This window comes from Kribbella alba (genome assembly GCF_039529635.1).
Taxonomy (GTDB): Bacteria; Actinomycetota; Actinomycetes; order Propionibacteriales; family Kribbellaceae; genus Kribbella; species Kribbella alba.
Genome location: NZ_BAAANE010000001.1, coordinates 55,371 through 111,214 on the forward strand (window position 1 = coordinate 55,371; position 55,844 = coordinate 111,214).

Below are 55,844 nucleotides of genomic sequence, written 5' to 3' on the forward strand. Positions count from 1 at the left end.
GGGTTCGCCGCACTGCGCAGCGCGTACGACGCTGAGGGGCGGTCGGTGCTCGAGGACTTCTACGAAGCCGCGATCGGGATCGTCCAGCCACAGCTCGCGGACTGGCGACGCCGCTGGGAGCAGGGCGCCCGCCGCCTGGCCGACGAGACTGGTGCGGCCCTCGACGCTCTCGAAGCCGGCAAAGCCCCGCATCTCCAGACGGCCGAGCTCCACCGGCTCCCGGCACCGACCGAGTTCGGCCGTCACGGAATGTGCGGCCGCCTCGACGTCTACGACACCACCGAGCCCGCCTGATGCGCCGCACCGGGCACTACCCGTGCGGCGTACCGGCGCACCTGATCTGTTGTTTCGCGAACCACCCCGGTAGACCAGCGCAGCTGAAGCGCCGAAGAGAGGTTGCACAGTGAACGATCGACACGTCGGCATCGTGATGAACGGCGTCACCGGCCGGATGGGCCTGCGCCAGCACCTGGAGCGGTCCATCGTGGCGATCCGTGAGCAGGGCGGGATCCCGGCCGCGGACGGGACGATGATCATCCCGGAGCCGATCCTGGTCGGCCGCAACGAGCTCAAGCTGAAGAACATCGCGGACACCTACGGTCTGAGCCGCTGGACCACGGACCTGTCCGAGGCGCTGGCCGAGCCGGACGTGGAGATCTACTTCGACTCGCAGCTCACCCAGCTCCGTGAGAAGGGCGTCCGCGCCGCGGTCGAGGCCGGCAAGGCGATCTACTGCGAGAAGCCGATCGCCGAGGGTCTCGACGCCGCCGTCGACCTGGCGCGCCTGGTCAGGGACTCAGGGCTGAAGAACGGTGTCGTGCAGGACAAGCTCTCGCTGCCGGGTCTGCGCAAGCTGAAGCGACTCGTCGATGGCGGCTTCTTCGGGCGGATCCTCTCGATCCGCGGCGAGTTCGGCTACTGGGTCTTCGAAGGCGACTGGCAGGAGGCGCAGCGCCCGGCCTGGAACTACAAGCAGGAAGAGGGCGGCGGCATCGTCGTCGACATGTTCTGCCACTGGCGTTATGTCCTCGACCAGATCTTCGCCCCGGTCAAGACCGTGTACTGCCAGGGCGCCACCCACATCCCGACCCGGTACGACGAGCAGGGCAAGGCGTACGACGCGACCGCCGAGGACGCGGCCTACGGCATCTTCGAGCTGGAGGGCGGGATCATCGCCCAGCTCAACTCCTCGTGGACGACCCGGGTGTTCCGCGACGAGCTCGTCGAGTTCCAGGTCGACGGCACGGAGGGCAGTGCGGTCGCGGGCCTCCGCACCTGCCGGGTGCAGCACCGCGCCGCTACCCCGAAGCCGGTCTGGAACCCCGACCTGCCGGCGACCGAGCCGTTCCGCGAGCAGTGGGCGGATGTGCCGGACAACGAGGTGTTCGACAACGGGTTCAAGGTGCAGTGGGAGATGTTCCTGCGGCACGTGATCGACGACGCGCCCTTCACCTGGGACTTCGTCGAGGGCGCCAAGGGCGTCCAGCTCGCCGAGCTCGGACTCCAGTCGTGGCGCGAGGGCCGCAAGCTGGAGGTGCCGAAGCTGGACCTCGAAGGCGAAGTGGCATGAGTAGGGGCGGTGGGGGTTTGGGGCTGCGGCTGCCGACGGGTGACGGCAGGGTGGAGGACTACCGGCTGATCGGCGAACCGGTTGCCCAGGGCACCTACGAACCGGCGCGCAGCCGATTGGCCTTTGCGGCTGCGCATGTCGTCGCGGATCCGCTCGGCGACAACTCGCCGGGCCGGCCGGCGGTGATCGACTGGGAGCACACGCTGGAGTTCCGGCGCCACCTCTGGTCGCTCGGGTTGTCCGTCGCAGAGGCGATGGACACCGCGCAGCGCGGGATGGGCCTCGACTGGACCGCCACCCAGGAACTGATCCGCCGGTCAGTCGCCGAGGCGCCGACCCATCCGAGAACTGTTGGTGCGGCGGGGAAGCGGATCGCGGTGGGCGTCGGCACCGATCAGCTTCCGACCGGTGTGCAGGGGCTGGATGCGGTGATCGCGGCGTATGAAGAGCAGCTCGCGCTGGCCGAGGAGGTTGGCGCTCAGCCCATCTTGATGGCCAGTCGGGCTTTGTGCGCGGCCGCGGCTGCGCCGGATGACTACCGCAAGGTGTACGACCGGCTGCTCGGCCAGTCTTCGCGGCCCGTGATCCTGCACTGGCTGGGGTCGATGTTCGATCCGGCGCTCGAAGGCTATTGGGGCAGCGACTCGCTCGACACCGCGACGGACGTCGTCGTCGACCTGATCAACGAGAACGCCGGGCGGGTCGACGGCATCAAGGTGTCTCTGCTGGAGGCATCCCGTGAAGTTGCCCTGCGCAACCGTCTTCCGGAAGGCGTCCGCCTCTATACCGGTGACGACTTCAACTACCCGGAATTGATCCGCGGCGACGAGACCCGTCACAGCGACGCGCTGCTCGGGATCTTCGCGGCGATCGCCCCGGCCGCTGCCGCCGCACTGGAGGCCCTCGACGACGGGGACCTGACGAAGTACGAGGAGGTGTTCGCGCCGACCGTTCCGCTGGCGCGGCAGATCTTCTCGGCGCCGACGTACTACTACAAGACCGGGATCGCCTTCCTGGCTTGGCTGAACGGGCACCAGCCCGGCTTCGGCATGGTCGGCGGCCTGCAGACCGGGCGGTCCCTCCCGCACCTGGCGGAGACGTTCCGGCTCGCCGATGCGGCCGGCGTACTGACCGATCCCGAGCTCGCTGTCACGAGATTCCGCCAACTGCTCGTCGTGGGCGGAGTCGACGCGTGAACCGCTACAGCCTCAACCAGGCGACCACGAAGTACTGGCCGCTCGAGGACGTCGTCGCGGCCAGCGCCGAGGCTGGGCTGTCCTGGGTCGGCCTCTGGCGAGAGCCCATCCAGGAGTACGGCGTGGAAAAGTCGGCGAAGCTGGTCGCCGATGCCGGCCTGCGGATTTCCTCCTTGTGCAGAAGCGGATTCTTCACCTCCACCGACCCGGCGGAGCGCCGCGCCAAGATCGAGGACAACCGCCACGCGATCGACGAGGCCGCCGCGCTCGGGACCGACGTACTGGTGTTGGTCAGTGGCGGCCTACCGCCCGGCTCGCGGGATCTCGATGGTGCGCGGGCGATGGTTCGCGACGGCCTGGCCGAGCTGGCGCCGTGCGCGGAGGAGCGAGGGGTGCGGCTGGCCGTCGAGGCGTTGCACCCGATGTTCTGCTCGGACCGTTGCGTGGTCTCGTCGCTGGGCGGCGCGCTCGACCTGGCCGAGCAGTTCCCGGCCAACCAGGTCGGTGTCATCGTGGACGCCTATCACCTGTGGTGGGACGCGGATCTGTACCGGCAGATCGAGCGGGCCGGCGACCGGATCTGCTCCTACCAGGTGAGTGACTGGGTCGTTCCGCTGCCGGCGGACACGCTGCTCGGCCGTGGCATGATGGGCGACGGCTCGATCGAACTGCGCAGGATGCGCGAAGCCTGTGATGCGGCCGGCTACACGGGACCCGTCGAGGTCGAGATCTTCAACCAGGACTTGTGGGACAGGCCGGGTCAGGAAGTCTTCGATCTCGCCCTGGCCCGCTACCGCGAACACGTGGACTGAGACGAGCCCGCCACCAGTGCGCTCTTCTCCGCAGCCAGGCACGCAGTCGGAAAGTTGCCTGAAGCAAACATTCCCTTCACTCCAAGGAGAGTACTCCGCATGAGCGACCGGACCATACCCACCGACGGCATCGGGATGCACCTGTACACGATGCGTGAGTCCCTGGCCGAGGACTACCCCGGCACTCTGCGGCGGCTGGGCGAGATCGGCTACCGGACCGTCGGGGTGAGCGGCCGGTTCGGCCACACCGCCGAGGAGATCCGGTCCTTCGCCGACGACGCCGGACTGCGGATCGTGCTCGAACACGTCGGCTACAGCCGCCTGACCGACGACTGGCAGGGCGCACTCGCGGACGTCCGGACGCTCGGCGGCGAGTGGGTCGTCGTACCTTCGTTGCCGATCGAGTTGCGGACACCCGACGGGTTCCGGGAGGCTGCGGCCGCCTTCAACGTGGCGGGGAAGGCGGCGCGCGAGGCCGGGCTGAAGTTGCTGTTCCACAACCACGGACACGACTTCGACGAGGTCGACGGTCAGGTGCTGTTCGACATCCTGCTCGAGGAGGTCGAGCCTGACCTGCTCGGCTTCGAACTGGACCTCTACTGGGTGGTGAACGGCGGCAAGGACCCTATCGACTACTTCCAGGACCACCCAGGCCGGTTCCCGGCGTTGCACGTCAAGGACATGGCCGCGGACGGGTCGTTCGAGGATGTCGGTGTGGGGCGGCTCGACTTCCCGGCGATGTTCGCCCGGGCCGATCAGGGCGGCGTCGAGCAGTGGCTGGTCGAGCATGACGCCCCGACCGATCCGTGGGCCTCGGCCCGGACGAGCTACCGTTCCCTGGCGGAAATGCGCTACTGAGCGAACCCCGTACAGAGTGCAGATCGGGTCGTATGCAGTTGCTGTCAGTGAGTTGGGCCCATTCTCGTCACTGACAGCAGGTGTCCGGCTCCCGCCCGGCGTCAAAAGTCGGGTCCGGCGTGTCGGGAAGCGTTGTCCGACTGGCCCGATCTGTCACTCTGGACAGGGGCCCTCACCACGGCGGGGTTCCCGCGAGGCCGCCGACGCCGTGACGCCGGAGAGAACAGACGTGCAGAACGAGCCCACTGTGCGGATGACGGCAGTACGCCGTCTCTACGAGGTGAGCGCCCGGATGGGCGCCGGGCGGAGCCTGGCCGAAACCCTGCAGGCCGTGGTCGACGGCGTAGTGGACGGCCTCGGCTTCGGCATCGCCGTACTGAACCTCCGCCAGGCCGACGGCAAGTTCGAGGTGATCGCGGTGGCGGGCTCGCCGGAGGCGAAGGAGGCGCTGCTCGGCACCGTCAGCGCCGCCGACATCTTCGATGCCGAGTTCGAGATCGCGGACAAGTGGGGCGGCCTGCGGTTCGTCCCGCACGAGCGGCTGCCCGAGGGTGAGATCATCGGTTGGGTCCCCGACGTCCCGGTCTCCACGGACCCCAACGCCTGGCACCCGCTGGACGCCCTGTTCGCGCCGCTGTACTCGCCCGAAGGTGAACTCGTCGGCATGTTGTCGGTCGACCTGCCCGAAGACCAGCGGCGCCCCGGGCCGGTCCACCGGGAACTGCTGGAGATCTTCGCGACCCAGGCCGGTCTCGCGATCGACAGGGCGCGCCTGACGGACCAACTGCTGGCCGAGAAGGCGCGGCTGGAAGCCAGCGAGACCACCTTCCGGCTGGTGTTCGAGGGCGCCGGCAACGGGATGGCGACGATCGCCTTCGACGGTCCGGAGGCCGGCCGGGTACTACGGGTCAACGACGCGTTCTGCCAGATCACCGGCTACACCCACAGCCAGCTGATCGGGACCACCTTCGTCGACTACCTGAAAGACGAGAACTCCGGCCAGACCGAGCGGGAGATCGAGCACCTCACCACCGGCACCGGGCCGTACCGGTTCGAGCGGATCTTCCGACGGACCGACGGCAACGACATCTGGCTCGGCGGTACTGCCGCGATCGTTGACCAAGGCAAGAATCAGCCGCGGATCCTCCTGATCCAGATCGACGACGTGACGGCCCGCAAGGACGCGGAGCGCGAACTGCAGCACCACGCCGCGCACGACCCGCTGACCGGGCTGCCGAACCGGCGACTGCTCCAGCATCGCTTCAACGCCGCGCTGCAGAGGTCCCGGCAGACCGGGCGCCGCGGCGTACTGCTGTTCTGCGACCTGAACCACTTCAAGCAGGTCAACGACAAGTACGGCCACGAAGCCGGCGACAGGGCGCTTCGCGAGATCGCCGACCGCCTGCTCACCGAGGTCCGGCACGGCGACACTGTGGCAAGACTGGGCGGGGACGAGTTCGCGATCCTTGCGGAAGACATCGACGGCGACGCCCTCGACGTCCTGATGCGCCGCATCGACGAGTCCATCAGCAGCCCCCTTGAAGGCATCGACGTCCCCGTCACCGCCAGCATCGGCACCGCGATCGTCAGCCCCTACGCCGCCGACCTGGACGAACTCCTCCGCACCGCCGACAACGCCATGTACGAGGCCAAACGCCGCAAACGCCAGCGCTCCTAGGGCTACAGCCGGAGTTTGTGATGTTGCGGAGACAGGCCCGGACTGCCAGCGCTCCCGAAGCGGCGACCTTGAACACCAAACAGGGACCGCGGACACGAAATAACGTGTTCAAGGCCCCGACTACCTGTCCCAGGTCCCCACTCTTGGTCAAAGCGACACCACCCAGCCCTCCGCAGCCCCCTGCCGAAAGGCATCATCACGAACTACGGCTGCCGTACTAGGCGCCCGTCGCCCGCGGCATGCTGATCACCGGCGTCCGCGTACCCGGCGGCGCCTCCTCATCCACGATCACTCCTGACCGGGCGGCGCCGGCGCTTCGAGGGGTTCCGACGGGCGGTGCCACGGCGCCGGCCGTCCCAGTCCTGCAGGCGTTCGATCGCCCACTTGTTGTGGCGCTTCAGGAACGACGCCCCCTCGCCGGCGTCGAAGAAGGCGAAGATGGGGCTCCACCGAGCCTTGCCGTCATCGCTTTGCCAGCGAACCGCAGGGAAGCTCGTGACCTCGGTGATCCGCGCCTTCGGGATCCGGCGGCTGAGGACGAAACCTCGCACCTCGATGCCTTCAGGTCCGTAGTGCGCGCCCATCCGGTAGGCCCGGACCGCGAGGTACAGGCTGATTGCCACGCAGGCACCGACGGCCACAAAGACGACAGGGGGTCGATCGGCCCGGCCCACCAGGTAGCCCACTGCCAAGGCGCCGGGACCCAGCCAGCCCAGGACGCCCGCCACACGGCTGATCAGCAGGGGCTTGAGGTCCACAGGGCTCATCATCGCCGACGCGCCCTGAGGACGTCCTGAGGCGGCCAGTGAGTTGGCACACGCTGGACCAGTTGTTTGACAGGCTTGGCGGATGCATGAGGAGCAACTTCAGGGCGGATTTGTGAACGTGGTCGTCCGGGTCGGTGACACCGTACGACGGGAACCGGGCGAGCGCGCCTCGTACGTGCACCAACTGTTGGAGGTACTGCGGGACTGGCCGGGCGCGCCGAGATTCCTCGGGCTGGACGAAGCGGGGCGGGAGATCCTCAGCTTCATCAACGGGTACGTCGCCTGGAGTGAACCGCGCAAGGCCGAGATCTTCTCGCCCGCGACGTTGCGGTCTGTTGGCCGGCTGGTGCGGGAGTTCCACGACCTCACCGCGGGGACTCCGCCGGCGGGTGACCAGGAAGTTGCCTGCCACAACGACCTGTCCCCGAAGAACACCGTGTACTCCGAGGACGGCGGCCGCGCGATCGCCTTCATCGACTGGGACATCGCCGCACCAGGGCCTAGGATCCACGACCTGGCGTTCAGCTGCTGGCAGTACGCCGAACTCGGTCAGGTGGACCGGGTCCTCAACCAGTGGAGCGCCCTCCTCGAGGGCTACGGCCCGGCCGACACCACGAACCTGGTCGACACCATCCTCTGGTGGCAGGATCGCACGGCAGACGGCATCGAATCCGCCGCAGCCACCGGCGACCCGGCGATGGTCAACCTCCGCGATCTCGGCATTCCCTCCGCCATCCGCACCACCCGCGACTGGGTGACCACCCACGCCGCAGTACTGCGGTCAGCGCTCGAGCTCGGCTGACCCACCGAGGTAGTCGGCGGCCGTCGGGGTCATGAGCCGAGCTTGGTGAGGGCGGTGTCGGTCAAGCGGTAGGTGGTCCATTCGTCTTGGGGGTGAGCGCCGAGGGATTCGTAGAAGTCGATGGCGGGGGTGTTCCAGTCGAGGACGGACCACTCGAGGCGTTCGTAGTCGTTCCGGACGCATTCCTGGGCGAGGGCGACGAGGAGGGCCTTACCGAGGCCGGAGCCGCGGTGCTCCGGGCGTACGAAGAGGTCCTCCAGGTAGATGCCGTGCACGCCTCGCCAGGTGGAGAAGTTGAGGAACCACAACGCGCAGCCGACAACCTCGCCGTTCAGTTCCGCGACATGGCAGAAGACCGCCGGAGCCTCACCGAACAAGGCCTTCTGCAGTTGGTCCGCGGTCAGCCGGCACTCGTCCGGCGCACGCTCATACTCGGCCAGTCCGTAGACGAGGTCCACGATCGCCGGTACGTCGTCCGGCCGGGCGCGCCTGATCCGCTCGTCAATCTCCATGCGGCAATCCTGCACTCTCCCGGATCCACCAGGCACCCCTGGTCACGTCTCCAGTCACGTCGCCGGGGTCGGCTGGGACGGAACCGGCGTGGCCGGGGTCGCCGACGGAACCGGCGTGGACGGCGAAACCGGCGGTGAGGGCGGCGCGGCGAGGGGTCCCGCGGCGGCCTGCACTGTGACGGGAGCGGCATTGGCGAAGGTAAGAGTGATCGGAATCTGCTGCCCGGGGATGAGGCTTGCCCGAAGCCCCTGCAGCTCGATTCCGGTACTCCACTCCAGATCGGTCTGACTGTTGGGACCGAGGACGATCTGGGTGACGGCGTGCCCGCCTCTCAACATGACGGTGCGTTGGACGGCGGGGCTCGAGACACCGACCAAGGTGTCGCCTGTCGTCGGCGACTCGTTCACGATCACCAACCGCACCGGGGCATCGGCTCCCGCGTTGAGTCCCTGGGGCCCCTCGATCCAGATGTCGTCGATGACCAACGCGCCGCTGGTGGCGTCGACCCCGCCGGCTGGGAGGTCCTGGAAGGGATCTGCGGTCGAGCATGCGGTCAGCATCCCGACAGAAGCCAGGACGGGCACCCAGCGGAGCATTCGCCGGCTCGGAATTCTCATGGGTTCGGTCCCTCCTGCCGGTCCGCCGCGGCCAGAATCGTCGCGACCACCGCGGAGAAGTCCAGGTCCGCGGCGCCGTCGGCTGCTGCCTGCTCGAGCCAGCTGCGAGTCGCGGCGGCGAGCCTCAGGTCCCGGTCAGCTCCAACGGAGGTGACCAGCCGCAGGTCCTTCAGCGCATGCCGCAGCTTGAAGTTGGCGGGATAGTTGCCGGACTCGACGTTCGGTCGCTTGATCCTCACGGTGCCGCCGATCGGTGACTCGGTCAGGATGTCGAGCAGTGTCGACCGCTCGAGCCCCAGCGCGTCGCCGAGCGCGAGTGCCTCGCCGACCGCCGTCATAGCCACGCCGAGCGTCAGGTTGATGACCACCTTCATGGCCGCGCCGGCTCCAGGACCACCCACGTGATGGGGAGTACCGAGCGGAGCCAGAATTGGCTCGACCTGCTCGAACTCCGTGTCGGTCGCGCCCACGTAGATGGCGAGCGTGCCCGCGGTCGCCTCGGGGACGCTGCCCCGTACCGGGGCATCGACCACGTTGACGCCGCTCGGCAGGCGCTGGGCGATGGAGCGGACCTCATCCGGACCGACGGTCGACATGTCGATGAGCAACTGTCCGGGGGTGAGGGCGGCGACGACACCGCCGTCGAACAGCACCTCCTCCAGTGCGGCCGGCGTCGCGAGCATCGTGATCACGACCTCAGCCCCGGCGATTGCCTCGACGGGTGTGTCTGCGGCCGAGGCGCCCAGGTCGACCAGCGGCCCGAGTTTGGCGCTGGTCCGGTTCCAGACGCTGAGGTCATGACCGGCGCGGAGCAGCCGGGTCGCCATCGGCGTACCCATCTGTCCCAGGCCGAGGAAGGCGAGCTTTGCCATGGTCAGGTTCCTCTCGTAGCTGTTCGGTTCGTGCCGGAAGGCCGTACCGCTGTCGGGTTGAGATGAGGCCGGTGTCGCAGCAGATCCGCAACGGCGATGGCCAGGGCCAGGAGCATCAGTCCGGAGGCCCACAGCAGCGCCTCGGACACCGCGGCGGAGTAGTCGTGGGCCGTGCCGATCAGCGCTTGGTAATAGATCGTGGCCAGTACTGCGGTGCCGATCGCGCCGCCGACACGTTGAGCCGTCTGGAGCGCGCCGCCTGCCGCGCCGGCCATCCGTACGGGGACGGACTGCAGGCTCAGCGTGATGTTCGGGGTGGTGACCATGCCGGCGCCGATTCCGCCGATCAGCAGCGGCCCGGCGATCACCCACTCCGTCCCGTTCCCGGCGACGACATCGCGGAGCAGCAGCGCGGTGGTGATCAGCCCCGCGGCGGTCAGAGACAGACCCCAGCAAGTCAGCTTGCGCCCGAGCCTGGTGACGAAGCGGCCGGCTACCGCCGCGGAGGCAGCGACCCCCAGCGCGAACGGCGTCACCGCCAGCCCGGAGCGCAGCGGCGAGTAGCCCAGCCCGTCCTGGAAGTAGAGCGCGAGGACCAGCCAGATGCCGGTGAAGCCGACGAAATACACCAGCCCGATCAGCGATCCGGTGGCATACCCGGGGGTGCGCACCAGCCGAGGGTCGAGCAGCGGCTGCCGCCCGCGGAGCACGGTGCGGGTCTCCCACCACGCGAAGGCGACCAGCAGCGCTACAGCCGTCGCGAACAACCACCAGTCCTTGCCGAAGCCGCTGGTCTCGGCATCCACCAGCGGAAGCAGCAGACTGAGCACTCCACCGCCGAGCAACAACGATCCGACCAGGTCCAGATGAGTTTCGCGGATCTTGCCACCAACACCGGCCGGGACCAGCCGGGCTGCGAGCACCAACGCGACCAGCCCGATCGGCACGTTGACGTAGAACACATAGCGCCAGGCATCCGGTCCGCTGATCGCGCCGAGGATCAGTCCGCCGGCCACCGGACCGGTCGCGGTGGCCAGCCCGACCGTGGCACCCATGATGCCGAAGGCTCGGCCACGCTCATCGCCGCGGAACAGGTCCTGGATCAACCCGGAGTTCTGCGGGATGAGCATGCCGCCCGCCACACCTTGCAGCAGCCGTGCGGCTATCAGCAGACCGGCAGTTGGCGCCGCACCGGTGATCGCGCTGGTGACCACGAAGGCCGACAACGCGATCATGAACATGCGGCGTCGTCCCAACGCGTCGCCGAGCCGTCCGGCCGGCACGAGGGCCAGCCCGAACGTCAACGCGTAGCCGGACACCACCCACTGCGCGGTCCCCGCCGTCACCTGCAGCCCGCGCTCGATGGACGGCAGGGCGACGTTGACGATGCTGACGTCGAGCAGCGCCATGAACGCGGCGAGCTGGCTGACGCCGAGCGCCCGCCACCGGCGTGGATAGGCTGCCCCCTCGGGTTGAGCGAGCGGAGCGGCGGCCTGCGCCGAATCGGCGGCGGAGTGGTCGCGGCTCATAGGCCCTGGCCCTTCCGAGCCGGGTGGACGGTTGCTCCGAGCACCGACATGGTGCCCGGGATACGGCCGAGGACGCGGTCGACATCCGCCCCGTCGACGGTTTCTCGTTCCAGCAGCAGGTCGGTGAGCCGGTCGAGCGAGTCGCGGTGGTCTGTCAGGGTGGTGATCGCCTGCTTCTCCGCCGCCCGCAACAACTTGGCCACTTCCTGGTCGATCACCCGCTGCGTCGCCTCGGCGTACGGGCGGTTGGAGACCTCGCCGCCGCTCAGGTACATGGGAGTGGACGATCCGAACCCGACCGGGCCGAGCGTCGCGCTCATCCCGTAGTCACGCACCATCCTGGTGGCCAGCTCGGTGGCGCCGGCCAGGTCGCTGCTTGCCCCGGTCGAGGTCTCCCCCAGCACGATGAGCTCGGCGGCGCGCCCACCCATCCGGATAGCCAGCGAGTCCTTCAGATAGCCCTCGGAGTGCAGGTGGCGCTCGTCGACCGGGAGTTGCTCGGTGACCCCGAGCGCCTGCCCGGCCGGCAGGATCGTCACCTTCGCCACTGGATCGCCGTGCTTCGACAAAGCAGCCACCAGCGCGTGCCCGCTCTCGTGGACCGCGACCGAGTGCTTCTCGTCCGGCAGCAACGCGTTGGAGCTGTCGCGGTGACCGAGCAGGATCCGGTCCCGCGCTTCGTTGAAGTCGAACGCCTCGATCACTGCGCGGTCTGCCCGGACCGCGAAGATCGCGGCCTCGTTGACGAGGTTGGCCAGGTCGGCCCCGGAGAAGCCGGGCGTCGCGCGGGCCACCACATCGAGGTCGACGTCCGGGCTCAGCGCCTTGCCCTTGGTGTGCACCGTGAGGATCTCCCGGCGTTCCCGCTGGGCGGGCAGCGGGATCACCACCTGCCGGTCGAAACGGCCCGGCCGCAGCAGGGCCGGATCCAGTACTTCGGGGCGGTTGGTGGCGGCTATCACCACGACGCCCGTGGACGGGTCGAATCCGTCCATCTCGGCCAGCATCTGGTTGAGGGTCTGGTCGCGCTCGTCGTTGGACATCAGCTGCCCGCCGCGGCGCTGCCCGATCGCGTCGATCTCGTCGATGAAGACGATCGACGGCGCGCGCTTGCGGGCATCCGCGAACAGGTCCCGGACCCGGGCCGCACCGACGCCGACGAACATCTCGACGAAGCTGGAGCCGGTCACCGAGATGAACGGCACCCCGGCCTCGCCGGCGACCGCCCTGGCCAGCAGCGTCTTGCCGGTTCCCGGTGGGCCGATCATCAGGACGCCCTTGGGGCCGACCGCGCCGGCCCGCTGGTACCGGTCCGGGTTCTTGAGGAAGTCGACCACCTCGGTCACCTCACGCTTGGCGCCCTCGTAGCCGGCGACATCGGCAAAGGTGGTCTTCGGCCGCTCGGCGTCGAACACCTTGCCGCGAGAACGACCGATCGCGCCGAGCCCCGACAGTTGCCGGCGAGCCGCACGCCCGGTCCAGAGGAACAGTCCGACGATGAGAGCCAGCGGGAGGAGATTCAGCAACACCGAGGCGATCGAGGTCTGGGCGGCCTGGGTGGAGATCTGCACGTTGTGGCTGTTCAGGAGTGGGATGAAGGTCGGGTCCTGTACGCCGATCGGATAGCTGGAGGTGAAGCTGGTCCCGTTGCTGAGCTTGCCGGTGATGTTGCCGTCCGGGCCGAGGCTGACCGACGAGACCTGCCCGGCGGTGACGTCCTTCTCGAGCTGGGTGTAGTCGAGTTTGGTGGCGCTCTGGCCGGGGGTCGGCAGCACGAACAGCGCAAGGGTGACCAGCAGGCCCGCCAGCAAGAGCCAGTTGCGCCACTTGGGCGGACTCGGCGGCACCGGTGCCGTTGGCCGGTCAGGCGGTGGCCCCGAGCGCGCCGGCCCGGTTCGATGGATAGCGCTCCAGCGTCCTGGACGCAGGTTGATCATCGGTCTTCCTTCCTGGACGAGGTCAGCTCGGGTGTTGACGCCCCGATCTGCCGGTCCTCTTCCACAGTGCCGTCGCGGCGGCCGCATCTCCTCACGGGCAGCGGCCATCCGCCATGCCTGCTGGCTGGAACCTGCCCGGCTCTTCCCGCTACCCGGCAGCGAACGGTTCCCGTCGGCGGGGGGCGGCAACGGCCGCTGGCGGTGAAGACGTGGGCTTGCCGGACCGCGATTCTGGACACGGACCAGTCGCGCTCAGCGGAGGTGAAGATGGTGACCGGACCTGTTCGAGCCGTAGAAACCCGGGCTGAGCGGTCACGACGATGACGATTGTGACCGTCGGCCTGTCGCACCGGATCACTCCGCCCGACGTACTCGAGAAGCTGGTGGTGTCAGCCGCACAGCGCAGCGAGATGTTGGCGCGGTTGCACGCGGAGCCGGGCATCGACGAAGTCGTCGTCCTGTCCACCTGTAACCGGCTGGAGGTGTACCTCGACGCGAAAGGACCGGTCGAGGAGCTGACCCGGACCGTCGCCGAACTGGTGGCCGACCAGGGAGACCTCCCGGTCGGCGAGATCCTGCGCACGGCCCAGGTCCAGGTCGATACCGCTGCCGCCGAGCACCTGTTCTCGGTCGCCTGCGGACTGGAATCGATGGCCGTCGGCGAGGAGCAGATCGTCGCCCAACTCAGAACCGCCGCGCGTGCGGCAGCCGAGGCCGGCACTACCGGTCACACCGTCACCGCTTTGATGGACGCCGCCTTGCGGGTCAGCAAACTGGCGCGCACGGAGACCACAATCAGCACCGCGGGCATCTCGCTGGCGAGGGCAGGTCTCGACCTGGCCAACCAGTATCTGGGCGGGTTGGCGGGCCGCACCGCAGTCGTAGTCGGGACCGGCACGGTCGGCAAACTCGCCGCGCGGCTGCTTCACGAGGCCGGCGTTGAACGCCTGGGCGTCGCGAGCCGCAGCGAGGCGGCAGCTGCCAAGCTGGCCGCGACAGTAGACGGCATGCCACTCCAGACCGCCGACCTGACCGCGATACTCGCGGACGCGGACATCCTGGTCACCGCGACGGGGGCCGTAGTACCGGTCGTGCTCGCCGAGCAGGTGCGAGCAGCCCGGGCGCAGGCCGGCGACCGACCGCTGTTCGTGCTCGACCTGGGGATGCCGCGTGACGTCGAAACGGCCGTCGGGCGACTCGCCGGCGTCAACCTCGTCGACATCCCCGCGCTCGGTAGCTACCTGGCCGAGCGGGATGTCCCGGACGACATTCCGCGGGTCCGCGAGATCGTCGCCGCGGAGGTCGCCTCTTACGTCGACCGGCAGCACGCAGCGAGCGCGACGCCTGTCATCGCAGCTCTGCATTCACAGATCAAGCAGCTCACCGAGGCCGAACTGACCCGGCTGAACGACCGGCTCCCGAATCTCAGCGAGCAAGAGCGGGCCGAGACGGCGGCGACGGTCAACCGCATCATCCGCAAGGTTCTGCACCGGCCAACAGTGCGCGCCAAGGAGTTCGCCGCAGGCCCGGACGGCCCGGCGTACCTCGAAGCACTCCGGCAGCTCTTCGACCTGAACGCGTGAAGACCTGGCCAGCACGGCCGAGCACCTGAACCGATCTGAAACCCCACGAGGACCCGGCCACCGCGGCCGGGTCCTCGCACGTGCGCGCCCGCCGTCGTTGGCGGGGATGCCGATGCGTTCGGATCCCTGCCGGCGCCGGCAGGGATCCGAACGCGGGAGGACCCGGCCCACCGGTGGGCCGGGTCCTCAGCTCTCAGAAGGGCCGATCAGGCGTGGTGGCCGGCTCGGACACCCTTCTCCACAGCCTCGCCCAGGTCCTGGTCGACGTTGTGCCAGTACTCGAAAGCGCGCTGCAGGACCGGCTCGCTCACACCGTTGAGCAGGTGGCCCACGATGTTGTTGACCAGGCGCTCACGCGACGCGTCGTCCATCACCTGACGGAAGAGCGTGCGGGCCTGACCCCAGTCGTCGTCCTCGGCGTGGACCTCGTACGCGGAGCGCACCATGTCCCCGTCGGCGTGCCAGCCGGCCGGCTCGCCGTACCGCTCGACGTCGGCCAGCGGACCGCCCTTGGAGTTCGGCGCGTACACCGGGTCGGACGCCTTGACGAACCGCATCGGACCGTCCTTGCTGTAGCTGTGCACCGGCGCCTGCGGCGCGTTCACCGGCAGCTGGTTGTAGTTCGCACCGATGCGGGCGCGGTGTGCGTCCGGGTACGAGAACATCCGGCCCAGCAGCATCTTGTCCGGGCTCGGGCCGATCCCCGGCACGAGATTGCTGGGCTCGAATGCCGCCTGCTCGATCTCGCTGTGGTAGTCGGTCGGGTTCTGGTCCAGGGTCAGCCGGCCGACCTCGACGAGCGGGTAGTCCCCGTGCGGCCACACCTTCGTCATGTCGAACGGGTTGAACCTGTACGTCGCGGCGTCGTCGTACGGCATGATCTGCATCTTCAGCGTCCAGCTCGGGTAGTCACCCTGCTTGATCGCGTCGTACAGGTCGCGGGTGTGGTAGTCGGGATCCTTCCCGGCCATCGCGTCGGCGTCGGCCTGGGTGAAGAACTCGATGCCCTGCTCGCTGATGAAGTGGTACTTCACCCAGAACTTCTCACCCTGCGCGTTGACCCACATGTAGGTGTGGCTGGAGTAGCCGTTCATGTGCCGCCAGGTGCGCGGGATACCGCGGTCGCCCATCAGCCAGGTGACCTGGTGGGCGGACTCCGGCGTGAGCGTCCAGAAGTCCCACTGCATGTCGTTGTCGCGCAGGTTGGTGTCGGCGCGACGCTTCTGCGAGCGGATGAAGTGCTGGAACTTCATCGGGTCCTTGATGAAGAAGACCGGGGTGTCGTTGCCGACCATGTCGTAGTTGCCCTCGGTCGTGTAGAACTTCAGCGCGAAGCCGCGCGGGTCCCGCCAGGTGTCGGGTGTGCCCCGCTCGCCGGCCACGGTGGAGAACCGGATCAGTGTGTCCGTCCTGGTGCCCGGCTGGAACACCGCGGCCTTGGTGAACGCGCTCACGTCGTTCGTCACCTCGAACCTGCCGAAGGCGCCGCCGCCCTTGGCATGCGGCTGCCGCTCAGGCACCCGCTCGCGGTTGAACTGCGCCATCTGCTCGATCAGGTAGTGGTCGTGCAGCAGGATCGGTCCCTGCCGGCCGACGGTGAGGGACAGAGTGTCGCTCTCCACCGGGATACCGGTGTCTGTCGTGGTCGGCTTGGGCTGTGTGTCGGTCATCTGTACATGTCTCCTCTATTGCGGATGGAACAAGGGTTGACGGGCAGCCGGCTGGCGGGACGTCTGCCCGTCCGGATCACTTGTCGGCGGGGTTGATGGCGCGGAAGACGATCCCGGCCGCGGCGCCGGCCGCGAGTTCGACGACCAGGTAGATCCAGATCGTCGACCAGGCGAAGTAGCCCATGACGGCTCCGCCGATGGCGACAGCCGGGTTGAACACGCCACCGGAGATCCCGCCGACGGCGAAGGCGCCCGCCACGACGGTGAAGCCGATCGCCAGACCGTAGAACGAGTTGTTCGGGTGGTCCTTGCTAGTGGCAACGTTCAGGACGACCCAGCACAGCGCGAAGGTGAACAGCAGCTCCGCGATGAATGCGGCCGCCAGGCCGTGGCCGGCCAGGTGGAGGGTCGCGACCCTGCCGGTGTTGACGATCGCGCGGACGATGACCGCCGCGACCACACCGGCACCGACCTGGGCGATCCAGTACCCGACGGCGTCACGGGTCGCGATCCGGCCGCGCACCAGCGCCGCCATCGTCACGGCCGGGTTGAAGTGGCCACCGGAGACGTGTCCACCGGCGTAGATCATGACCATGAGGGATGTGCCGATTGCCAAGGGGGCGAGCGCACTGCCGCTGGCCACCGCGGTACCGACGGTGAAAACCAGGAAGAACGCCCCGATGAATTCGACGGCGTACTTACGCGCCACCGGATCTCGCGGAGCTACCTGATTTACTTGTGTTGATTGTTCGTTGGTGATGACGGCCATCGCTCAATTCCCTTCACTTCTGCGACTTTCTCGGGCCTCGTGCCTGCTCTTCCACCATCACTTTCAGAAGGGCCGATAGCCTCGCCGCCAGCACCCAACTCCAGTACCTGCCAGCAGGTATCCGGTCACGGCACGCGACAGCACAGGGCGCAGGCCGACCGCGATCGACACGGTCGGCCTGAGGGAATGCCCGGTTCGCTAGCTGCCGTCGAGAGGAAGCTCGACCTGAAGTTCTGTGCCTTCACCGAGTGGGCTGCTGATCGAGATCGTCCCGCCCAGCGCCTGGATCCGGTCGGTGAGACCGACGATTCCCGAACCAGGCTTGGGAATCGCACCGCCGACACCGTCGTCGGTGACCGTCAGGCGCAGGCTGCCGTCACCGACCGACACCTTGACCTCGACAACCGACGCGTGAGCGTGCTTGGCGGCATTGGTCAGCGCCTCGGAGACGACGTAGTAGGCCGCCACCTCCGCCTGTTCGGGCAGTCGCGTCGGAACGTCCACGTCGAGCTCGACAGGCACCCCCGAGCGGCGAGCGAGCGCCTTGAGGGCAGGGGAAAGACCACCCTCGGACAGGATTGCCGGGTGGATGCCGCGGGACAGTTCCCGGAGTTCATCGGTCGCGCCGGTCAACTGGCGGGCGACCTCGGCCAGACGCTCCTTGAGCTCGGTCGATTCCGGTGGCACGCTCGCCTCGGCCGCGCGCAGGTCGAGCACCAACGACACCAGCCGCTGCTGAAGGCCGTCGTGCAGATCACGTTCGATCCGCCGCCTCGCATGGTCGGCGGCGGCCACGATCCGTGCTCGCGAGGCGGCGAGCTCCTCACGACTGTTCTGCAGGGATCCGGCCATGTAGTTGAAGCTGCGCTGGAGCACGCCGATCTCGGCCGCACCGTGGTCGGGCAGCCGAGCGCCGAGGTCACCGCCGGCGAGTCGGCGGGCGTAGGCAGCCGCGCGGCGAACGGGTTGGACGATCGCCCGGCTCAGATAGCCCGCGAACACGATGATGAGCAGCAGCGATCCGGCCAGGCCGCCGGCTGCCGCGATGATCGCACGATTGGCGTCCGCGTCGGCGCGACTCCGCCGCGAATCCGCAAGGCCTTGTTCGGTCGCGACGAATGCGGTGAACTCGATCCGGATCGCATCGAGGCGCTGCTTGCCCTCTTCGATCGCCGACGCTGTCCGGACCGAGGCGGGGTCTCGCCGGGCTTCATCGACCAGCGGGATCGAGTAGTCGCGGATGTAGGACATGCCATCCCGAGCGATCCGCTGCGCCCGCGCCACCTGCTCGGGGTTGTCGGACACGAGTTGTTGCAGCATCGCGGCCTGTCCGGGGAAGGCAGCTTGGGCCGCGCTCCAGGGCTCGAGGAAGCTCTCCTGTCCGCTGATCACGAATCCGCGCTCGCCCGTCTCGACATCGACGATCTGCCGCTCCAGGCCGTTGGCGAGCACGAGCACCTCTTCGGAACGCGCCGCGCGCAACCCGGCGTCGCGCAGGTCGATGATGGAGATCAGCAGGACCGCGAACGCGGCTCCGACCAGGAGCGCAAGCAGGCCGCTCGCGACGATCGTGCGCCCGGTCAGCCCGCCTCTCACCTCAGCCTCCGGTCTGTCGGGGCCGCAGGGTCTCGACGGCTGGCGAGCTCACAGCTGTGACGGTAGCGGATAATGAATGCTATGACGATGCAGCAGACACAGCCCGGCCCGGCGGAACGGTAGCGGCCCGGCCATGGCCAGATTGCGGGTTTTGCTTGCCGAGGACGACATCCTGCTGCGCGAGGGAATGGCCGGTCTGCTCGAGCGCTCGGGGTTCGAGATCGTCGCCCAGACCGGGGACGGAGCGTGGATCCTGCCAATGGTCCGCGAGCTGACGCCGGATCTGGTCGTGACCGACATCAGGATGCCGCCGACGCACACCACCGAGGGATTGGTGGCGGCCCGGGAGATCCGCGAGGAGTTCCCCGAGATCGGCATCCTGGTCCTGTCGGCCCATGCCGAGGTCGAGCACGCGATGGATCTGCTGGCCACCGGTCAGCGGATCGGTTACCTGCTGAAGAACCGGGTGACCGACGTGGAGGAGTTCATCGAGACACTCGAGCGCATCGTGAAGGGTGGCTCGGTGATGGACCCTGCCCTGGTGCAGGAGCTGGTGACGGCACGCCGGCGCAACGACCCGCTCGGGGAACTGAGCCCGCGGGAGCGCGAGGTGCTGGAACTGATGGCGGAAGGGCGCTCCAACGCCGGGATCGCCCGTCGGCTGTGGGTCACCGAGGGGACGGTCGAAAAGCATGTCCGCCACGTCCTCGCCAAGCTGAGCCTGCCGGAGACCGACGACGATCACCGGCGCGTTCTCGCGGTGGTCACGTTCCTCGATTCCCGCTGACCGGCGGCGGCCAGGCGACCGCCGGCTGGGGCACCGATCACGCAGGGAGCCCGAGCAGCCTCGTGATGGCGCCGGCGGACAAGGTGGTCTTGGGCAGGAAGCCGAGCGCCGGACTCGCCGCGATCAGGTCGGCGTAGTCCTCCTCGGAGTGAGTCGAGATCAAGATCGCCGGGCCCGCCTCCGCGTTGCCTAGCAACTGGCGGACTACCTCGAAGCCGCTCTGCCCGCCCAGGTCGATGTCCACCAAGGTGACATCCGGCCGGAGTTCCGCCGCCCGCCGCACGGCCTCGGCGCCGGTCGAGGCGACGCCAACGACGGAGATGCCCTCGCGCTCCAGCAGGCCACGTGCGGCGGCCAGGAACCGAGGGCTGTCGTCGACAATCAGACAACGCAGCGTCATGTCTCAAGAATGGCGGATCCGCGGGCCACCAAACATTCCTGCTAGCAGGGCACCCAGGAATATTGCAGCCAGCCGGTACTGAGGATGGCCGCAGGCCGGGAGGCCGCGGGGCCGCCGGAGCGACACCGTTGAGGCATGACGCCAGCCAGCAGGAGCAAGGTGGGCAAGCCGGTGCCCCGCGGACGTCAGCGGACGCCGGCGCCCAAAAAGGGCGCCCTGCGGGCGATGAGCGTCGGGCTGCTGGCCCTCCTTTTCACAGGGTGCGGCCCCGGTCAGCATGCGCAGACCAGTCTGGAGATCCCGATGATCTCCACGGTCGCCTCGAGCGCCGCATCGATCGACCTGCTCGACCTGCTTCCGGCCAAGGTGATCGAAGCTTGCCAGTGGCTCTTCACAGGCGGCGTGTCGGCGACCCAGATTCTCATCGACGCGGCCGGCCAGGTCGGAGCTCAGGCATCGGCCGATCTGAGCAGCCCGGCGCCAGGGGCGACGGCAGCGACGCCCGCCGGCACCAGTACAGCCGGCGTCGGCTCGATCCTGACCAGCGGGCAGTCCGACCGTGCGGCAACGAGACTGGCCGGCCTGCCTTCCGCGGACCGGGCCCGGATGGACGCGGCACTGGCGGCCGCTGCCACTCCCGAGGCGCGGGACTACACCCTGAAGGCGTTCGCGGCCGGGCACAGCGTCGACGAGGTCGTCCGGTTCGCCCAGACGATCCACGGCAAGAAACCCAGGTGGCTCCGCACCCACCTCAGTCTGATCGATCTCTCGTCGCCCGGTGACCTGAGCTACCACGGATCACCGGTGGACCAGGTCGACAACACCACCTGCGGGTCCGCCTCGATCCTGATGGCGCGGGCAATGGCCGATCCGCTCTACGCCCTTTACCTCACCACCGGCGACAGCACATCCCCGGCCGAGGCGGCACCGGCGAAGTTCCAGGCCCGACTTGCCGCCGAGGAACAACGCATCCACAGTGCGAGCAACGAGATCTGGCCGCAGAGCCTCGGGACCTCACCCTGGGGACTCACCAATGAGTTGAACCGCTACACCGTTGCCACAGGCACGCAGTACGGGTGGCGGCCGGTTGTCGGCACCAGCGCTGGTGAGAACCCGGCACTTCGTGAGGCGATCACGGCAGCGGGCAACGGCCGGCCCGTACCGGTGCTGATCGGCGACTGGCTTCCCCGTCACTACGTGCTGATGGTCGGTCAGGTCGGCACCGACCTGCTGTTCTACGACCCCAGTGAGGCAGCGGTCGTGCAGGTCAACGAACACGACTTCCTGACGGGCGACGCATCGGCCCTCGGGTTCCCCCATATCGAAGCGGTCATCACACCCGTCCGCTGATTGAGCACCTGCAGCGCTGGCTGTCAGTTGTTTTTCCTATTGGAATACTGAGTGGTCTCACGGAAGGCTGGAAGCATGGCATCAGAAACGAACAAGACCCGCCGGATCGGCGACGTCGAGGTCAGCGCGATCGGACTCGGCGCCATGCCGATGTCGATCGAGGGCCGGCCCGACGAGGCCCGCTCGATCGCGACCATCCACGCCGCGCTCGACGCCGGCATCACCCTGATCGACACGGCCGACGCGTATCACCTGGACTCGACCGACATCGGTCACAACGAGTCGCTGATCGCGAAGGCCCTCGCCTCGTACGGCGGCGACACGTCCGGCGTCCTCGTCGCGACCAAGGGCGGCCACCTGCGCCCGGGCGGCGGCGCCTGGACCGTGAACGGCTCCCCCGCGCACCTGAAGCAGGCGGCTGAGGACTCGCTCAAGCGCCTCGGAGTGGACGCGATCGGGCTCTACCAGTTCCACCGCCCGGACCCGGCCACGCCGTACGAGGAGTCGGTCGGCGCGATCCGCGACCTGCTGGACGCGGGCAAGATCCGGATGGCCGGCATCTCGAACGCGAACCCGGACCAGATCCGGCTGTCGAACGACATCCTCGGCGGCCGCCTGGTCTCCGTGCAGAACCAGTTCTCGCCGGCGTTCCGGTCCAGTGAGCCAGAGCTCGAGCTGTGCGACGAGCTCGGCATCGCCTTCCTCCCGTGGTCGCCGCTGGGCGGCATCTCGAACGCGTCGGAGCTCGGCGACAAGCACGCCGCGTTCCAGCAGATCGCCACCGAGCTCGGCGTCAGCCCGCAGCAGGTCACCCTGGCCTGGATGCTGGCGAAGTCGCCGTACGTCATCCCGATCCCCGGCTCCAGCCGCCCCGAGACGATCCGCGACTCCTACGCCGCGATCGACCTGCAGCTGACCGCGGACCAGGTCGCCGCCCTGGACGCCGCCTGACGCGTCGCCTGCTAACTCCTTGCGTCCGAAGAAGTGCGGGGCAGAACCCTCACTTCTTCGGACGCAAGCGGTTGGAATACGCCTGTACTACGAGGCGTTGAGGCTGGCGTTGTGAGTTCGCCGAGACGGGAGGTCCCCCGATGGAAGACATGCGCGCGTTGAGCTACGGCCTCGGCCAGCAGTACTTCGAGGAACGGGACTACCGCGGCGCGGTCCGGGCGCTGCTCCCGGTCGTGGAGGAGACCCCGGACGACGTGGGCACCCGTTTGCTGCTGGCCCGCGCCTATTTCCACGCGGCGCTGCTCAAGCCGGCCGAGCAGCACCTGCAGGAGATCCTGGACCGCGAGCCGACCGAGTCCTACGCTCACCTGATGATGGCGCGAACCCTCGAACGCCTTTCCCGCCGCGACGAAGCCACGAAGCACCGCCGGATAGCAGCTGCCCTGACGGGCGACGACAGCCTCCTGGTGCCGCACGGCGCCTAGCCCGAAAGCCGTAGTTCGTGATGATGCCTTTCGGCAGGAGCCGCGGAGGGCTGGGTGGGGTGCGGCCCTGACCAAGCGTGGGGCCCTGGGACAGGTAGTCGGGGCCTTGAACATGTTATTTCGTGTCCGCGGTCCCTGTTTGGTGTTCAAGGTCGCCACTTCGTGACCGCTGGCAGTCCGGGCCTGTCCCCGCAACATCACAAAGTCCGGCTGTAAGACTTCTAGCCCAAGCGGCGGGACCGCTGGACGACCAGCCCTCGTGAACCGCCTGGAAACAAAGGCCGTTCGCCCCTGGGTGCCGGTTGTGGATCGTCATCGGCCGTAGTTCGTTGCGGATCGTCAGGACACCGCCGTTATGAAACGTCGGCCCTCGCGGATCTCGGCCGCGGGTCGAAACGAAGCGCCTGCGCCAACCCCACCAGACGATCCCCGAGCACGGCCTCGATCCGCACGGGCCACCGGAACCTCGCGTGTATCGGCCACTCGAACCGGTCGTCAACTGTGGCACCTTCGTCGGACACCCGTACTCCCGCATCCCGGCGACTTCCCCGGCCACATGCCGCAGTACGACGGCATCGGCGGGGTTGTCGCTCTCCGGTACTACGAGGTCGCCCGCGATCAGGCATCGGCGCCGCCGGCCTCGGCCCACTGCTCGAGGAGGTGCTCGGAGAGATCCTTGGGCGGGAGTTGCCGACAGCTGTCGCTGGGCACGCTGGCCAATGACTTGCCGCCTGGCTTTGGAATGACCTGCCAGCACGAGGCGTTAGAGTGGATAGTTCAATAATTAACTACTTGGGAGAGCAGATGCAGTTCGGTGTGTTCAGCGTCAGCGACGTGACACAGGACCCGACCACCGGCAAGACCGTGAGCGAGGGCGAGCGGATCAAGGCGATGGTGACGATCGCACTGAAGGCCGAGGAGGTCGGGCTGGACGTGTTCGCGACCGGCGAGCACCATAACCCGCCGTTCGTGGCGTCGTCACCGACAACGATGCTCGGCTATATCGCCGCGCGCACCTCGAAGCTGATCCTGTCCACCTCGACCACGTTGATCACCACCAACGACCCGGTGAAGATCGCCGAGGACTACGCGATGCTGCAGCACCTGGCCGACGGCCGGGTCGACCTGATGATGGGTCGCGGCAACACCGGTCCGGTGTACCCGTGGTTCGGCCAGGATATCCGCAACGGCATCCAGCTGGCGGTCGAGAACTACGCGCTGCTGCGCCGGTTGTGGCGCGAGGACGTGGTCGACTGGGAGGGCAACTTCCGCACCCCGCTGCAGGGATTCACCTCCACCCCGCGGCCGCTGGACGGCGTACCGCCGTTCGTGTGGCACGGCTCGATCCGCAGCCCCGAGATCGCCGAGCAGGCCGCGTACTACGGTGACGGGTTCTTCCACAACAACATCTTCTGGCCGGCCGAACACACCCGGCAGATGATCGAGCTCTACCGCCGGCGGTTCGAGCACTACGGCCACGGCGCCGCGGACCAGGCGATCGTCGGGCTCGGCGGTCAGGTCTTCATGCGGAAGAACTCGCAGGACGCCGTGAACGAGTTCCGGCCGTACTTCGACAACGCGCCGGTCTACGGACACGGGCCCTCGCTGGAGGACTTCAGCCGCGAGACCCCGCTGACCGTGGGCAGTCCGCAGCAGGTGATCGAGCGGACGCTCGGCTTCCGGGAGAAGTTCGGCGACTACCAGCGCCAGCTGTTCCTGATGGACCACGCCGGGCTGCCGCTGAAGACCGTGCTGGAGCAGCTGGACATCCTCGGCTCCGAGGTCGTCCCCGTACTACGCAAGGAATTCGACGCGTTGCGCCCGGCTCATGTGCCGGCGGCGCCGACGCACACTTCGCTGAAGGCGGCCGCCGAGCGGGCGCAGTCGCTGGAGAGTCTTGAGGAGACCACCCGATGAACGAACGCACGATCGCGGTTGTGACGGCCGGGCTCACCACGCCCTCGTCCACCCGCCTGCTCGCCGACCAGCTCGCCGCTGCGGTCCGGGATGCCCTGGACGTCCAGGGCATCCCACGCAAGGTCGTGGTGGTCGAGCTTCGCGACTACGCGCACGATCTGACGAACAACCTGCTGACCGGCTTCCCGTCGGAATCCCTCCGCGAGATGTTGGAGACCGTCGTACGGGCTGACGCTCTGATCGCGGTGACGCCGACCTTCAGCGCGTCGTACAGCGGGCTCTTCAAGACGTTCTTCGACGTGCTCGACGACAAGGCCCTGGTCGGCAAACCGGTACTGATCGGCGCGACCGGCGGAACCGAGCGGCACTCGCTCGTGCTCGACTATGCGTTGCGGCCGCTTTTCGCTTATCTGCAAGCGGTTGTGGTCCCCACCGGCGTCTACGCCGCGTCGTCCGACTGGGGCCCGCACGCGGTCGGCCTGCGCGCCCGGGTAGACCGAGCCGCCGCCGAACTGGTCGACCTGATCGCCGGCGAACCCCGCCCGGCACCGGTAGACCCCTACGAGAGCCCGACTCCCTTCGAGGACCTGCTCAACAGCTGATCGACCGGACTCCCGCCATGGATGCCGCTTACTCGGGTCCATGGCGGTTTTGTCGGCTGGAACCACGACGTCCTGTCCCAAGGTTGCGATGTGGTGTCCGGCCCACCGTTGGTCGCCGATCGCGCTGCCCTGACGGACTGCCCAACTACTGAGTGTCAGCTGGTCAGTGGTTACGGCATTAGTTGGCCGCCGTTGACCTCGACGATCTGGCCGGTCACGTAGCTGGTCATCGCGGGCGAGGCCAGGTAGAGGATGGTGCCGACGCATTCGTGTGGGGTGCCGGCGCGGCCCATCGGGATGGTGGCGAGCATGCCCTGCATCTGCTCGTCGCCCGTGTGCCGGTCGTGGAAGGGCGTCTTGATGACGCCCGGGGAGATCGCGTTCACGCGGATCCCCTCCGGCGCGAGCTCCTTGGCCAGGCCGCGGGTGAAGGTGCTGACGGCGCCCTTGCTGGTCGCGTAGACGACCGAGCCGCCGCCCCCGCCGTGCCGGCCGGCGATCGAGGTCACGTTGATGATCGCGCCGCCGCCCTGAGCGCGGAACACCGGCACGACCCGCCGGCTCATCGCGAACACCGAGGTGAGGTTGACGTCGATGATCCGGTGGAACTCTTCGTCCGACACGTCCACCACGGCCTCGCGTTTGACCAGGTCGCCGGCGTTGTTCACCAGTACGTCGATCCGGCCGTACCGCTCGAGCACCGCGTCCACGAGCGCACCGGCCGACTCCGGCCTCGCCAGATCGGCCTGGTGGACCGAGGAACGCCCGCCCGCGCTGAGCACCGCGTTCTTCGTGTGCTCGGCGCCCTCCTCGTTGTGGTGGTAGTGCAGCGCGACCGTCGCCCCCGCCTCCGCGAAACCGACCGCCGCGGCGGCGCCGATCCCGCTGCTCGCACCGGTGACGAGAACAACCTGATCCGTGAAGTCAAGAAAACTCATACCCCATCCTCTCCCGGACCCTGGCCTGAGCCGATGTCAGTCCAACCCTCGTCATCTTGCTATCCGGAGCCTCCTCGGCGGGGAAGAGCAGGCTCGGGCGCGCGCTGCGGGGGCGGCTCGCAGTACCGGCGGTGCTGGTCGAGGCCGATCGCGCCTTCCCGGGTGAGGTCAGCGCCGAGGCGCCTGGCGGCCCGGACGCTCGACCAGCTCGGACTCCCCGTGGGGAGTTTGGGACAGGCGGCTCGGCGGTAGCCTCGACTGATGGAGTACGACCTGGCGAAGCTGGATCTGCGCCGCTGGCGCGTGGCTGATGCGTTGCGCCTGACGGCGGCTCACGAGGACCCCGACATGGCAAATCAGGGCGGCATCAGGGACACGGCGACCGCGGTTGACTGGATCGGCCGGGTCGCGGACCTGGACAACGGACATGTGTACGCCGTGGCCGACGCGGAGGACCATCCGATCGGCTGCGTGGCGGTCACCAACATCGACCGGCACCAGGTCGGGTGGACGTGGTACTGGACCATCGCGGACGTCCGCGGCCGCGGAGTCGCCCGAGACGCCCTGCGCGCACTCGTCGACTGGGCCCACCACGACGCAGGGCTCCACCGGCTCGAGCTCGGGCATCGAACCAACAACCCGGCCTCCTGCAGCGTCGCGGCCGGCGCCGGCTTCCTCCTCGAGGGCATCGAACGCCAGCGGCTCAGCTACGACGGCACCCGCTACGACGTCGAACGCCACGCCCGCCTCCTCACCGACCCTCTCCGAACCCCTCAACGCCCGGTCACAATCAGCCTGTGAGTTCAGCGTCGGCGCCTGCTGAAACGGCCGGTACTACGGCTGCCGCGTCGGCGGCGGAGGCTGTAGCACGCAGAACTCGTTGTCGTCCGGGTCGGCCAGCACGTGCCAGGTCCAGCCGAATTCGACGATCGGGTGGGCTGTCAGCACAGTTGCGCCGAGGTCGAGTATTCGGCTGACCTCGGCTTGCAGGTCAGGTGTCCGCAGGTCCAGGTGCAGGCGGTTCTTACCATGTTTGTCGTCGAGCACTTTCTGCAGCAGGACTTCGCAGCCGTTGCCGTCAGCTGGAACCAGGCTGAGGTAGCGGCTGGAGGCGTCCCCTTCGCGTACATACCCCAGCACCTGGGACCAGAACTCCCCCGCGCGTTCGAGGTCGGACACGTCGATGACGACGACCAGTTCACCGCGCGCGTACGGGTGCGGAGTACGAGCGTTGTGAGTCATTGCTTCAGACTATTCGCGCGAACTCCCCAGCCTTGGCGAACTCCTCGCCCAACTCGCGAACGGCCAACCCGGCCGCGACGACCCGTAGTACGGCGCGCGACCACAACCGAATTAGCCCTGCTTGCGAAGCAACGGCAGGACGTCAGCGGTGAACTGCGTGAGGAACCGCTCCTGGTCGTGGCCCGGGCCGTGCATCACAAGGTGGTTGAACCCGGCGTCCAGGTACGGCTGCAGCTGCGCGACGACCTCCTCGGGGTCTGACGCGACGATCCAGCGTTGGGCGACCTGCTCGATCGGGAGTTCGTCGGCCAGGCGCTCCATCTCCGTCGCGCTGTCCACACTGTGCTTCTGCTCCGGCGTGAGCGACAGCGGCGCCCAGAACCGGGTGTTCTCCAGCGCGAGTTCCGGGTCCCGGTCGTAGGACACCTTGACCTCGAGCATCCGGTCGATCTCGTCGAAGTCGCGCCCGGCCTTCTCGGCGCCCTCCTTGACCGCCGGGATCAGCTTCTCCGTGTAGAGGTCCATGCCCTTGCCGGAGGTCGCGATGAACCCGTCCGCCACGCGCCCGGCGTACCGCGCGACCACCGGTCCGCCGGCGGCCACGTAGATCTTCACCGGCTTCTCCGGGCGGTCGTAGATGAAGGCGTCCACGGTCGGGTAGAACGGCCCGTCCGACGTGACGCCCTCCTTGGTCCACAGATCCCTGATCAGGTCGACCGCCTCGCGCAGCCGCGCGAACCGCTCCTTGAACTCGGGCCACTCGCGGCCCGAGACGGCGATCTCGTTCAGCGCCTCACCGGTGCCGACGCCCAGCATGATCCGCTCCGGGTAGAGCACGCCCAGCGTGGCGAACGCCTGCGCGATGACAGCGGGGTTGTACCGGAAGGTCGGCGTCAGCACCGACGTACCGATCAGCACCCTGTTCGTCCGCTCGCCGACCGCCGCCATCCAAGCGAGCGCGAACGGCGCGTGTCCGCCTTCGTGCCGCCAGGGCAGGAAGTGGTCCGAAACCATCACGCTGTCGAGCCCGAGCTCCTCGGCCCGGACCGCGTACTCCACGAGATCCCGCGGCCCGAACTGCTCCGCGGAGGCCTTGTAACCGACTCGAATACTCACCTGTGCTCCCAACTGGTTTTCCTGCCCGTCTTCATCCACTCTCTCAGCCAACCTGATCAGGTCCTCCGATGTTCCATTCCACGGACCCCGATTTCGGACGGCGGTCCAGACCTGGCGCCGCCCCTTCTGATCAGCGGAAGACCGTGAGCAACGCGGGGCCGAGGCGGAGTTCGCCGCTGTCGAGTGGTTCGCAGCGAACCCCGCCGCGTCCTCGCAGACCTCGGAAAGCACCCGGGGCGAGTGCGACGTCCATCCAGGCGCACGGGTTGGCCGGTCGGTGCGCCTGGAACCGGATGGCGCCGGCGCCGCTGTCCAGGCTGAAGACCGCGCCGCCGATCCGCGTACCATCCGGAGCGCGGCGCGCGGCCACCTCGTCGATGGGGAACCCGCGGATCGTGATGTTGCGCCGGGTCAGCAGAGGATCGAGCGGCTCCGACAGACCGAGGTTCTCGGCGAGTTCGTCCAGCGCCTGAGCGTCGAACACGGTCACGGAGGCTTTGCGGTGGACCGGCCGGTTGAAGTACCGGTCGCCCACGATGCCCAGGCCGGCAAGCACGCTGATGGCGGTGCTGTTCGTCTGCGCCGGATCGGGCCGCGGTCCGTCCTGGGGCCGACCTTCGTAGGCATGCGCCGGCGAGACGAGCAGAGCCACGATCTCGACCGGAACTGGCTGACTGCGCACGGATTGAAGGCTACTCACACGGATGGTGGTCGTCGCGTTCTACGGGCGAGACGAAGGAGTGCACCATCAAGAACCGTCACGCGTCCGCCGCAACCCGGCTCGGCGAGCTCACCCTGGTCGCCTCGGACGACGCCCTGACCGGGGTCTACTTCCCGCACCACTGGCTGAAGCCGTCACCGGCTGTACTGGGCGTCGAGGTCGACCTCGCGGCCGATCCTGTACTCCGGGAGTCCGCGCGGCAGCTCGAGGAGTACCTGACCGGCGAGCGGGTCTCGTTCGACCTTCCGCTGGTATTGCGGGGTGATGATTTCCAGCAGCAGGTGTGGGCGCTGCTCGACGAGATCCCCTTCGGCGAGACCACGACGTACGGCGAGCTCGCGGAGCGGCTGGGTGACCAGACCCTCGCGCAACAGGTCGGCAAGGCGGTCGGGCAGAACCCGCTGTCGATCGTCGTCCCGTGCCACCGCGTCGTCGGGAAGGACGGCAAGCTGACCGGGTACGCCGGCGGCCTCAAGCGCAAGCAGTTCCTCCTCGATCTGGAAGAACCGGCCACCGTCAAGGCCGGCCGGCTCTTCTGATCAGCCTTCCGGCTGCGGCGTCGTCGTACTCAGCTCGCGTTCGCGGCGACTCGCTGATAGCGGGTGAGTACGGCGGCGCCCGCCTGCTCCGCCGACGTACAGGTGAGGTGGATCGGCGCAACGCCGGAAGGGAAGAGGCGTGCACCTTCGCCGACGACCGACGGGAACACGAGCAGCCGATACTCGTCGACCAGGTCCTGCTCCTGAAGAGCGCGCACGATACTCAGGCTGCCGGTGACGATCACATCGCGGTCTTCGTTGCGCACGGCATCGATCGGATCGCCTTCGGCCAGCGCCGAGTTCGACCACCCCGAGACATCCTTCAAAGTGCTCGAGGCAACCAGTTTGGGCATGGCATTCATCCGTACTGCGAAGTCGTCCGCTCGCCCCGGCCAGATCCGCGCGAACAACTCCCAGGTCTTCCTTCCCAGCAGCATCACGCCCTCGTCCATCGCGGCGCCCAACCGGAACTTGTCCCCCGCGACCGTCTCCGGCCCATCCTTGAACGCCCATCCCCCGAACGACGCCCCGCCCGACCCGTCCGGGTCCTCTACCACCCCATCCATCGTGACGAACTCGATGACGACAACACGCCCCATGGCGAACCCCTTCTGGTCTGTACCCGCTCCTGTCACAGGTACATACCGACGCCGCCCGCCCGATTCATCGCTGCGACGAGACTTCTTTTGAGCCGTCGGTCACCGCCAGCGGCGCGGGCCGGCCTCCACCGACAGTTGGACAGGCCGTGGGATTGTCGTCCTGGACCGGATTGCGCCTAACGTGACGTCCATGGCGATAGCGAAGGGGAGTCGGGCCGAGTCGTTCATGTCGCTGGTGGTCGGTGGCGGGGCCGGCTTCGGGCTGATCGTGCTGACGGCGCGGGCCTGGAAGGCGTGTGGCGTCGACGTGGGCGGTGTTGGCAACGGCCCCACGCTGCTCTTCGTCGGCGTGCCCGTGGCCGCGGTGGTGAACATCGTCCTGTTCACCATGGTGTTCCGCCTCTCCCGCAGCGGTAAGAGCAGCGGGAAGTTCTTTTCACCGTTCCTCGCGGCCGTCATCGCCATCGCGATCGCCGACCTCGCCCTATTCTCATGGCAGGGCACCCCCGCCGCCTCCCACGGCATCTGCCCCGGCAACGTTCCCCCGTGGTGGCCCGCCTGGATCCCCACCTAGGCGACCCAGAATTCGTTGCCTTCGGGTCGAGCATCACCATATGACCGAGGTGCTCACCGTAGGACTCATCACGCACACTCGTAGCTCCGGCGGTGACAAGCTGATAGGCGGCCAAGAGGAACCCGTCGCTGCAGACTCGACATGCTGGCGCGACAGGAGAAGCAGAGTTCAAGAGGCTGCTGATCGCTTTCGGGCGCCAGAAATTATCTCGGCATCTGCGCCGCCCGCGCATAGCTGACTTCCCGTCCGCCGTTCAGCCCACGCGTAGCGCGGTCAGGAGACGCCAGAGGGCCAACGTGGAGCGCCCCGCTGGACGAACGACCTTGCCCCTGGCCTGACCCGTTGCCCACAAATAGAAAATGCAAGGAGATCGCTCTCCCTGCATTTACAGGTTATACGGCACTGGTGGGCTTGCGGCAAGCCCCGGGTGATGCCGCAAACTGGTCGGCCGAAGGCAGAAACCTGCGGAAATGGGGAAATCGCGTTATGCGTTTTGTGTTGACGAGTTGGGGGTCGCGCGGGGACGTCGAACCCGTGGCGGGGCTAGCGGTTCAGTTGCAGGAACTGGGTGCGGAGGTGCAAGTGTGTGTGCCGCCGGACGAGGACTTCGCGGTGCTGTTGGAGCGGGCCGGCGTACCGATGGTGCCGCTAGGCCCGACAGTGCATTCGGTGGTTGCCAACCCGAAACCGCCCACGGCCGAAGATGCGTTCCGGCTCGCTCCCGAACTGGTCGCCGCCCGGTTCGAGACCCTCGGTGCGGTGGCCGAGGGAAGTGATGCCGTCCTGGCAACCGGCCTGATGCCGGCCGGCGCGCGGGACGTCGCCGACAAGCTGGGCATCCCTTATGTGCTCGCCTGCTTTCATACGGCCGGGCTGCCGTCGCAGCACATCCCACCGGCGGGGCGGCCGCACAGGGACTCCGAACCGGACGCGACCGACATTCGAGCGCGATGGGAGCAGGACACTCAGCGGGTGAACGCGCTGTACCGTGACGCGGTCAACAGGCATCGGGCAGCGATCGGCCTGCCGCCAGTGGACAACGTCCGCGAATACGTTCTCACCGACCGGCCGTGGCTGGCGGCGGACCCGCTGCTGTGGCCGGGGCAGGACAAGACGGACCTCGACCTGGTGCAGACCGGAGCGTGGATCCTTCCCGACGATCGCCCGCTATCGCAGGAGCTTGAGGCGTTCCTGAATGCCGGCGCACCGCCGGTGTACGTGGGCTTCGGCAGCATGGCCGCGCACGCCCCGAAGGACGTAGCCCGGATAGCCATTGACGTGTGCCGCGCGCAGGGCCGGCGCATGCTGCTCGCCCGCGGCTGGGCCGAGTTGACGCTGACCGACGAGGGGGACGACTTCTTCATCGTCGGCGACGTCAACCAGCAGGCACTGTTCTCCCGGGTGGCCGCAGTCGTCCACCACGGCGGCGCAGGCACCACCACGACAGCGGCCCGCGCCGGCGCGGCCCAAGTGGTGGTCCCCCAGATCGTGGATCAGCCAGAGTGGGCCGCCCGGGTAGCCGAGTTGGGCATCGGCGCGGCCCATGACGGCTCGACCCCGACCTTCGACTCCCTGTCGGCCGCACTCAAAACCGTCCTGACAACAGAGACCCAAGCCCAAGCAAAGGCCGTAGCGGCCACCATCCGCACCGACGGCGCAAAGGTGGCCGCAAACCTGCTGATCGAAGCAGCCGAGAAGAAGGTCTAGGAAAGGCGGGCCTCCAAGGCGGAGATGATCTGCGGGCGAACTCGACAGCCACCTCGCTGACCGTCTCGGCGCGTACGGCGGTCCGGACCCCGGCCAGCTGCGTTGGCCGACGCAGGTAAGCAGCACCTTCGGCCTCGGCCAGCCGGGCCGCCACCTCCGCGACGCGGGCGACCCGAAATCATCGGTAGAGTTGTGGGCATGTGTGCTGGTGCGTCCGTGACTCGTCCCTGCCGTTTCGCTGACGGCGCTGGGACAGTCTGTAGGTAAGTTCCTCGGTTCCGCGCCGCCGGCTTCCTGCCGGGCGGCCGTTTCGCGTTGCCTGGCCCCTGCCATCCCTCAGGAGCCGCCATATGTACGCACACAAGCACCCCGAGCCGACCGATCCGCGAGTCGGACCTGCAATCGTTTACCTGATCGTTGGCCTTCCCGGCGCAGGGAAAACTACTCACGCGAAGGAACTGGAGATCAGCGCGTCGGCCCTTCGGCTAACGCCAGACGAGTGGCAGATCCTGCTGTTTGGCGATCAAAACCCACCAGACAAGCGTGACCTCGTTGAAGGCAAGTTGGTTCAGCTCGGCATGCGGGCCGCGGAGCTGGGCACCAATGTCGTCTTCGACTTCGGTTTCTGGGGAAAGGACGAACGATCAGCGCTCCGCTGGATCGCTGGCGCCGTCGGCGCGCGTAGCCAAGTCGTCTACCTGCCGATTGACCACGAGGAGCAACGCAGGCGTGTCACCAATCGGTTCGCAACTACGCCCGATCGAACGTTCCACATGAGCGACGTTGAACTCGAGCAGTGGCGGGCTCAGTTTCAAGCGCCGGACGACGAAGAGCTGCGAGGTTCTCAGATTCCACCCGTCCCACCGGAGCACGCGACATGGTCCGAGTGGGCCTCGCAGCGCTGGCCGTCCTTGCCTGATCAGTACGCAACAACCGCCGCTAATTCCCGCTACTCACACGAACCATGACCCCATACGATGCTTCACCGTGCGTACATCGGCAGATTCGTACGGGTGCTCCCGGACCACCGCCATATCCGAGGAGAGAAGACCATCGTCAGTCGGAAATGCGGGTCAGGAAGCCCGGGAGCGAACCTGGTACCAGCATCCTGCAACGCGAAAACCCTTGGGTCATCCACCTGGCTGACCTGGGGTTTGCTGGCGCGCTCGGAGGGATTCGAACCCCCAAGCTACTGATCCGTAGTCGAGGTCGAGGTGTCCACCCCTGACCACAGCACGCCTGAGCACATTGACAGACCTTGCAAAATGTCCACGGCTGTCCGGCCCGATCCGTAGGCGCTGTTAGCAAGGTTGTTAGCAGGGGCGATCGGTGAGCCTCTCGCCACGAGTGACCCGGCCGGACACTGTCGGAGCACCCTGGCATTCTCCTCCGCATGCCGATTCCAAGAGCAGCAGCCGTAGTCATCGAAGGTCATCGTGCACTCGTGATCAAGCGCTACCTGCGGCAAGAGTCAGCCAGCGCCTGTGTGATGTGCGAGGCCCGTAACTGGAACCGTCCAGACTGCCCTGGCCACCACTACGCGGTACTGCCCGGCGGACACGTCGAGGAAGGCGAGACCGCCGAGACCGCCGCCTTGCGGGAGTTGAACGAGGAGACCACACTCACCGGCCGAATCGACCGGCTGCTGTGGACCGGCAAGCACAACGGCAGGCCCGCGTCCTATTTCCTGGTGACAGAGGTCATCGGCACACCAGTCTTGTCCGGCGACGAAGCAGACGCCCAGAGCCCCGAGAACATCTCCGAACTGATGTGGGTTGGGGCTGACGAGTTCGACGAGCTGGGTCTCTACCCTGCCGACGTCAGATCACCACTGACCGAGCTACTGGGCACCAGCGCCTAGCAGTTCCCTACCCCCTGTGTCACCCCGTCTGCTGTTCAGCCCACTCGGAGAAAGCCGGCCAAATCGGTCCCGTCATCCCGGAGTCGTGAGGCCCCCGCCGGAGGCAATGTCGTTGGCTCTCAGAAAAGACTAGCTGTCTCCCATCGCCAGTTCGTGAAAGTACGTGACGGGCTTGCCCAATGCGTTGGCGTACGCGATCTCGCGGCGGGTGGCCTCCCCGATGTAGCCACCGGGGTTCACGATTCGTACCTCATCTGCGAGGTCGATCCTGCGGAGGTGCAGCTCACCCAAGGCCCGCACGAGCAAAGGGTCCAGCACAGGCGCCTCGGTGGCCCCCGGAGCCAGGACAATCGCCAGATCGAGCATCAAGCGCGTGCGCTCTGTCGCAAACTCCCTGCTGAAGCGCAGGGAACCGCACAGACAAACAATCTTCGGGCGAGCAACCGGCACGTTCGACATGGACACCCTTCAAGAGCCAAAGATCCCTCCAGCACTCCATGCTGCCGTTGATGTGTTCGCCGCTGCTGCTGACCACGTCGACGAGGACCAGGACGACGCAGACGACGGGCCAGACCCGTCAGCGCTGGTGCCGTGTTAGCAGAAGCGTTAGCAAGAACAGCCCCGGAAACGGCAAAACCCCCTGAGTAGACCTGCCAGATGACCGATAGTGAACTCGAGCAGTGGCGCGCCCTTTTCTAGGAGCCGGACGACGCCGAGCTACGAGGCGACGCGATCCCGCCGGTCCCAGTTGAGCACGCGACCTGGTCCAGCTGGGCCACCGAGCGCTGGCCGTCGCTGCCGGATCAGTACGGCCGGGTCATGCAGGTGGGACAGGGACCTGCCAGACAGTGATCGGGGGGCCGGTGCTGACGTTAGTGATGGCGAGTTCAGGCAGCGAAGGGTAGCCCAGATCCAGCGCGCAGGCGCAGTTGGGGCTGGAGCGCCGGTTGCTGCGCCAGAGCACCTTCCCGTTCGGAGCCTGGACGAGAAGTTCGCCGAGCGTGGTGAGCGCTGCACGCGAGCCGGGCACGTTCGTCCGGGTCTGCCACACAACCTTCGACCCGTGGCGCAGTACTAGGTTGCCGTTGGTCTGCATGGCCAGCACGCGCCAAGGACGTGTGCCGGCAAAGGTGTACCCCACGCGAATACTGTGGTTGCTGGCCAGCACGGTGTTGGACCTCATCCAGCATTGTCCGGAGGCGGACTGCCAGAGGATCTTCCAGTTGGCTGTGTACAGGACGAGGTCGCCGGTGCGGGTGAGCATGAGGTATTTGCCGCCCCGCCCGGCGGTGTTGGAGTGCCACACCACGCCGGCGCCGGGGACGACCAGCTGGAAGTCTCCGGCATTGGTCAAGCCCGCGTACGACGAGGTTGTCGACGGATGCGGAGTGTCCACTTCCCAGCAGGAGCGGCTGGTGACGATCTGGCGCGGGCCGTTCAACGTCCCCTGCTGGTCCACAGAGAACGAGTTCGGCTTGACCACGAACGAGTAGTCGCCGTTCGGCACCCAGGAATCCACTGCCCGCTTCTGGCCGGCGCTCATCACCAGCACCGACGTGGTCGCTGCCGAGGCGGGCGCGGATTGGACAACCCCGCCGAGCAGCGCGGCAACGCCGGCCAGCAACAACGCCCCAAGTCGTGTACGTCGCATGAACGTTCCTCCCCATTCTCAGGCGGAACGTAGCACCTCCAGGCGGTCAGTGGAGGCTACTGCGGTCAGATGCAAAGGTTCGATGTCGGAATGAATGGTCGGGTGCTGTTCGTAGCGTGGAGTGGCGGGCACCAGGTTCTTTCGAGTCGAAGGAGCTGTTATGCCCGAGTACCTCCTCTACTTCAACCAGCAGTGGGTGGGTGACCACTCGGAGGAGTGGCTCGGCAAGCGCGGACCACTGGCGATGGCAGTGATGAACGAAATGTAGGCAGTCGGCGTCTACGTCTTCTCGGGCGGCCTCGAGGAGGAGGACGGTCGGTCTACAACGGCCCCGGTAGAGCTGCCTTAGCTTCGGCTCGGGCGGAGGGCTCGCGGTCAGGGACTTTGCTGTCGACCTGTGCCACGGCGGCGTCGGCGTTCGCGTTGTCCCGCGCCACCGCACCGAGCTCGAGACTCAACTCAACGGCGACGTCTTCCAACGCCGCGGCAACACAAAAGCCCAGGTCAACCACCTGATTGACATGGGCTTTGATGCGCGCGCTCGGAGGGATTCGAACCCCCAACCTTCTGATCCGTAGTCAGATGCTCTATCCGTTGAGCTACGAGCGCCGGACAACGTCGAGTAACGATACACGCGGGAGGGCGGGAGGTGCTAATCGGGGCCAGGGGCGACGAACAGGGCGTCGGGGGAGGCGACTGGTGGGGCTGCAGAAGGGCGACGCGCGGGGGTTGGGTGAGGGCTAAGCGGGGGTGGCGGGGTCGGTGGAGCCATAGCATCCGGGCATGGGTATCGAGGATTTGCTCGGCGGGCGGGATCTGGGCGACGTGAAGAAGGCCGTCGGATTCGTGATGGAGAACTCGGACGACTTCGAGAAGGTCCTGAAGCTGGTCCGTGGACTGCCGGACGACGCGCTCGGGTTCATCGGGCGGTTGCCGGAGCTGATGAAGACGATCGGGTCCGGGCTGGCCGAGGCCGGCGAGCAGGCGGCGAAGGCGGCGAACGCGCTGGTCGGCGATGACGGTGAGGGCGGCGCCAGGCGCGCCCTGAGCGGGAGTGCCGACACCATGACGGCGGCCAAGGACAGACTGAAGGAGGCCGCAGGCATGCTGGCGGGCCTCGCGGGTGAGCTCGACAAGATCCCCGGCATCGGCGACGCGGCCGCCAAGCGGCTGAGCGACGGCAGCGGCCAGATCGGTGGGGTCGCCACGGAACTCGAGAGCCTGGCCGGCAACCTCAACGACCTGTCCGGGATCCTCTCCAGCGTCGGCGAAGCCCTCTCCGGCCTCGGCGCCAAGCTCACCGATTCCGGCGGTTCCGTCAAAGCCCTGATGGGCTGACCTACAGCCGTGACTTTGGTTGACCTGCTGGTCGCGAACGCTGACGTGCTGCCGCGACTTCCGCCGTAGCTCCTGCCGGCAGGCGTGAAAGTCGGTGGAACCGGGTCACCGTTCACCTCATCCAAGCCGCCGTGTCCGGGGATGGAAAGGCTGAGCGGGCAGGGAGGACCTCTGCGTGACTAGGGTCGCGGCCATGGCGAGTCGATTGGTACGGGGAACTGCGATCGCGGCCGGAGTGGCCGCGCTCGCCGGACTGGGGATCGGCTTCGCCGCCGGCAAGCCCGTCGACCCGAAGGACATCCTGCCGGCCCGGAAACTGCCGGCCGATCTGTGCGGCCGGCTCGGCGACGTTTCCCAATTGTTGCCCAAGGCCCCTACGGGAACGCCCGCGCCGAAGCTCGTACAGACGGGCGCCTCCGCGGTTCGGTGCAGCGCGAAGGCCGAGGCCTCGACGCAGCCCACCCACACCTCCGCCGAGCTCATCATCACGATCACCCCGTACGCCGGGAAGGACGCGGGCGCGGGTCAATCCCCGTTCAAGCCGGACGCGGTGGCTCGTCAGGCGTTCGACCGCAAGGCGCTGGAGGTCGTGCCGGGCCGGCCCTCGACCAAGATGGACTCGCGGGAGAACGCAGGCGGGCAGAGCTGGAACGTCACCGTGCTCGCGTTGAACGCCGACGTCGTCGTCCAGGTGGACTACAACGCTCATCCGATCGAACGGGGTGCCGCCGAACAAGCCGCCCAGGTGATGGCCGACCGGGCGATCTGGGAGTCGAAGTGAACACCACGCCGCAGATCCACGGGTACCAGTTCAATCAGCGCCTGCTGGAACACTCGCTGGCGGAGATCTGGCGCGGCCGCTCGTTCACCGGCATGGAGATCGTCGCTCTAGTGCTCACCGAAGTGGGCTCGGCTGACCCGCAGGTCCGCGATCGGCTCGACGAGGCCAGCCGGACTGCCGCACTCGAGCCCGGCCAGCAGGAGACACCACTGTGGGCAGCGAACCTCACTAGCGACCGGCCATATGCGATCACCCAACTCGTGCCCGGGCAGTCCGGCGCTGAGCGGCTGATCGATCCACTGGACGGTCTGCTGGGGAACGACGAGAAGTCACTGGCCGCTGTGCGGAGCCAACTGTCGCAGTACGGCGCTGCACCCGTGCCGGCGGCGGAAGTCCCCTCGTACGCCGCTCCGGCGGGCAGCAAGGTGGAGGTGGTTAGGGAGTATCGGCAGAAGCTGGGGCGGTGGACTTATGCGGTCGTGGCGATCGGGGTGCTGATCGTGTTCAGCGTGACCTATTCGGTCGGGGCCGCGCTCGGTAGTGCGGTGAAAGACGAGCCCGCGAAGACTCAGGGCCCGGCGGATCGGGCGGTCAGCCCCGGGCCGCTTCCGTCGCCGGCATTGCTGGCTGGCATCTTGAAGACGAGCACGGCTGCGTACAAGCCACGCCAACTGGCGGCACCGCTGGTCGGCGCGACCTATGCGGGCAATGCTGACGTCCAGGTGATCGACGACATCGACCTGCCGTTCGCGTTCGGCTGGCCGCGGCCGCCGACGGTCAAAAAGGTCGGCGAGTCGGCATCGGTCATCTACCGGCAGGTGGTGACGCTTGACAATGCCAACCAGCCCACGCTGAACGCACGGATCGCGGTTCATCCATGTCGTGATCTGGCTGCTTGTCTGGCTGACCGGGCCGCGTTCGACAAGCAGTGGACGACAACATTCAAGGCGCCGACCCCGACCACCACCATGGACCGGCGGACCCGGCTGACCGTGCGGGGCGGTTCGCCGTACCTGCTGACCATGACGCGCGCCTTCAGCAGTGGCGGGCGGTGGTGGCTGGCCGGCGTCGCGGTGACCTGCCCACCCGGCGAGGAGCCCGCGGCCCAGCGCGTCCTCAACGACATCCGCCGCCAGACCCCCTGACTCAGCACCCCGGCGCCCAGCACCATCCGCGCCGAGGGGCGGCCCGCCAGAGACCACCCCAGACACCTTCAGTCGTCCGAAATCGGCAGACCGGCCGCGCGATCACTGCGCGTGCCGGTCTTTTTCGTCGGGAAAGCGATTGTCGCGGGAAATCTGTGACAGGCCTCACTCGTTAGCAGCTCTCAACACGCCTTCCAGTCGCGTACGGTTAGTACCACTTGCACACTGGTATACGTCCACTGGATGCACTGGTATGCGACAGATCACACCGCCAGCCAGTTTGAATCGACCGCCGGAGATCCCGGCGGCCGGCGTCGTACACCCCCTCAGCGGAGAGGGACGGGGACGGCACCGGACCGATCCGCGAGAGGGAATGAGCCGCCGATGACGACCACCGCCAGCCCTGCCCACACCGAGGAAGCTCTCAGCGCCGAGGCCCCCGCCCCCACTACCAGGACAGACCTCGACCCGAGCAACACCCCGACTGAGCACGCAGGCTTGCTGGCCTGGGTCGCCGAGGTGGCCGCCCTGACGCAGCCCGACCGGATCCACTGGGTGGACGGTTCGGACGCGGAGTACAAGGCGCTCACCGACGAACTGATCGCCGGCGGCACGCTGGTCCGGTTGAACGACGAGAAGAAGCCGAATTCCTTCTGGGCCCGCACCGACCCGTCCGACGTCGCCCGGGTCGAGCAGCGCACCTTCATCTGTTCGGTCGACGAGGCCGACGCCGGCCCGACCAACAACTGGATGGACCCGGCCGAGATGAAGGCCCTGATGACCGAGCTGTACCGCGGCTCGATGAAGGGCCGGACCCTGTACGTCGTGCCGTTCTGCATGGGCCCGCTGACTGCGGACAAGCCCATGTTCGGCGTGGAGATCACCGACTCGGCGTACGTGGTCGCCTCGATGCGGATCATGGCGCGCACCGGGTCCGAAGTACTGGCGAAGATGGGGAACGACGCGCCGTACGTGCCGTGTCTGCACTCGGTCGGCGCACCGCTGCAGCCGGGACAGAAGGACGTGTCTTGGCCGTGCAACGACGAGAAGTACATCGTGCAGTTCCCCGAGGAGCGGACGATCTGGTCCTACGGCTCCGGCTACGGCGGCAACTCGCTGCTCGGCAAGAAGTGCTACTCGCTGCGGATCGCCTCGGCGATGGCCCGCGATGAGGGCTGGCTGGCCGAGCACATGCTGATCCTGAAGCTGATCTCGCCGGAGAAGACGGTCCACTACATCGCGGCCGCGTTCCCGAGCGCCTGCGGCAAGACCAACCTGGCGATGCTCGACCCGACACTGGAGGGCTGGGAGGTCGAGACGCTGGGCGACGACATCGCCTGGATGCGTTTCGGCGAGGACGGCCGGTTGTACGCGCAGAACCCGGAGTACGGGCTGTTCGGCGTGGCGCCGGGCACCGGTTGGAAGACCAACCCGAACGCGATGCGCACGATCGAGAAGGGCAACTCGCTGTTCACCAACGTCGCGCTGACCGACGACGGTGACGTCTGGTGGGAGGGCTACTCGCAGACCCCGCCGAACCACCTGACCGACTGGAAGGGCCGCGAGTGGACGCCGGAGTCCGACGAGGTCTCGTCGCACCCCAACAGCCGGTTCTGTACGCCGATCAAGCAGTGCCCGATCATCGCCGACGAGTACGAGGACCCGAACGGCGTACCGATCTCCGCGATCCTCTTCGGCGGCCGCCGCGCTACCACTGTGCCGTTGGTGACCGAGGCGCGCGACTGGGACCACGGCGTGTTCATGGGTGCGACGCTGTCATCGGAGACGACCGCGGCCGCGGTCGGCGAGGTCGGCGTGGTCCGGCGCGACCCGATGGCGATGCTGCCGTTCATGGGCTACAACGCCGGTGACTACCTGAACCACTGGATCACCGTCGGCAAGGACAACGACGCATCCAAGCTGCCGAAGATCTTCTACGTGAACTGGTTCCGCAAGGACGAGGCGGGCAAGTTCGTCTGGCCGGGCTTCAGCGAGAACGGCCGCGTGCTCAAGTGGGTGATCGACCGGCTCGAAGGCAAGGCGGCCGCCGTCGAGACCCCGATCGGGCGCGTGCCGACCGTCGACTCGTTGGACGTCAGCGGTCTGGACCTGAGCGTGGAGGCGCTCGAGGTCGCGCTCAACGTCGACGACGAGGAGTGGAAGGCCGAGATCCCGCTGATCGAGGAGTGGTTCGCCAAGCTCGGCGACAAGGTCCCGGCGGCGTTGAAGCTCGAACTCGACGGCCTGAAAGCCCGCCTCGGCTAACCACCCGAGCAGCTTACGTCCGAAGAGCCGCGGGTCCTGACCCGCGGCTCTTCGGACGTTGTGGTTCCCGACGTTGTGGTTCTCAGGGACGGGGGGCGGCGAGGCGGTCGGTGGAGAGGCGGAGGGTCAGTTCGCGGCCGGTGGCGTCGGTGTACTGGATCAGGGCGATCCAGCCGTCGGCGCAGTGCAGGCGGCCGATCAGCCAGGCGGGACGCCAGTCGCCGTCCACCCACGCCACGACATGCGCGGGCAGGGCCAGTTGGAGGATCGAACGCAGGTCGAACACCTGCGGTCGGATGGCAAAATCCGTCATCGCCACCACACCCTTTCGTGAGGTCATGGTCGGAACCAACGCCCGTTCCTCACCGCGGCCTCACACCGGGTACTCCCGACGTTACCCACCCGGGGGGCCGATCGCCTAGCCTGCGGTCGGCGGACCGCCAACACTCAGCAACTACGCCCAGCCGCCAGGCTCTCCGCTCAGCTCACCCGTTCTGGACTACTGACGACCGGGTTAGTGAGTGTTGGCGGTCCGCCCCTCGCCTAGGTTGGACCGATGAAGATTGGCGTGATGCTTCCAGTCGGCGATGGCGAGGGTCCTGGCGGTCGGGCGCCGGAATGGGCGCAGGTTCGCGAGGTGGCGCTGGCGGCTGAACGGGCTGGGCTGGACTCGGTCTGGCTGGCCGACCACTACTTCTACCGGGCGCCCGACGGTTCGACGTACGGGATGCACGAGGCGTGGACGCTGCTCAGCGCGGTCGCCGCGGTGACGACCCGGGTGGAGCTCGGCACGATGGTGCTGTGCGGGTCGTTCCGGGATCCGGGGCTGGTCGCGAAGATGGCGGCGACTCTTGATCTGGTGTCCGGCGGGCGGGTGGTGCTGGGGGTCGGCGCGGGCTGGCACGATCCGGAGTACGAGGCGTTCGGGCTGCCGACCGATCATCGGGTGGGGCGGTTCGCGGAGTGGCTGGAGATCGTCGCCCGGTTGGTGCGCGGCGAGACGGTCGACTTCGCCGGGAAGTATCACCAGGTTCGTGGCGCCTCGCTCGTGCCGCCGCCGGACCGGAGGATTCCGATCCTGGTCGCTTCGAGGCGGCCGCGGATGCTGGAACTGGCCGCCAAGTGGGCGGACGCGTGGAACACCGCTTGGTTCGGCCCCGTCGATGAGCGGGTCCGGGAGCGGTTGCGCGACCTCCAGTCAGCCGTAGCCGGGGCCGGCCGACCAGCCGACGCCGTTGCGCCCACAGTGGGCATCACCGTCCGGGATCAGGATCAACCGGTCGCGGAACCCGCCGCCGACGCGATCTCCGGCACAGTGGAGGAGCTGGCCGCCGCGATCAAGGACTACGAAGCCCTGGGAGTCGACCATCTGATCGCCTCCCTCGAGCCAGTCACGCCCCGGTCGGTGGACCGTCTCGCCAAGGCCAAGGAACTAGCCGCCACCTGAGGGCCCGTACTGCGGGACGGGCAGCGCCTGCCTGAGTGCCTCCGGCTCCGCAGCAAAGAGAGCCGCCACGCGTCTTCGACGCTGGCGGCTCTCTTTGCTGCGGAGGCGGAGGGATTTGAACCCTCGAGAGGGGATTACCCTCAACCCGCTTAGCAGGCGGGCGCCATCGACCGGACTAGGCGACGCCTCCTCCGAGGTATCCCCGAGGGGACACGACGACGGCCAAGAGTATCCGGACAAGCGGTCCGTCAGCAAAGCGGGTACCGGACTCCCTGGGTGTGTCGTCCCCTGCCCCTGTAATCTGACCGAAGTCGACGGGGGTCGAAGTCAACCGAGGAGGCTGTGCCGGCGTCTGAAGTACTGAGGACCGGTCACTCCGGTCCAGCACCGCCGCCACCGTCGTCGATCAGGGAACGGAGCCATGTCGCGGAGCACTCGCGCATCAGGACGCAGGTCCGCGCCGAAAGGTCACCGGTCTCGTCACAAGGCGCACCGGGCCCGTTCGGCCTCCAAGGCCATCGGACTGACGCTCGTCAGCGCCCTGATCCCCGGATCCGGGTTCGTGATGGGAGGCCGGACCAAGCTCGGCGCCTTCGTGATGACGCTGGTCGCCGGTCTGCTCGTGATCGGGGCCTACATCGCGCTCACCAACCGCAACTCCATCGTGGAGCTCGCGGTCGACCCGAGCCGGCTGCTGATCGCGACCTGCGCCGTGGTGTTGCTCGGCTTCTGCTGGATCTGCATCGTCGTCTCCTCGCACAAGCTCCTCCGGCCGGTCAGCGTCAGCGCGACCGGGCGGCTGGCCGGTTCGCTGGTCGTCGGCCTGATCTGCTTCGCGATCGCTGTCCCGACCACAGTCGCCGCGCAGACCGTGATGGCCCAGCGGGACCTGGTCGGCAACGTGTTCATCTCCGAGAACAACTCCAAGAGCGCGACCCGGCCCAAGGTCAACAAGCAGGATCCCTGGGCGAACACCCCCCGACTGAACATCCTGCTGCTCGGCGCTGATGACGGCGTCGGCCGGACGGGCACCCGCACCGACACGGTGATGGTGGCCAGCATCGACACCAAGACCGGTGACACGAAGCTGATCTCGCTGAGCCGCAACTGGATGCGGATGCCCTTCCCGGTGGACTCGCCGTTGCACAAGTACTACCCGACCGGCTTCTGGGATCCCAGCCTGGGCAACGTCGAGCAGTCGGAGTTCTACCTCGACGCGATGTACCGCAACATCCCGGCCGCCCACCCCAACGCGCTCGGGCCGTCGGACAACATGGGAGCAGACGTGCTCAAGGTGTCGGCCGGCGAGGCGATGGGCCTCAAGATCGACTACTACATGCAGGTCAACCTGGCGGGCTTCGAGCAGATCATCGACGCGCTCGGCGGCATCACGGTGAACATCAACTACAAGGTGCCGATCGGCGGCGACTACCGCGGCCCGGGTTCGGCGGACGACACCCTGCCCAGCCGCTACCTGCAGCCCGGTCCGAACCAGCACCTGAACGGCCACGACGGGCTGTGGTTCGCCCGCGGCCGGTACGGCTTGAGCGACCCGTCCCGGCAGGAGCGGCAGCGCTGCACGATCCACGCGATCGTGAACAGCGCCAACCCGACCGCGCTGGTGACGAAGTACAAGGAGATCGCCTCGGCCGGCAAGCAACTGCTCCGCACTGACATCCCGCAGGAGATCCTGCCGGCGTTCATCGAGCTCGGGATCAAGGTCAAGACCGCCAAGGTCTCCAACGTGGACCTGGACAAGACCAAGAACTTCCCGACCGGGAAGAACCCGGACTACCAGGCGATGCGCGAGATCGTCCGGAAGGCGATCGAGCCGCAGACCCAGCCGGTCGCCTCGACCCCCTCGGCCGGCACGACGAAGAAGCCCACCACCGGCAAGTCCTCGACCAAGCCGACGCCCCCGCCGGGCGGCACCCAGGACCTCAGCGACGCCTGCGCGTACCACCCGACCACGCCGTGATTCGCGGCCGCTGAGATCCTTGGCGGATGCGTACGACGTACCGGATGCGGCCCGGGCGGTTTGTCGGGATCCTGGCCGCGGGGTTGATCATCCTCGGCCTGGCCGCGATCGTGTGGGCGGTCGGGTTGCCGGCCGCGGTGGTGGCGGTGCTCCTGACGCTGGGCGGGCTGGTCGTGCTCGCTGGGCTGTGGATCCTCGCGCGGCCGCCGGTGCTGCTGAAGCTCGGCCCGGACGCGGTCGTGGTCCGCGGGCTGCGGACCGACTGGACCGACATCACGGAGGTCGGCCGGATCGACACCACTCAGGGCGAGGCCATCGCGCTGCGGACGAAGCAGCCGGACCACTCGATCCTCGTCCCGCTGCGCTGGCTGGCGCCCAGCCGGGCGGAGCGGCTGGAGACGGAGCTGCGCGAGCGGCTGAACCAGGCCAACGGGTACACCATCTGGGACGGCACTGCAGCCGATGACGCGGATCACGCAGAATGAGGATGCCTTCATTCATCTGATCTTTGGAGTCCGGCTGTGCTTTCGTTCGAACTGTCGTACGAGGAACTGATCGCCTACCAGGGCACGAATCCGCGCCCGGAAGACTTCGACCAGTTCTGGGAGAAGGGTCTCGCTGAGCTGGCGGGCATCGACGCGGAGGCCGATTTCGCCCCGGCGACGGACTTCCCGCTGCCGTTCGCGAAGACCGAGCACCTCTACTTCAACGGCACCGGCGGCTACCGCGTGCACGCCAAGGTGATCCGCCCGAACAACGCCGAGGGACCCGCGGTACTGATGTTCCACGGGTACGGCGGTGAGCAGCCGAAGTGGATCGACCTGCTGCCGTACGCCGCCCGGGGATTCACCGTCGCCGCGCTCGACGTACGCGAGCAGGTGGGGTTCCGCACCGACTCGCAGCAGCCGAACAGCTTCTCCCTGCACAACCACCTGGTCGAGGGGCTCGACGACGGCCCGGAGGGTTTGCTCTACCGGCACGTCTTCCTCGACACCCGGCGGCTTGCCGACATCATCCGCGGACTGCCCGAGGTGGATGCGGCCCGGGTCGCGACCACCGGGTGGAGCCAAGGCGGCGGTCTGAGCCTGGTGTGCGCCGCGCTCACGCCCGAGATCAAGTACGCCGCGAGCGTCTACCCGTTCCTGGTCGACTACCAGCGGGCGTGGAAGCTCAACCTCGAGAAGGGGCCGTACGACGAGATCACCACGTGGTTCAAGAAGCGCGACCCCCGGCACCTGCGCGAGCAGGAGGTGTTCACCAGCCTCGGCTACATCGACCTGCAACACCTCGCGCCGCGGATCCAGGCCGAGGTGACGCTGTACGTCGGGCTTGAGGACCAGACCTGCCCGCCGTCCACGCAGTACGCGGCCTACAACAAGATCACCGCGCCGAAACAGACCCGGCTCTACCCGGACTTCGGCCACGACGATCTCCCCGGCGCGATGGATGAGATCTACCAGCAGATCGGCGCCAAGCTCTGACCACGTGGCCACTGCTCGGGCCGCCGAACTGCTCGGCGGCCCGACCACGTCCGCAAGGTGAAGCTCTGGCCCCTGGTAGCCCCGCATTACCCGCCACAACTTGTTGGTGAGTGCTGCGCGACCGCCTTCGGAATCAGTTGGCTTCTTTGCCGGCCCAGTAGTGCCAGGAAGGTGATGCCACTGGTGACCGGGTCAGACCATCCGGCCAGGTGGCCGGCAGGTCGTGACTCCGGGCCGCGTACAAGATCACCTCCGATGCTGTCCGGTCACCGCGAACCGCAGCCCGTGCGGCCGTCTCGGCCCGCATGTCCGCCAGATAGTGGATCGCCGGCAGGAACTCGGCACTGAGGCGTGTGCTGAGCCGGCCGACAGGTTCGTCGTCCAACCGGATCTCCACGACGATCCGGTGCCGGTCCTGGAAGCTGTCCTCCTCCTCGATCGCGTGCATCGTCGCGTAGGCCCAGCACTCGCCTTCCGGCCGGAAGAACGGCGCCAGCACGTCCGGATGCACCTCGCTGCCCGGTACTACGATCCCGCTGCCCGGCGGCAGGAGGTGGTAGCTCCCGGGCGGTGGCAGGTTGACCGGGACCAGCATGTGCGGCTGCCCGAGGGCGACCGCGACGCTGGCGTGGAACTCGGTGCCCTGGTCGCCCTTGGCTTCCCAGTCCGCCGGTTCCCACTCACTGACCCAAAGGTGGCACGGCACCTGCGGTTGCAGGCCTTGCGCCACCAGCTCTGACAGCACCGGGTGGTACCGGTGCGCATCGTCCCGCGGCAGGTAGCCGACCACCTTGCCCTGCACCCGAACAGCGATCGAGCGCGGGTCGAAGCGGTTGTGCGGTTCCGGGACAAGATCCGCAGTGGTGTCCAGATCTGCTCCTCGCGCTGGGATGGGGTCGGGAAACAGGCTTCGGATCGCCTGCTCGTGCGGTGCTTCCCGCACGACTTCCTGGCCACACCACAGGGCGTCTCCCCACAGACTGAACGGAATCGATTCCATAGGTGCCCTCCAGTCCCCGTTGACCGGTTTACTCGGCTCATCCCGTCCAGGACCCTGGCCGTTACACCGAGTGAGCGTATGAAAACTAGACTGCCCAGTAACGCATGGTTTCACGCATGAAAAAAGGGCCTGTTGTGGAATGGTGCCCGCCGGTCCGCACTCTGGACGGGCAGTGTCTTGTGGTGCGAGAGAATCGTTGAGAATCGTGCAGATGCACGGGAAGGAAGCGCATGCACGGCTTTAATTCAGTCGCTCGTTCGATTGTCGACGCCGAAGAAATCGAGGCGGCGGTCAAGCGACTCGACGGCGTCGCTCTGCGTACTCCGTTGCAACGAAACCTCCGCCTGTCCGAACGCACCGGCGCCCAGGTCTGGCTGAAGCGGGAAGACCTGCAGATCGGCCGTTCCTACAAACTTCGCGGCGCCTACAACCTGATCGCCCAACTCGACGACGCGTCGAAAACAGCGGGCGTCGTGTGCGCGAGTGCCGGCAATCACGGCCAGGGCCTGGCGTATTCCTGTCACACGCTTGATGTGCACGGTCGCGTCTATGTCCCCCGTACTACGCCTCGCCAGAAGCGGGACAGGATCGCAGCCCTTGGTGGACCGCAGATCCAGGTGATCGTGACAGGTGATACCTATGACGACGCCGCCGCGGCTGCTCTTGCCGACGCCGCCGAATCGGGAGCGACCCTCGTTCCCGCCTTCGACGATCCAAGAACCGTTGCAGGGCAGGGAACAGTGGCCGTCGAGGTCGTGGAGCAGCTCGGCGAGGCGCCCGACGTACTGGTCGTCCCGGTCGGTGGCGGTGGACTGGTCGCCGGAGTCGCCACCTGGTTGGCGGAACGGCACCCCGGCGTACGGGTTGTCGGGGTCGAGCCGGGTGGTGCGGCGAGCATGATCGCGGCGTTGGAGGCGGGCCGGCCGGTGACGTTGCCGCACCTGGACAGCTTCGTCGACGGCGCGGCGGTTCGGCGGGTGGGCGAGGTGACGCTGCCGCTGGTCGCCGCCGCCGGCGTGGAGCTGACCTCGGTCCCCGAAGGGCTGGTCTGCTCCGAGATGCTGGAGCTCTATCAAACGGATGGTTTGATCGCCGAGCCTGCTGGTGCGTTGTCAGCGGCGGCTCTGGGTCATGGTGTCGAGGTGAAGCCCGGCGAGACGGTGGTCTGCCTGCTGTCGGGCGGCAACAACGACGTCAGCCGCTACGGGGAGATTCTCGAACGCTCGTTGGTGCATGAGGGCCTGAAGCACTACTTCCTGGTGACGTTCCCCCAGGAGCCGGGCGCCTTGCGGACATTCCTCGACGGCGTGCTCGGACCCGACGACGACATCACGTTGTTCGAGTACGTGAAGCGCAACAACCGCGAGACCGGGGTCGCCCTGGTCGGCATCGAGATCAGCCGCCCCACTGACCTGACCGGCCTGCTGTCCCGAATGGACGCGGCCCCCCTCGACATCGAACGAATCAAACCCGACTCCGCCGAATTCCGCTACCTGATCTGACAAGCTTCACGAGGTCGGGCGGGTAAAGCGAAGCATCGTGCCGGATTCGCCGCACTCGCTCGGATCGGCGACCGCCTGCTCGCCGGGAAGACGACGTACACAACCAATCTCCGCCTCGTCGCGTTAATCACTACGCTGGAGAACACTGATTCCGCCGGGGGCTGGTTTCGGGGATCCGCTTCCGGTCGGGCCCAGCCGCAGGTCGTCCCCGGCAGAATCAATGTGTCCTGTGGGGCTTAGCGTCTCCGGGCTGCGTGCCTCGCCTCACGGTCGCTCTGCGGCAGTTCCGGCTCCGCAGATTTTCTCTCGATCGGCTGCTCGTCTGTTGCGCCTGCCATCACCTGCTCGTCCGGGGCCGTCGCCGCACCCCAGCTTGCAGCGTGCGGAGTCCTGACGTCCTCCCTGCGGCGGTTCTCGGACGTCCGGCCGTCGTCGTCTGTGGGAGTCCGGTCGGCGTCGGGGTTGACGGTGTTGGCGTGGGTCTGGTGATCGTCCGAGTCGGCGCGGGCGTGCTCAGCGGCTTCGCGGCGCTCGTTGGCGCCGGCGGCGAGTCGCCGGGCCTCGGCGGCCTTCTCGTCAGCGATGGCCTGCGCCTTGCGGGACCGTGCGTCGACCTCGTCGGCCGCGGCCTGCTGCTTCTCGGCGTGCGCGGCAGCTGCCCTGGCTTGCTGCTCGTGCTCGTACGCCTCCTGCCGGTCGTGCTCGATCCGGCGCTCCTTCGACTTCTTCACGGCACCGGCGATCAGCGCGATCAGGAAGATCACGACCACGACGGCCACGACGATCCACACGATGGTCATTCCGTCCATCGCTCCTCCTCGGATTGATGTTCGGAAAGCCCGGTACCCCGTGCTTCCAGCCCTTAACGTCCGAAGAACCCGAGGTCAGGACCCCCGGTCCTTCGGACGCAAGAGCCGTCAGACCAGGCCGCGGCGGGCGGCCCAGACGATGGCTTCGACGGTGGTGGCGAAGCCGAGGCGGTCGCAGGCCGCCCTGGTTCGACGGCGGACGGTCCGCTCGGACAGGTCGAGGCGGCGCGCCACCGACTCGACCGGCAGTCCGGTCGCGAGCAGCCGGAGCAGCTGCAGATCGTTGTGGCCGATCTCGCGACGGACTCGGGGACCTGCTTCGCTCTGCAGGACGGTCATCGGGATCCTCCGAACACCCGGGACTCGGCGGCGTCCCAGTCGGCCGATTTGCCCTGCGGCTCGTACCGCCGCAGCTCATGGGTCGCGCGAACCAGCGCGCGCATCGCGGTCAGATCCGGGAGTGGCGCACCCAGGGCACGCGCCTGCACGAGCACGTTGCCCAGTGCGGAAGCCTCGACCGGACCAGCCAGCACGGGAAGACCGGCAGCATCAGCGGTCAGCTGGCAGAGCAGCTCGTTCTGCGAACCGCCACCGATCACGTGGACGACCTCGATCTCCCGGTCGGCAACGGTCTGCGCCAGCCGGAGCGTGCGGCGATAGGCCAACGCCAAGCTCTCGAGCACACACCGGACCACCGCGGCCTTCGTCTTCGGTGCTTCCTGACCGGACTTCGCGCAGAAGTACTCGATCCGTCGCGGCATGTTGCCTGGAGCAAGGAACGACGGATCGTCCGGATCGATCAGTACTCCGAACGCCGGCGCGGCGGCCGCTTCGCCGAGCAAGCCCGGCAGGTCGGCGGTGTCCCAGACCCGCAGGCATTCCTGCAGGATCCACAGTCCCATCACATTGCGCAGGAAGCGGATCCGGCCGTCCACACCGCCTTCGTTGGTGAAGTTGGCCTGCTGTGCCTCGGCGGTGAGGACGGGCTCGGCCAGCTCCAACCCCACCAAGGACCACGTGCCGGACGAGATGTAGGCGAATCGCTCGCGCGCCCCGGCAGGGACCGCGACCACCGACGAGGCGGTGTCATGCGATCCGACGGCGATCACTGGCGTCGCCGGATCCAGCCCGGTCTCCTCCGCTACCTCAGGCAACAGCGGCCCGATCATCTGTCCGGCTTCGCGGATCTCCGGCAGCAATCCCGCCGGTACGCCGACGCGTCGAGCCAAGGTCTCACTCCAGCCCCGAGCGCGTACGTCGTACAGCTGGGTGGTCGAGGCGTTCGTCGCCTCCGCGCCGAGGCGGCCGGTCAGCCAGTAGGCCAGCAGATCCGGGATCATCAGCAGCGTCTCGGCTCGATCCAGGGATCGCTCGGCGACCAGCTGGTAGATCGTATTGAACGGCAGTTGCTGCAGCCCTGTCACGGCGTACAGGTCGTCGGCCGGGACGGTACGCAGAACCCGTTCCATCACGCCATCAGTGCGGGCGTCGCGATAGTGCACCGGGTTGCCGAGCAACTTGCCCTCGCCGTCCAGGAGTCCGTAATCGACGGCCCACGAGTCGATGCCGAGTCCGTCCAGCCGACCCGCCTTGCCGAGGCCGGCGAGGGTTTCGCGATAGAGGCCGAGGATGTCCCAGTGCAGGGTGTCGCGCAGCCGCACCGGACCGTTCCAGAACCGGTGCACCTGCGTCAACTCGAGCCGATCCACCCCGACGCAGCCGACCATCACCCGGCCGCTCGAGGCGCCGAGGTCCACCGCTGCCAGTCTCAGGCTCACCAGCGTCTCCTCACGTGATCAGAGCGGCCCGACGACCTGGAGGTCTCGGTGGAGGAGGTCGGCGACGGCCGTCCACTCGCCCGGGTCGCAGCCGAAGTCGACGCGGGAGGTGGTGTACCCACGGCGGCAGACCGTTCCCGTCGACCGAGCGGCTCGGATCAGTGCTCCTCCACTTCTGCATGGCCTGACTCCTCAGCGCAGGAAGGCGGCCGCGACGCCGGCGTCGACGGGCACGTGCAGGCCGGTCGTGAGGGACAGGTCCCCGGCGGCCAGGGCGAAGACGGCCGCTGCCACATGTTCCGGCAGCACCTCCCGCTTGAGCAGCGTGCGTTGTGCGTAGAACGCGCCGAGCTCCGACTCCGGTACGCCGTAGACCGCGGCGCGTTGTGCACCCCAGCCCTTCGCGAAGATGCCGGAACCACGGACGACCCCGTCAGGGTTCACCCCGTTGACGCGGATGCCGTATTCGCCGAGCTCGGCCGCGAGCAGGCGGACCTGGTGTGCCTGGTCCGCCTTGGCGGCGCCATACGCGACGTTGTTCGGCCCGGCGAAGACGGAGTTCTTGCTCGAGATGTAGACGATGTCACCGCCGATAGCCTGGTCGATCAGGATCTTCGCGGCCGCACGGGAGACCAGGAACGAGCCCTTGGCCATCACGTCGTGCTGCAGGTCCCAGTCCTTCTCGGTCGTTTCCAGCAGCGGCTTCGAGATGGACAGGCCTGCGTTGTTCACGACGAGATCGACACCTCCGAACGCCAGCACGGCCTGCTGCATCGCCCTTTCGACAGCCGCGCCGTCGGACACATCGGCACCGACAGCTTTGGCTTGGTCCGGGCCGCCGATCTCGTTGGCCACCGTCTCGGCGGCATCCAGGTCGAGGTCCGCGACGATGACGCAAGCGCCCTCGGCGGCCAGCCGATGAGCGATGGCCTTCCCGATGCCCGAACCACCACCGGTGACGAACGCGATGCGGGTGGCGAGCGGCTTGGGCTTCGGCTGCCGCTGCAGCTTGGCCTCTTCGAGCGCCCAGTACTCGATCCGGAACTTCTCACTCTCGTCGATCGGCGCGTACGTCGAGACCGCTTCGGCGCCGCGCATCACGTTGATCGCGTTCACGTAGAACTCGCCGGCCACCCGGGCGGTCTGCTTGTCCTTGCCGAAGCTGAACATGCCGACGCCAGGCACCAGCACGATCGCCGGATCGGCGCCACGCATCGGCGGGCTGTCCGGCTGGGCGTGACGGTCGTAGTAGGCCGCGTAGTCCTCGCGGTACGTCAGGTGCAACTCGCGGAGCCGCGTGGTCGCCTCCTCCAGCGAAGCCGAAGGCGGAAGGTCCAGCACGAGCGGCCGCACCTTGGTCCGGAGGAAGTGGTCGGGGCATGACGTCCCGAGCGCGGCCAGCTCGGCGAGCCTCGCCCGCGCGGTGAACTCGAGCACGGCGTCGGAGTCGTTGAAATGCCCGACCTGCGGGTTGTCCGTCGACGCGAGACCCCGGATCACAGGCGCCAACGCCGCCGCCCGCTGCCGCCGGGCCCCCTCCGGAAGCGCCTCGAACCCCGGTACGACGGGTCCGAAGGGCTCGGGCTTTCCGTTCTGGGCAAGGAAGAGCTCGGCCGTCCGGATGATCTCCAGCGAGTTCGCCTCGCACTGCTCCGACGTGTCACCCCACGCGGTGATGCCGTGGCCGCCCAGAATCACGCCGATCGCCTGCGGGTTGTCCTTCTTCATCCGGGCGATGTCCAACCCCAGCTGGAACCCGGGCCGGCGCCACGGCACCCAGACAACGCGATCGCCGAAGCACTCGGCCGTCAGCTTCTCACCATCGGCCGCCGTGGCGAGCGCGATCCCCGAGTCGGGGTGCAGGTGATCCACGTGGGGCGCGTCCACCAGGCCGTGCATGGCGGTGTCGATCGAGGGAGCGGCGCCACCCTTGCCGTGCAGGCAGAAGTCGAACGCCGCGACCATCTCGTCCTCGCGATCCACCCCGGGGTAGACCTCGACGAGCGCGTTCAGGCGGTCCTGTCGCAGTACGGCCAGGCCCTTGGCGGTCAGGGTGCCGAGATCACCGCCGGAGCCCTTCACCCAGACGAGATCCACCGGTTGCTGCGTCACCGGGTCCGTCGCGGTGCCCTTGGCCGACGTGTTGCCGCCGGCGTAGTTGGTATTGCGCGGGTCGGCACCCAGTCTGTTGCTGCGCGCAACGAGTTCGGCTGCGACGTCCGGGGTGCCTGACCCGGGCGGCGGAGTGGGGAAGGAGGCGGAATCGGTCACTGTCATGCTCCCCATCCGGCCTGCTGGCCGTCAGCGCGGTCCTTGCTGATCTGCTCGAAGTAGCCGCTGCGGTGGTACGCCGCGACCGGGTCCGGGTCGAGCCCCTGAGCCGTCCGAAGGTCGGCCAGCAGCGGACGGACGTCGGTGTTGAAGGCATCCATCAGCGCCGCGTTGGCCGCCAGCACGTCACCGCTCTGCTGCGCCTTGCGGAGTGCGTCGCGATCGATCAGGAGTGCCTTGGCGGTGGCCTCCTGGACGTTCATCACCGAGCGGATGATCGCCGGGATCTTCGCCTCGATGTTGTGGCACTGGTCGAGCATGAACGCGATGCCACGGTCCGGGTCGAGGGCGTCACCCCGGACGATCTCGTTCATGATCCGGAAGAGCTGGAACGGGTCGGCCGCGCCCACCATCAGGTCGTCGTCGGCGTAGAAGCGGCTGTTGAAGTCGAACGCCCCGAGCTTCCCGGCCCGCAGCAGGAACGCCACGATGAACTCGATGTTCGTGCCCGGCGCGTGGTGCCCGGTGTCGATGCAGACCGTCGCCTTCGGCCCCAGCTCCAGACAGTGCGCGTACGACGTGCCCCAGTCCGGCACGTCGGTGGCGTAGAAGGCCGGCTCGAAGAACTTGTACTCCAGCAGCATCCGCTGGTCGTCACCGAGCCTGCCATACACCTCATGCAGGGACTCCGAGAGCCGGTCCTGCCGCTCCCACAGGTCGTCCTGACCGGGGTAGTTCGTCCCGTCGGAGAACCAGAGCTTCAGGTCCCGCGACCCGGTGGCGTCCATGATGTCGACGCACTCGAGCAGGTGGTCCGTGGCCTTGCGACGGATCCGCGGGTCCGGGTTCGTGACGCTGCCCAGCTTGTAGTCGTCGTCCTGGAAGACGTTGCTGTTGATCGCACCGAGCCGAACACCCTGCTCCTTGGCGTAGGCCGCCAGCTTGGCGTAGTCGTCGACCTTGTCCCACGGGATGTGCAGCGCCACCCTCGGCGCGACGCCGGTGTGCTTGTGCACCACCGCCGCGTCGGCGATCTTCTCCTCCGGTGAACGCGGAACGCCCGGCTGGCTGAACACCTTGAACCGGGTGCCCGAGTTGCCGAACGCCCAGGAGGGCAGTTCGATCTCCTGACGGCTAAGGGCATCAGTCAAGCTGGTCATGTCAGTCCTCGGTACTCGGGGTCAGGTGGAAGATCTCGGGCAGCAGCACGAAGGACTCGTCCGGCGGCCGTCCCTCGATCCCGGTGGAATCGTTCAGATCGGTGAAACCGTTCTGATCTGTGAAACCGTTCTGATCGGTGAAGAAGGCGGTCATCTCGGCCTGCCAGCGGGCGTTCACCTCGGTCGCCGCCATCGCCTTCTGAGCCGCCTCCAGGTCGTCGGCCTCGACGTACCCGACGAGCAGGCCGTCGTCGCGCAGGAAGAGCGAGTAGTTGTGCCAGCCGGAGTCCCGCAACGCGGCCTGCATCTCGGGCCAGACGTTGCGGTGCCTCTCGACGTACTCGTCCAGCCGGTCGGGCTTGACCTGAAGGCAGAAGCAGTAGCGATTCACGAGCGTCCCCAGTGGGTCCGGCAGCGGTCAGAAGTTGAACTCGTCGATATTGGCGGAGGTGAACTCGGTCGGGGTGCCGAGCACGATCTCACCGTCCGCGCCATTGCTGAAAGGTTTCAAGAAGATGGCATGAAAGTAAGCGGCGCTGCGTCCGGGCGTCAAGAGGTCGGTGCGAATTCGGTGGTTGACCGTCGGCGCCCGCTGGGGAATCCGCCAGGACACACTGAGGAAACCCACCGGAAGGGGGTACGCTGCGTCAGCTATCACGTTTCAAACCCGGGAGGCCGCG

56 protein-coding genes, 2 tRNA genes and 1 pseudogene (2 of these 59 cut by a window edge) are annotated in these 55,844 nt (G+C 67.6%); 31 read left to right on the forward strand and 28 right to left on the reverse strand.

Going from position 1 to position 55,844, the window contains the following annotated elements:
• The 6 genes from ABD210_RS00295 to ABD210_RS00320 all read left to right on the forward strand — a co-directional run.
• Positions 1-294, forward strand: the final stretch of a protein-coding gene (locus ABD210_RS00295; RefSeq protein ID WP_344107249.1) for a cupin domain-containing protein. Its footprint begins 447 nt before the window's first position; the window shows 294 of its 741 coding nt (coding positions 448-741); its start codon lies beyond the left edge, outside the window; its stop codon occupies positions 292-294.
• 109 nt (positions 295-403) lie between these two features.
• Positions 404-1,570, forward strand: a complete 1,167-nt coding sequence (locus ABD210_RS00300; protein WP_344107251.1) for a Gfo/Idh/MocA family protein — start codon at positions 404-406, stop codon at positions 1,568-1,570.
• Entirely contained in the window at positions 1,567-2,766 is a 1,200-nt protein-coding gene (locus tag ABD210_RS00305; protein ID WP_344107253.1) for a dihydrodipicolinate synthase family protein, read from the forward strand. The genes ABD210_RS00300 and ABD210_RS00305 overlap by 4 nt, the downstream gene beginning before the upstream one ends.
• Positions 2,763-3,578: a sugar phosphate isomerase/epimerase family protein gene (locus ABD210_RS00310; protein WP_344107255.1), complete on the forward strand. Its 816-nt coding sequence runs from the start codon at positions 2,763-2,765 to the stop codon at positions 3,576-3,578. Before ABD210_RS00305 ends, ABD210_RS00310 begins: the two co-directional genes overlap by 4 nt.
• 99 nt (positions 3,579-3,677) lie before the next feature.
• Positions 3,678-4,436 carry a sugar phosphate isomerase/epimerase family protein gene (locus ABD210_RS00315; protein ID WP_344107257.1) on the forward strand — a complete coding sequence of 253 codons (759 nt, stop codon included), beginning with the start codon at positions 3,678-3,680 and terminating at the stop codon, positions 4,434-4,436.
• 229 nt (positions 4,437-4,665) lie between these two features.
• Positions 4,666-6,114 carry a diguanylate cyclase domain-containing protein gene (locus ABD210_RS00320; protein ID WP_344107259.1) on the forward strand — a complete coding sequence of 483 codons (1,449 nt, stop codon included), beginning with the start codon at positions 4,666-4,668 and terminating at the stop codon, positions 6,112-6,114.
• A gap of 278 nt (positions 6,115-6,392) precedes the next feature.
• Here the strand turns inward: ABD210_RS00320 and ABD210_RS00325 are convergent, their stop codons facing one another.
• Positions 6,393-6,872 (reverse strand): hypothetical protein, encoded by a 480-nt coding sequence (locus ABD210_RS00325; protein WP_344107261.1) that lies wholly within the window; start codon positions 6,870-6,872, stop codon positions 6,393-6,395.
• A gap of 91 nt (positions 6,873-6,963) precedes the next feature.
• On the opposite strand from ABD210_RS00325, the gene ABD210_RS00330 reads away from it, so the two are divergent.
• Positions 6,964-7,683, forward strand: coding sequence for a phosphotransferase family protein (locus tag ABD210_RS00330; protein WP_344107263.1), 720 nt, complete (start codon positions 6,964-6,966; stop codon positions 7,681-7,683).
• Positions 7,684-7,712: 29 nt separating this feature from the next.
• On the opposite strand, the gene ABD210_RS00335 is transcribed toward ABD210_RS00330, so the two are convergent.
• From ABD210_RS00335 to ftsH, 5 genes are read right to left on the reverse strand one after another with little or no spacing between them, the layout of a single operon-like run.
• Entirely contained in the window at positions 7,713-8,195 is a 483-nt protein-coding gene (locus ABD210_RS00335; RefSeq protein ID WP_344107266.1) for a GNAT family N-acetyltransferase, read from the reverse strand.
• 54 nt (positions 8,196-8,249) lie between these two features.
• The gene (locus tag ABD210_RS00340; RefSeq protein ID WP_344107269.1) at positions 8,250-8,813 is read right to left on the reverse strand and encodes a copper chaperone PCu(A)C domain-containing protein; all 564 of its coding nucleotides are present in this window, start codon (positions 8,811-8,813) and stop codon (positions 8,250-8,252) included.
• On the reverse strand, positions 8,810-9,685 hold the full coding sequence (locus ABD210_RS00345; RefSeq protein ID WP_344107272.1) for an NAD(P)-dependent oxidoreductase: 876 nt from the start codon (positions 9,683-9,685) through the stop codon (positions 8,810-8,812). Before ABD210_RS00345 ends, ABD210_RS00340 begins: the two co-directional genes overlap by 4 nt.
• 2 nt (positions 9,686-9,687) lie before the next feature.
• Positions 9,688-11,214, reverse strand: coding sequence for an MFS transporter (locus ABD210_RS00350; RefSeq protein ID WP_344107274.1), 1,527 nt, complete (start codon positions 11,212-11,214; stop codon positions 9,688-9,690).
• Entirely contained in the window at positions 11,211-13,061 is a 1,851-nt protein-coding gene (gene ftsH, locus ABD210_RS00355) for an ATP-dependent zinc metalloprotease FtsH (RefSeq protein WP_344107276.1), read from the reverse strand. The genes ABD210_RS00350 and ftsH overlap by 4 nt, the downstream gene beginning before the upstream one ends.
• A gap of 410 nt (positions 13,062-13,471) precedes the next feature.
• Between ftsH and hemA the strand changes: the two genes are divergently transcribed.
• Positions 13,472-14,734: a glutamyl-tRNA reductase gene (gene hemA, locus ABD210_RS00360; protein WP_344107278.1), complete on the forward strand. Its 1,263-nt coding sequence runs from the start codon at positions 13,472-13,474 to the stop codon at positions 14,732-14,734.
• Positions 14,735-14,940: 206 nt separating this feature from the next.
• Here the strand turns inward: hemA and ABD210_RS00365 are convergent, their stop codons facing one another.
• The 3 genes from ABD210_RS00365 to ABD210_RS00375 form a co-directional block, all read right to left on the reverse strand.
• Entirely contained in the window at positions 14,941-16,404 is a 1,464-nt protein-coding gene (locus ABD210_RS00365; protein ID WP_344107280.1) for a catalase, read from the reverse strand.
• Between the two features lie 76 nt (positions 16,405-16,480).
• The gene (locus ABD210_RS00370) at positions 16,481-17,113 is read right to left on the reverse strand and encodes an MIP/aquaporin family protein (protein ID WP_344107282.1); all 633 of its coding nucleotides are present in this window, start codon (positions 17,111-17,113) and stop codon (positions 16,481-16,483) included.
• Positions 17,114-17,371: 258 nt separating this feature from the next.
• Positions 17,372-18,769, reverse strand: coding sequence for a CHASE3 domain-containing protein (locus tag ABD210_RS00375; RefSeq protein WP_344107284.1), 1,398 nt, complete (start codon positions 18,767-18,769; stop codon positions 17,372-17,374).
• Positions 18,770-18,902: 133 nt separating this feature from the next.
• Between ABD210_RS00375 and ABD210_RS00380 the strand changes: the two genes are divergently transcribed.
• The gene (locus ABD210_RS00380; RefSeq protein ID WP_344107286.1) at positions 18,903-19,556 is read left to right on the forward strand and encodes a response regulator; all 654 of its coding nucleotides are present in this window, start codon (positions 18,903-18,905) and stop codon (positions 19,554-19,556) included.
• Between the two features lie 37 nt (positions 19,557-19,593).
• Here ABD210_RS00380 and ABD210_RS00385 read toward each other — a convergent pair whose 3' ends face one another.
• On the reverse strand, positions 19,594-19,956 hold the full coding sequence (locus tag ABD210_RS00385; RefSeq protein WP_344107288.1) for a response regulator: 363 nt from the start codon (positions 19,954-19,956) through the stop codon (positions 19,594-19,596).
• 135 nt (positions 19,957-20,091) lie between these two features.
• Here ABD210_RS00385 and ABD210_RS00390 point away from each other — a divergent pair, with 135 nt between their 5' ends.
• The 5 genes from ABD210_RS00390 (at position 20,092) to ABD210_RS00410 (ending at position 25,261) form a co-directional block, all read left to right on the forward strand.
• Positions 20,092-21,306, forward strand: coding sequence for a hypothetical protein (locus ABD210_RS00390; RefSeq protein ID WP_344107290.1), 1,215 nt, complete (start codon positions 20,092-20,094; stop codon positions 21,304-21,306).
• Between the two features lie 75 nt (positions 21,307-21,381).
• Positions 21,382-22,257, forward strand: coding sequence for an aldo/keto reductase (locus ABD210_RS00395; protein WP_344107292.1), 876 nt, complete (start codon positions 21,382-21,384; stop codon positions 22,255-22,257).
• Between the two features lie 140 nt (positions 22,258-22,397).
• Entirely contained in the window at positions 22,398-22,742 is a 345-nt protein-coding gene (locus ABD210_RS00400; RefSeq protein ID WP_344107294.1) for a tetratricopeptide repeat protein, read from the forward strand.
• Between the two features lie 804 nt (positions 22,743-23,546).
• Positions 23,547-24,659, forward strand: coding sequence for an LLM class flavin-dependent oxidoreductase (locus ABD210_RS00405; RefSeq protein ID WP_344107296.1), 1,113 nt, complete (start codon positions 23,547-23,549; stop codon positions 24,657-24,659).
• A complete protein-coding gene (locus ABD210_RS00410; RefSeq protein ID WP_344107298.1) occupies positions 24,656-25,261 on the forward strand; it encodes an FMN reductase in 606 nt (201 codons plus the stop codon). Before ABD210_RS00405 ends, ABD210_RS00410 begins: the two co-directional genes overlap by 4 nt.
• Before the next feature lie 170 nt (positions 25,262-25,431).
• Here ABD210_RS00410 and ABD210_RS00415 read toward each other — a convergent pair whose 3' ends face one another.
• Entirely contained in the window at positions 25,432-26,199 is a 768-nt protein-coding gene (locus tag ABD210_RS00415; protein ID WP_344107300.1) for an SDR family NAD(P)-dependent oxidoreductase, read from the reverse strand.
• A gap of 261 nt (positions 26,200-26,460) precedes the next feature.
• Between ABD210_RS00415 and ABD210_RS00420 the strand changes: the two genes are divergently transcribed.
• Complete coding sequence (locus ABD210_RS00420; RefSeq protein WP_344107302.1) at positions 26,461-27,000, forward strand: GNAT family N-acetyltransferase; 540 nt, start codon at positions 26,461-26,463, stop codon at positions 26,998-27,000.
• A gap of 33 nt (positions 27,001-27,033) precedes the next feature.
• Here the strand turns inward: ABD210_RS00420 and ABD210_RS00425 are convergent, their stop codons facing one another.
• From ABD210_RS00425 to ABD210_RS00435, 3 genes are all read right to left on the reverse strand, one after another.
• A complete protein-coding gene (locus ABD210_RS00425) occupies positions 27,034-27,441 on the reverse strand; it encodes a VOC family protein (RefSeq protein ID WP_344107304.1) in 408 nt (135 codons plus the stop codon).
• Between the two features lie 111 nt (positions 27,442-27,552).
• Positions 27,553-28,557: a glucose-6-phosphate dehydrogenase (coenzyme-F420) gene (gene fgd / locus ABD210_RS00430; protein WP_344107306.1), complete on the reverse strand. Its 1,005-nt coding sequence runs from the start codon at positions 28,555-28,557 to the stop codon at positions 27,553-27,555.
• Between the two features lie 130 nt (positions 28,558-28,687).
• Positions 28,688-29,239, reverse strand: coding sequence for an MOSC domain-containing protein (locus ABD210_RS00435; RefSeq protein ID WP_344107308.1), 552 nt, complete (start codon positions 29,237-29,239; stop codon positions 28,688-28,690).
• Positions 29,240-29,304: 65 nt separating this feature from the next.
• Here ABD210_RS00435 and ABD210_RS32360 point away from each other — a divergent pair.
• Both ABD210_RS32360 and ABD210_RS00440 read left to right on the forward strand, forming a co-directional pair.
• Positions 29,305-29,517: pseudogene (locus tag ABD210_RS32360) on the forward strand (methylated-DNA--[protein]-cysteine S-methyltransferase); the annotation flags it as partial.
• A 15-nt stretch (positions 29,518-29,532) separates the two neighbouring features.
• Complete coding sequence (locus ABD210_RS00440; RefSeq protein WP_344107311.1) at positions 29,533-29,817, forward strand: methylated-DNA--[protein]-cysteine S-methyltransferase; 285 nt, start codon at positions 29,533-29,535, stop codon at positions 29,815-29,817.
• 29 nt (positions 29,818-29,846) lie between these two features.
• Here ABD210_RS00440 and ABD210_RS00445 read toward each other — a convergent pair whose 3' ends face one another.
• Positions 29,847-30,416 carry a dihydrofolate reductase family protein gene (locus ABD210_RS00445; RefSeq protein ID WP_344107313.1) on the reverse strand — a complete coding sequence of 190 codons (570 nt, stop codon included), beginning with the start codon at positions 30,414-30,416 and terminating at the stop codon, positions 29,847-29,849.
• 190 nt (positions 30,417-30,606) lie between these two features.
• Here ABD210_RS00445 and ABD210_RS00450 point away from each other — a divergent pair, with 190 nt between their 5' ends.
• From ABD210_RS00450 to ABD210_RS00465, 4 genes are all read left to right on the forward strand, one after another.
• On the forward strand, positions 30,607-30,990 hold the full coding sequence (locus tag ABD210_RS00450; protein WP_344107315.1) for a hypothetical protein: 384 nt from the start codon (positions 30,607-30,609) through the stop codon (positions 30,988-30,990).
• Positions 30,991-31,578: 588 nt separating this feature from the next.
• The gene (locus tag ABD210_RS00455; protein WP_344107317.1) at positions 31,579-32,697 is read left to right on the forward strand and encodes a glycosyltransferase; all 1,119 of its coding nucleotides are present in this window, start codon (positions 31,579-31,581) and stop codon (positions 32,695-32,697) included.
• Between the two features lie 350 nt (positions 32,698-33,047).
• Complete coding sequence (locus tag ABD210_RS00460; RefSeq protein WP_344107319.1) at positions 33,048-33,665, forward strand: P-loop nucleotide/nucleoside kinase family protein; 618 nt, start codon at positions 33,048-33,050, stop codon at positions 33,663-33,665.
• Positions 33,666-34,090: 425 nt separating this feature from the next.
• On the forward strand, positions 34,091-34,558 hold the full coding sequence (locus ABD210_RS00465) for an NUDIX domain-containing protein (protein WP_344107321.1): 468 nt from the start codon (positions 34,091-34,093) through the stop codon (positions 34,556-34,558).
• A gap of 129 nt (positions 34,559-34,687) precedes the next feature.
• Here the strand turns inward: ABD210_RS00465 and ABD210_RS00470 are convergent, their stop codons facing one another.
• The 3 genes from ABD210_RS00470 to ABD210_RS00480 all read right to left on the reverse strand — a co-directional run bounded on the left by ABD210_RS00470 (position 34,688) and on the right by ABD210_RS00480 (position 36,818).
• Entirely contained in the window at positions 34,688-35,017 is a 330-nt protein-coding gene (locus ABD210_RS00470) for a hypothetical protein (RefSeq protein WP_344107323.1), read from the reverse strand.
• A 358-nt stretch (positions 35,018-35,375) separates the two neighbouring features.
• Positions 35,376-36,209 (reverse strand): hypothetical protein, encoded by an 834-nt coding sequence (locus ABD210_RS00475; RefSeq protein WP_344107325.1) that lies wholly within the window; start codon positions 36,207-36,209, stop codon positions 35,376-35,378.
• Positions 36,210-36,745: 536 nt separating this feature from the next.
• A tRNA-Arg gene (locus ABD210_RS00480) sits at positions 36,746-36,818 on the reverse strand.
• A gap of 174 nt (positions 36,819-36,992) precedes the next feature.
• Here ABD210_RS00480 and ABD210_RS00485 point away from each other — a divergent pair.
• The 4 genes from ABD210_RS00485 (at position 36,993) to ABD210_RS00500 (ending at position 41,738) form a co-directional block, all read left to right on the forward strand.
• Positions 36,993-37,547: a hypothetical protein gene (locus tag ABD210_RS00485; protein WP_344107327.1), complete on the forward strand. Its 555-nt coding sequence runs from the start codon at positions 36,993-36,995 to the stop codon at positions 37,545-37,547.
• A 193-nt stretch (positions 37,548-37,740) separates the two neighbouring features.
• A complete protein-coding gene (locus tag ABD210_RS00490; protein ID WP_344107329.1) occupies positions 37,741-38,328 on the forward strand; it encodes a hypothetical protein in 588 nt (195 codons plus the stop codon).
• Positions 38,325-39,473: a hypothetical protein gene (locus tag ABD210_RS00495; protein ID WP_344107332.1), complete on the forward strand. Its 1,149-nt coding sequence runs from the start codon at positions 38,325-38,327 to the stop codon at positions 39,471-39,473. The genes ABD210_RS00490 and ABD210_RS00495 overlap by 4 nt, the downstream gene beginning before the upstream one ends.
• 384 nt (positions 39,474-39,857) lie before the next feature.
• Positions 39,858-41,738, forward strand: coding sequence for a phosphoenolpyruvate carboxykinase (GTP) (locus ABD210_RS00500; RefSeq protein ID WP_344107334.1), 1,881 nt, complete (start codon positions 39,858-39,860; stop codon positions 41,736-41,738).
• Positions 41,739-41,820: 82 nt separating this feature from the next.
• Here the strand turns inward: ABD210_RS00500 and ABD210_RS00505 are convergent, their stop codons facing one another.
• Complete coding sequence (locus ABD210_RS00505; protein ID WP_344107336.1) at positions 41,821-42,078, reverse strand: hypothetical protein; 258 nt, start codon at positions 42,076-42,078, stop codon at positions 41,821-41,823.
• 216 nt (positions 42,079-42,294) lie between these two features.
• On the opposite strand from ABD210_RS00505, the gene ABD210_RS00510 reads away from it, so the two are divergent.
• Positions 42,295-43,185, forward strand: coding sequence for an LLM class flavin-dependent oxidoreductase (locus ABD210_RS00510; protein WP_344107338.1), 891 nt, complete (start codon positions 42,295-42,297; stop codon positions 43,183-43,185).
• A gap of 100 nt (positions 43,186-43,285) precedes the next feature.
• On the opposite strand, the gene ABD210_RS00515 is transcribed toward ABD210_RS00510, so the two are convergent.
• Positions 43,286-43,375: transfer RNA gene (locus ABD210_RS00515), tRNA-Ser, on the reverse strand.
• Positions 43,376-43,750: 375 nt separating this feature from the next.
• Here ABD210_RS00515 and ABD210_RS00520 point away from each other — a divergent pair.
• From ABD210_RS00520 to ABD210_RS00530, 3 genes are read left to right on the forward strand one after another with little or no spacing between them, the layout of a single operon-like run.
• Positions 43,751-45,163: an LCP family protein gene (locus ABD210_RS00520; RefSeq protein WP_344107340.1), complete on the forward strand. Its 1,413-nt coding sequence runs from the start codon at positions 43,751-43,753 to the stop codon at positions 45,161-45,163.
• A 26-nt stretch (positions 45,164-45,189) separates the two neighbouring features.
• Positions 45,190-45,648: a hypothetical protein gene (locus tag ABD210_RS00525; RefSeq protein ID WP_344107342.1), complete on the forward strand. Its 459-nt coding sequence runs from the start codon at positions 45,190-45,192 to the stop codon at positions 45,646-45,648.
• A gap of 36 nt (positions 45,649-45,684) precedes the next feature.
• Positions 45,685-46,644 (forward strand): acetylxylan esterase, encoded by a 960-nt coding sequence (locus ABD210_RS00530; RefSeq protein ID WP_344107344.1) that lies wholly within the window; start codon positions 45,685-45,687, stop codon positions 46,642-46,644.
• A 133-nt stretch (positions 46,645-46,777) separates the two neighbouring features.
• Here ABD210_RS00530 and ABD210_RS00535 read toward each other — a convergent pair whose 3' ends face one another.
• The gene (locus ABD210_RS00535; protein ID WP_344107346.1) at positions 46,778-47,644 is read right to left on the reverse strand and encodes an HIRAN domain-containing protein; all 867 of its coding nucleotides are present in this window, start codon (positions 47,642-47,644) and stop codon (positions 46,778-46,780) included.
• Positions 47,645-47,874: 230 nt separating this feature from the next.
• On the opposite strand from ABD210_RS00535, the gene ilvA reads away from it, so the two are divergent.
• Positions 47,875-49,146: a threonine ammonia-lyase IlvA gene (gene ilvA, locus ABD210_RS00540; RefSeq protein ID WP_344107348.1), complete on the forward strand. Its 1,272-nt coding sequence runs from the start codon at positions 47,875-47,877 to the stop codon at positions 49,144-49,146.
• 236 nt (positions 49,147-49,382) lie between these two features.
• On the opposite strand, the gene ABD210_RS00545 is transcribed toward ilvA, so the two are convergent.
• From ABD210_RS00545 to ABD210_RS00575, 7 genes are all read right to left on the reverse strand, one after another.
• Complete coding sequence (locus ABD210_RS00545; RefSeq protein ID WP_344107350.1) at positions 49,383-49,955, reverse strand: hypothetical protein; 573 nt, start codon at positions 49,953-49,955, stop codon at positions 49,383-49,385.
• Positions 49,956-50,063: 108 nt separating this feature from the next.
• A complete protein-coding gene (locus ABD210_RS00550; RefSeq protein ID WP_344107352.1) occupies positions 50,064-50,294 on the reverse strand; it encodes a LuxR C-terminal-related transcriptional regulator in 231 nt (76 codons plus the stop codon).
• A complete protein-coding gene (locus tag ABD210_RS00555; protein ID WP_344107354.1) occupies positions 50,291-51,733 on the reverse strand; it encodes a rhamnulokinase in 1,443 nt (480 codons plus the stop codon). Before ABD210_RS00555 ends, ABD210_RS00550 begins: the two co-directional genes overlap by 4 nt.
• 192 nt (positions 51,734-51,925) lie before the next feature.
• Positions 51,926-54,010 (reverse strand): bifunctional aldolase/short-chain dehydrogenase, encoded by a 2,085-nt coding sequence (locus ABD210_RS00560; RefSeq protein ID WP_344107356.1) that lies wholly within the window; start codon positions 54,008-54,010, stop codon positions 51,926-51,928.
• Positions 54,007-55,164, reverse strand: a complete 1,158-nt coding sequence (gene rhaI / locus ABD210_RS00565) for an L-rhamnose isomerase (RefSeq protein WP_344107359.1) — start codon at positions 55,162-55,164, stop codon at positions 54,007-54,009. The genes ABD210_RS00560 and rhaI overlap by 4 nt, the downstream gene beginning before the upstream one ends.
• 1 nt (position 55,165) lies before the next feature.
• On the reverse strand, positions 55,166-55,555 hold the full coding sequence (locus ABD210_RS00570) for an L-rhamnose mutarotase (RefSeq protein ID WP_344107361.1): 390 nt from the start codon (positions 55,553-55,555) through the stop codon (positions 55,166-55,168).
• Positions 55,556-55,582: 27 nt separating this feature from the next.
• Positions 55,583-55,792: a hypothetical protein gene (locus ABD210_RS00575; RefSeq protein WP_344107364.1), complete on the reverse strand. Its 210-nt coding sequence runs from the start codon at positions 55,790-55,792 to the stop codon at positions 55,583-55,585.
• 51 nt (positions 55,793-55,843) lie between these two features.
• Here ABD210_RS00575 and ABD210_RS00580 point away from each other — a divergent pair, with 51 nt between their 5' ends.
• Position 55,844 carries a 1-nt sliver of a LacI family DNA-binding transcriptional regulator gene (locus tag ABD210_RS00580; protein ID WP_344107367.1) on the forward strand. The gene runs 1,142 nt beyond the window's last position, so just 1 of its 1,143 coding nucleotides falls inside the window; the start codon is cut by the window's right edge — 1 of its three bases falls inside, at position 55,844; the stop codon falls past the right edge of the window.

What these genes read in the sequence shown, in the direction of transcription:
- ABD210_RS00305 (WP_344107253.1), top strand. Translation starts at nt 1,567, where the DNA reads ATGAGTAGGGGCGGTGGGGGTTTGGGGCTGCGGCTGCCGACGGGTGAC.
- ABD210_RS00315 (WP_344107257.1), top strand. Translation starts at nt 3,678, where the DNA reads ATGAGCGACCGGACCATACCCACCGACGGCATCGGGATGCACCTGTAC.
- ABD210_RS00330 (WP_344107263.1), top strand. Translation starts at nt 6,964, where the DNA reads ATGCATGAGGAGCAACTTCAGGGCGGATTTGTGAACGTGGTCGTCCGG.
- ABD210_RS00335 (WP_344107266.1), bottom strand. Translation starts at nt 8,195, where the DNA reads ATGGAGATTGACGAGCGGATCAGGCGCGCCCGGCCGGACGACGTACCG.
- ABD210_RS00340 (WP_344107269.1), bottom strand. Translation starts at nt 8,813, where the DNA reads ATGAGAATTCCGAGCCGGCGAATGCTCCGCTGGGTGCCCGTCCTGGCT.
- ABD210_RS00345 (WP_344107272.1), bottom strand. Translation starts at nt 9,685, where the DNA reads ATGGCAAAGCTCGCCTTCCTCGGCCTGGGACAGATGGGTACGCCGATG.
- ABD210_RS00350 (WP_344107274.1), bottom strand. Translation starts at nt 11,214, where the DNA reads ATGAGCCGCGACCACTCCGCCGCCGATTCGGCGCAGGCCGCCGCTCCG.
- hemA (WP_344107278.1), top strand. Translation starts at nt 13,472, where the DNA reads ATGACGATTGTGACCGTCGGCCTGTCGCACCGGATCACTCCGCCCGAC.
- ABD210_RS00365 (WP_344107280.1), bottom strand. Translation starts at nt 16,404, where the DNA reads ATGACCGACACACAGCCCAAGCCGACCACGACAGACACCGGTATCCCG.
- ABD210_RS00380 (WP_344107286.1), top strand. Translation starts at nt 18,903, where the DNA reads ATGGCCAGATTGCGGGTTTTGCTTGCCGAGGACGACATCCTGCTGCGC.
- ABD210_RS00385 (WP_344107288.1), bottom strand. Translation starts at nt 19,956, where the DNA reads ATGACGCTGCGTTGTCTGATTGTCGACGACAGCCCTCGGTTCCTGGCC.
- ABD210_RS00390 (WP_344107290.1), top strand. Translation starts at nt 20,092, where the DNA reads ATGACGCCAGCCAGCAGGAGCAAGGTGGGCAAGCCGGTGCCCCGCGGA.
- ABD210_RS00395 (WP_344107292.1), top strand. Translation starts at nt 21,382, where the DNA reads ATGGCATCAGAAACGAACAAGACCCGCCGGATCGGCGACGTCGAGGTC.
- ABD210_RS00400 (WP_344107294.1), top strand. Translation starts at nt 22,398, where the DNA reads ATGGAAGACATGCGCGCGTTGAGCTACGGCCTCGGCCAGCAGTACTTC.
- ABD210_RS00405 (WP_344107296.1), top strand. Translation starts at nt 23,547, where the DNA reads ATGCAGTTCGGTGTGTTCAGCGTCAGCGACGTGACACAGGACCCGACC.
- ABD210_RS00410 (WP_344107298.1), top strand. Translation starts at nt 24,656, where the DNA reads ATGAACGAACGCACGATCGCGGTTGTGACGGCCGGGCTCACCACGCCC.
- ABD210_RS00415 (WP_344107300.1), bottom strand. Translation starts at nt 26,199, where the DNA reads ATGAGTTTTCTTGACTTCACGGATCAGGTTGTTCTCGTCACCGGTGCG.
- ABD210_RS00420 (WP_344107302.1), top strand. Translation starts at nt 26,461, where the DNA reads ATGGAGTACGACCTGGCGAAGCTGGATCTGCGCCGCTGGCGCGTGGCT.
- ABD210_RS00425 (WP_344107304.1), bottom strand. Translation starts at nt 27,441, where the DNA reads ATGACTCACAACGCTCGTACTCCGCACCCGTACGCGCGCGGTGAACTG.
- ABD210_RS00445 (WP_344107313.1), bottom strand. Translation starts at nt 30,416, where the DNA reads ATGGGGCGTGTTGTCGTCATCGAGTTCGTCACGATGGATGGGGTGGTA.
- ABD210_RS00450 (WP_344107315.1), top strand. Translation starts at nt 30,607, where the DNA reads ATGGCGATAGCGAAGGGGAGTCGGGCCGAGTCGTTCATGTCGCTGGTG.
- ABD210_RS00460 (WP_344107319.1), top strand. Translation starts at nt 33,048, where the DNA reads ATGTACGCACACAAGCACCCCGAGCCGACCGATCCGCGAGTCGGACCT.
- ABD210_RS00465 (WP_344107321.1), top strand. Translation starts at nt 34,091, where the DNA reads ATGCCGATTCCAAGAGCAGCAGCCGTAGTCATCGAAGGTCATCGTGCA.
- ABD210_RS00470 (WP_344107323.1), bottom strand. Translation starts at nt 35,017, where the DNA reads ATGTCGAACGTGCCGGTTGCTCGCCCGAAGATTGTTTGTCTGTGCGGT.
- ABD210_RS00475 (WP_344107325.1), bottom strand. Translation starts at nt 36,209, where the DNA reads ATGCGACGTACACGACTTGGGGCGTTGTTGCTGGCCGGCGTTGCCGCG.
- ABD210_RS00485 (WP_344107327.1), top strand. Translation starts at nt 36,993, where the DNA reads ATGGGTATCGAGGATTTGCTCGGCGGGCGGGATCTGGGCGACGTGAAG.
- ABD210_RS00490 (WP_344107329.1), top strand. Translation starts at nt 37,741, where the DNA reads ATGGCGAGTCGATTGGTACGGGGAACTGCGATCGCGGCCGGAGTGGCC.
- ABD210_RS00500 (WP_344107334.1), top strand. Translation starts at nt 39,858, where the DNA reads ATGACGACCACCGCCAGCCCTGCCCACACCGAGGAAGCTCTCAGCGCC.
- ABD210_RS00505 (WP_344107336.1), bottom strand. Translation starts at nt 42,078, where the DNA reads ATGACCTCACGAAAGGGTGTGGTGGCGATGACGGATTTTGCCATCCGA.
- ABD210_RS00510 (WP_344107338.1), top strand. Translation starts at nt 42,295, where the DNA reads ATGAAGATTGGCGTGATGCTTCCAGTCGGCGATGGCGAGGGTCCTGGC.
- ABD210_RS00520 (WP_344107340.1), top strand. Translation starts at nt 43,751, where the DNA reads ATGGGAGGCCGGACCAAGCTCGGCGCCTTCGTGATGACGCTGGTCGCC.
- ABD210_RS00525 (WP_344107342.1), top strand. Translation starts at nt 45,190, where the DNA reads ATGCGTACGACGTACCGGATGCGGCCCGGGCGGTTTGTCGGGATCCTG.
- ABD210_RS00535 (WP_344107346.1), bottom strand. Translation starts at nt 47,644, where the DNA reads ATGGAATCGATTCCGTTCAGTCTGTGGGGAGACGCCCTGTGGTGTGGC.
- ilvA (WP_344107348.1), top strand. Translation starts at nt 47,875, where the DNA reads ATGCACGGCTTTAATTCAGTCGCTCGTTCGATTGTCGACGCCGAAGAA.
- ABD210_RS00545 (WP_344107350.1), bottom strand. Translation starts at nt 49,955, where the DNA reads ATGGACGGAATGACCATCGTGTGGATCGTCGTGGCCGTCGTGGTCGTG.
- ABD210_RS00550 (WP_344107352.1), bottom strand. Translation starts at nt 50,294, where the DNA reads ATGACCGTCCTGCAGAGCGAAGCAGGTCCCCGAGTCCGTCGCGAGATC.
- ABD210_RS00560 (WP_344107356.1), bottom strand. Translation starts at nt 54,010, where the DNA reads ATGACAGTGACCGATTCCGCCTCCTTCCCCACTCCGCCGCCCGGGTCA.
- rhaI (WP_344107359.1), bottom strand. Translation starts at nt 55,164, where the DNA reads ATGACCAGCTTGACTGATGCCCTTAGCCGTCAGGAGATCGAACTGCCC.